The organism is Stenotrophomonas sp. Marseille-Q5258, assembly GCF_946900935.1.
GTDB classification, from domain to species: domain Bacteria; phylum Pseudomonadota; class Gammaproteobacteria; order Xanthomonadales; family Xanthomonadaceae; genus Stenotrophomonas; species Stenotrophomonas nematodicola.
The window spans coordinates 1-55,437 of record NZ_CAMPPN010000027.1; the positions used below are offsets into that span (position 1 = coordinate 1).

Here is a 55,437-nt window from a genome sequence, read left to right on the forward strand (position 1 = left end):
TCAAGGTGATTGCCGCCAACGGCCCGGTGAGCCTGCAGTCCAACACCGGCGAGCTGGAGCTGCTGGCCGACCAGGCCATCACCGTGACCGCCACCGACGACCGCATCGACATCCTGGCCCAGCAGAAAGTAGTGCTGCAGGCTGGCAAAAGCGCGATCACGCTGGAAGGCGGCAACATCACTTTCAGCTGCCCGGGCACGTTTACCGTCAAGGCCGGGCAGCATCCGTTCATGGGCGGGGAAAGCGGTGAGGCCGGTATCGAATCGCTTCCGCAGGGACTGGTCCAGTTGAAGGGCCGCGCCCCGTTCTCGGTCTAGGGAAAGACAGCATGCTCATCAGTTACCCGATCCTCCCCGCCAATGGCGGCAATCAGAACGAGCAGCAGAAACTCGACGCCATGCTGGCGCTGGCACAAGCGGACCGCGGCCTGTATCCGGTGACCACCGGCAACCGCTGGCATGGCGGCATCCATCTGACCCCAGGCGACCAGCCGATCCGTGCGGTGGCCGATGGTGTGATCGTCGCGTACCGGCTGGCGCCGGAGACCCGTGACTATCCGGGTCTGGGCAACTACGACACCAGTTTTGTGTTGATAAAACACGAGACCGACTCGGGCGAGAACACCCGCGTGGTGTTCCATTCGCTTTACATGCACCTGCAGCCCAAGGGCGTAATGACCCCGGCGCGACGCCAGTTGCTGCTTCCCTTCCTGCGCGACGCCGCCGTCGGCACCGATGCCGTACGCGCGCCGGACAATACGCGTGTTTCGCGCAAGGACGTGATCGGCTTCGGCGGCCAGTTGTATGGGCAGTCCACCGTACATTTCGAAATTTTCGCCAGCGAGGCCGACTTCCGCGCCGCCGATACCGGCTTCTGGCGCGACCGCACTGCTATCGCGGCAGGCACCCACGGCTCAACAGATGTCTATGGCGACAGCTACTTCATCATTCCCGCCTCGCGCACTTTCAGCGCGCGTCACCCGCGCGCGACGGCTCCGCACCGTCTGACGTTCCCTGCGTTCCGCAATACCCATTACGACCTGGACGTCGGTCAGGAGGGTCAGAACGCCACCCGTCTGCTGGTGAAAGTCGCCTTCGGTGGCGGCAACCGCGTCTCCACCACGTACGCGCTGGATGACCAGGGCGAGGTGGTCGCCCAGGTGGGCCAGCCTGTGCAGCAGGCCGGCTATGAGTACGAGATGTACCGCATCGCGAACCTTCTGTACGACGACTGTACCAGCGCAGGCTTCGACTACCTGCGTTTCGGTCGCCTGCTGGGCGCGGACACCACCACCCACGTAGAGAACTGGCAGCTGGTCCGCTATGCAGACGCCAGCGTGGGTTACATCAATCTGGCTGATCCCGCCCAACAGATCAGCGTTCTCTCCGATGCTGATTTTCCGCTGCACTGGCGTGCGGTGGTGGAGGGCGACGCGGCCAGCCCGGAAGATGGCATTGCCAATGTCGATCGCCTGACCGAGCTGCTCGGCCTGGCCACTCCGTCGCCGGTCCCATCGCTGTCGGCACCTGCGGAGTTTGCCGCCCGGGCCAATGCGGCCGGCGCGGCCGAGCAGCTTCGCCACCTGATCTGCAAACACCCCAGCGAATGGGACGCCAGCGATCTGGAGGCCCGCTACGCCGTGTATCGTCAGCCAGGCGCGGTGTTGCACACCGATGAGTCCTGGCAGAACTTCAAGACCCACGTGGAAGCGCTCGCCTTCTGGCCGCAGAGCGGGCTGCCGGAACGCCAGGTCTGGCACTTCCACCCGCTTCAGTTCATCCACCACTACCGCAAGTGCCTGTGGCTCAGCCGCGACGAGCTCAAGAAGGTCTACCCCGACAGCAAGTACCCGATCACCGCGCTGGCTACCGAAGGCCGTGGACGAACACCGGACAGCATCCGGGACGACTACCGCGTCCAGATCAACCAGGTCACACGCAAGTATCTGGTCACCACCCAGATCCGGATGGCGCACTTCTTCGGCCAGGGCGCCGTGGAATCGATGTATCTGGCGCTGATGCTGGAAGGCTCGGCGAACTACTCGCGCAACCCGCGGCACCAGAGTTTCCAGCCGGAAACCAATGGTTTCTACGCGCCAGCGCAGCCCAATTACCTGTTCTACCTGGAAAACCGGCTGGGCAACATCACCACCGGCGATGGCCCCAAGTACCGCGGTCGGGGCATGAAGCAGCTCACCGGCCGGGAAAACTACTCCAAGTACTGGGTGTATCGCGGCTGGCTGGATGCGAGCACATTCACCTCGCCGTGGTGGAACCCGGCGCGGCCCGCACGGGCGCCGACCATCAATGATCCGCAACGCCTGTCCACCGACGCCTACGCCGCCATCGATGCCGGCGGCTGGTACTGGGAGGCTGGCTCGGCGCAGAATCAGTTCCGCACCATCAACAATGCCATCACCGGCAACGTCATCGACCGCGCCAGCGTGCGTACCGTTGCCGTCGCCATCAACGGGGTCAACCGCAGCACGGGCGATCCCAATGGCCTGGCCGAACGACTTCGGGAAACCGAATCGGCGGGCCGTGTACTTACGGATCAGATATGACCCTTACCCGCTCCCTGCAGCTCACTGCGTTGTTCCTGCTGACCGCCTGCAGCACGGTGGGCAGCGCCCTGGAACCGGTCGCGTCCAAAGCGCCCGCGTACACGCTCTCGGCCAACACCGGCCTGGGTGCGGGGCAACCCGATACGGTGTGCCGGAACGTGCAGGTAAAGCGTCGGACCGTCGGCGTGTACTGCCGATCCAGCAGCACGGCCCTGCTGCAGGAGCTCGGAGTGTCGGTCACCCCGGCAGACCCCGGCGACGCCAGCCCCGCGCGCAACGTGGATTTCGCCACAGGCATGAGCCAGTACAGCGGTACGCCGCGCAGGCTGCATGGCCGCGATGGATTCACCGCGGAGGTCGACTGCGACACCGGCACAGGCGAGGTATACCGCGCCACGGGGACCTGCCTTGCCGCCGTCTCGTTCGATGACGCCCGCCGGTTCCACTACGCGCAATTGACCCTGCGCGATGAAGCCGCCGGCAAACAGATCCTGTCGCCGGACGATGCGCTTGCCATTGCCGACGCACTGGATTGACCTGCGCCTGACCATGCCGGCGCAGGTGTGCGGCAGGTGAACGGATCCCAGTCTTTCCTATCGGGTACTAGGCGATGAAATATGTTTCGTGGGCGCTGCTCGCACTGGTCGCCAGCACCGCCGCCGCGTGCGCGCAGACGCCCGCCGGCGCCATCCGGATCAAGGGCGACCATTTCGTCTACCCGTCGCAGCAGGCCGAGGCGAGCATCAGGCTGGGGCCGTCGCTGGACGCCTGGAACGTCAGCTGCGACAAGCGCCACGCATTGGTATGGGGCCGCGCATGGGACCAGATCCAGCCGGGCGACGCACCCTACTCCAACCTCTATCTGCTTGACCTCGACAAGGGTGAGATCGTTGCCCATGTCACTGTCAGCAGTGGCCCCTACGAGACAGAATTCAGCCAGGACCAGACCCTGGTCCGCATTGACGAGCGGATTCTGCGCCAGGCCGACGGCACGGAGGTCGATCCTCCGCCGGCGTTTTACCCGGAAACGTGCGCGCCATTCGCGGGCAAGAACAGCGCGTGAAATGTCACGTCGCAACGCGCCGCTGTACCGGGCCACGGCAGCCTGGTCTGGCCACCGATGCGGTGCTGGCCATCATCGACGTCTTGGAACAAGGCGAAACACCCGGATCAATGGACTGACCATGAGACTGCGTACCCCCCTGCTGCCGGCGCTCGCCTGCGTTGCGCTGCTGGCCGCCTGCAAGGGCCCGCCGACCGACCCTGCGACACCGGCACCGCTCCCGGCTGCAGGCGCGGCAACGCCGTCGGCGCCCGCCGCGACCCCACTGGTCCATCTCGCCGAGATCGACGCCGCCACGCTCCAGGCGCTGGGCGTGAGCGCCCCGCTGAAGACTGTGCACTTCCGCGACAGGGACGGCGAAGGCCTGCTGGTGCTGGACCGGATCGACAGCCAGGCGCCCGATGCCGACAGCGGCGAGGCGATGGACGTGGCGCTGCTGACCGCCACGCTCTACCGGCGTGCCGACACCGCCACGCCGTTCGTCGAGCGCTGGCGCAGCGAACACCGCACCGAGTGCCCGGGTCTTGACCTGGAAGCCGCCTATTTCCTCGACAACGCCGAGGCCACCGACCTCGACGGCGATGGTGTGGCCGAACTGACCCTGCCCAGCCACGCCTTCTGCGGCGGCGGTGTGGACCCGCATCAGATCGTGATCGAGCTGCGACGCGGCGATGATCGCTACCGGGTCGAGGGCGAGTCGCTGGTGGTCATCGATGGCGAAGCGCCGTTTGGCGGTGAACGTGCCGACAGCCCGTCCTACGCCGCCGCACCGGCAGCGTTCCGCCAGCACCTGGATACGGTCTGGCAGGCGGTGCACACCCTGCCCGGCCGCGAATCGGACGGCGGGCCGTAGCCCGTGCCGCGCCCTGCGCTGTCAGCCGATCACGATGTAGTCGCTGACCAGCGCCGTGCCCTTGTGCGGACCCGGTGCCAGGTGGACGTAGCGCCCGCCGACCTGGTCGATGGCGATGCAGTCGTCCACGTCCAGCACCGCGTCGGTGTGCGGCTTGAACCAGGCCGCATCGCGCAGCGCCTTGGCTTTCTGACGTGCCTGCGCGGTATCGGTGGCTACCAGCAACCGGTAATCGTGCGCCTCGCCCAGCGAGCGTGCGACGTAGCCACCGAGATTGATGAAGAACAGCCGCGGTGCATCCGCTGCCGGTGCCGCCTCGACAAAGGACACCTTGTAGCCGTCTACGCCATCCACCGCGAGCCAGCCATCGATGTGCAGACCCTTGGCTGCGCCGAACCAGTCCTGGCGCAGCTGCGGGTAGGCGTCTTCGATGCGCGCAACGTTGGCGAAGGCCACGTCGTGGACCTCGATGCGGGCGCGGTCATGGCGGCCGCCCAGCATGAATACATGCAACATGTCCGATCTGCTCCTGCGTCCCACCCTCGCGGCGGGCGGCCATTGTACCTGCGCTGTGGACCCGCCCCCGCGCGGCGCGTCATCGTGTCGCGCCCGCCCACGACACGAAACTCGCGGCGGCAGTGGTATCGTCGGCGCCCGAACCTGCAGGAGCCATCCCCATGCCATCCCTCGCCCGTCGCGCCGCCCTTCCGCTGCTTGCGCTGTGCAGCGCCGCGGCACTGAGCGCCTGCGTCAGCTCCCCCGGCCCGGCCATCACCGGTCCCGGCCTCTGCGATGCCAGTGGCCTGGGCTGGTCGGTCGGCCACGTCGCCGATGAAGCCACCCTGCGCCGCCTGCTGCGTGAGAGCGGCGCGGGCCTGATCAATCCGATCGGCCCAGCCACCATCACCTCCAAAGACCTGCGCAAGGACCGCCTGCGGGTGTTCATCGACAAGGACAACATCATCACTGCAGCACGCTGCGAGTGATGCGCCCGCTGCGGGCGCTCAGTGGCGCCCGCAGTCGTGCCCGCCCCAGTGCGCCCCGCGCGGGGTCTGGCCAATGCCGGGGTTGAAGGCGTTGCTGGGGTCCAGCGTGCGGTAGAACGCTGCCAGCGGCGGTTTGGCCGGGTAGAGATGGCCCACATTGTGCTCGGCCGGATACTCGGCCCCGCGCTGGTCCAGCAGCGCCCACATCGCATGTTCGATCGCCAGCGGATCTTCGCCCTTGCGCACGATGTAGTCCTGGTGGAATACATGGCACAGGAAGTGCCCGTAGTAGAGCTTGCCGGCCAGGCGTGCATCGAGGTCCGGCGGCAGCTGCTCCACCCAGTGGCGATCGTCGCGACGCAGCGCAACGTCCAGGGCCACGATGTCCTCGACGTCACGTCGGTGGACCTCGCGGTACCGCACGGCGGCGCCCGCCACGGCGAAGCGATGCAGGAAGGCCTTGCGCCCCTCCTCGGCCGTGCACTGGAAGTAATCGCCCTCCCCGTTCGCGAAGTGGTCGCGCAGGAAGGTGCCGGTCGCCGCGGCATCCACCGCCGACACCTTGAGCAGCAGATGGTGCTCGTAGCGCGCACGGAACTGCCCCATGCGCGCCGGCAGGTGGCCAGGCAGGCAGCGCATGACCAGCTGGATCGCGCGGTCGGTGACGCCGCGCAGGCCCAGGCTTTCGAACCAGCCATCGATGCGGCTCTTCAACGCGAATGCGGCGGGCACCCGCCCCGTGCCGAAGCGGTCGATCAGCAGGAAGGTGTCCTTGCCATAGCGCTCGCCGATGTCATACGCCTCGCGGTGCAGATATTCGCCGGAGATGGGCAGGCGCTCGAACGCGGTCAACAGGTGGCGCCGGATCGCCGTGAGATCCTCCATCGCATTGCTGCCGATATAGAACACTTCGCCCGCCTCGCGCGCGAAGGTGTCCAGGCGCACCGCGAAGACCGCCAGCTTGCCGGCCGAACCGGAGGCTTCGTAGTGACGCGAGGGATCGGCGTTGTAGCGTGCGGGGGTGGCGGCATCGACCTGACGGACCTGCTCGGCGTAGCGCGGGTCCGACGCGGCGCGATCGCCACCGTTGTCGACGTCGCCCGGCGAGTAGTCGCCGCGTTGCAGCCGTTCCAGAATCTGCTCGGGGGTGTCTCCCAGCGCGATGCCAAGATGGTTGACCAAGTGCAGTTGCCCATCCGCGTCGACCTGGGCGAACAGCGCCATTTCGGTGTAGGCCGGTCCGCGGCGGACCAGCGAGCCGCCGGAATTGTTGCAGACACCGCCCAGCACCGATGCCCCGATGCACGATGACCCGATCACCGAGTGCGGTTCGCGGTCCAGCGGCGCCAGCGCCTGCTCCAGCCGATCCAGCGTGGCACCGGGCAGGCAGACCACCTGGCGCCCGTCGTTGAGCAGCTGGATGCCGGTGAGCCGCAGCGTGTTGACGATCACCACCGGGCGGTCGTAGTCCGCGCCATCGGGCGTGGAGCCGCCGGTCAGGCCGGTGTTGGCCGCCTGCATGATGACGATGGCGTTGGCCGCCACGATTGCCTGCAGGGCGCGCCATTGTTCGAGCAGCGTGCCGGGACGCACCACCGCCAGTACCGGCCCGTCGCCGAAGCGATAGCCCTTGCGGAAGCGCCGGGTCGGCTTGTCGCCGCACAGCACGTGCGCATCGCCGACGATGCCGCGCAGCTGCGCCAGCAGCGCCGCCGTGTTCCCGGGCGCGCCGCTCACGGGGCGACCGCGAGGTGACGGGTGGTGTCCACCAGCGAATCGCGACTGATGTCGGCGATGGTTCTGGCGCCGGTCAGCGTCATCGCCACGCGCATTTCCCTGGCGACCAGGTCCAGCAGGTTGGCCACGCCGGCCTCGCCGTGCGCCGCCAGCGCGTACACGAACGCGCGGCCGAGCAGCACGCTGTCCGCGCCCAGCGCGATCATGCGGACCACATCCAGGCCGTTGCGGATGCCAGAATCGGCCAGGATCTTCAGCTCGCCCTTGACCGCGTCGGCGATGGCCGGCAACGCCCGTGCGGTGGACAGCACGCCATCCAGCTGGCGTCCGCCGTGGTTGGAGACCACGATGCCGTCGGCACCGAAGCGCACCGCATCCCGCGCGTCCTCTGCATCGAGAATGCCCTTGATCACCATCGGCCCGGTCCAGAACTCACGGATCCATTCCAGGTCCTTCCAGGAAATGGAGGGATCGAAATTGTTGGCCAGCCAGCCGATGTAGTCGGCCAGGCCGGTGGGATGGCCGCGGTAGGTGGAAATGTTGCCCAGATCATGGGGGCGGCCAAGCAGACCCACATCCCATGCCCATCGCGGATGGGTGGCGGCCTGCAGCATGCGTCGCACCGGCGCATTGGGGCCACTCATGCCCGAGTGCGCATCGCGGTAGCGGGCGCCGGGCGTCGGCATGTCCACCGTGAACACCAGCGTGGTCACGCCTGCGGCCTTGGCCCGCTCCAGCGCGTTGCGCATGAAACCGCGGTCCTTGAGTACATAGAGCTGGAACCACATGGGCCGGTCGATGGCCGGCGCCACCTCTTCGATCGGGCACACCGACACCGTGGACAGGGTGAACGGAATGCCGCGGCTGGCCGCCGCCTTCGCCGCCTGCACCTCGCCGCGGCGTGCGTACATGCCGGTCAGGCCAACCGGGGCCAGCGCCACCGGCATCGCCAGCCGCTCGCCGAACAACTCGGTCTCCAGGCTCAGTTCGGCCATGTTGCGCAGCACGCGCTGGCGCAGGGCCACGTCGGCCAGGTCGGCGACATTGCGTTTGAGGGTGTGCTCGGCATACGCGCCGCCATCGATGTAATGGAACAGGAACGGCGGCAGCCGCCGCTGGGCGGCCGCGCGGTAATCGGTGGAGGCGGAGATGATCATGGGTCAACCGTGGGAAGAAGGAAGCCGCGACGCGCGTGTGCGCCGGGCTTCGTTGTCGTCGAGCGTGCGCAGTGAGGTGTGCACGAATTCCAGGTGCGCGTGCGCGGCAGCGCGCGCACGTTCGGGATCGCCGGAGAGCACGCCGTCCATCATTTCGCGGTGCTGGACCGACAGCGGCTCGAACGTGCGTGGCGAGGTGTAGAGCTTTTCGCGGCTCTGGGAGATGTTGGTCTGCAGCAGTTCGAACAGGCCGCGCATGACCTGCAGCAGTACCAGGTTGTGCGAGGCCTCGGCGATGGCCAGGTGGAAGGCGGCATCGGCACGCGCCTCGCCGGCGGGATCATCCTTGCCGTGTGCGTCCATCATGGTGTCGAATGCCTGGCGGATCTTCGCGCGGTCCGCGTCGGTCGCGCGCAGGGCTGCGTGCCATGCCGTGGCGCCTTCCAGTGCGTGGCGGATCTCCAGCACGTCGAAGCGGTACTCCGGGTCGCCCTGGAACAGCGGCAGGTAGGGCATCAGCGGTTCGTCGATGGCCTGTCGCGCGCGTGCGGCCGGCTCGGCCACGAAGGTGCCGCCGCCCACGCGCGCGGTCAGCAGCCCCTGGCTGGACAGCTGCGCGATCGCTTCGCGCAGCGCGGTGCGCGACACCCCCAACTGCACCGACAGCGGGCGCTCGGCCGGCAACCGGTCGCCGGGCTGCAGGTTCTCGGTCTGGATCAGGTCGCGCAACTGCGCGGCCACCTTGTCGGAGAGGCGTTCGTTCTTCATGCCGCCATTGTCGCCCGCGTGGCGGGCGATGGGGTTGATGCCGGGAGCCGGTGCCGCGCGCATGGGGTCAGGGAATCATCCAGGTCAGCCAGTACGCCTGCAGCGTGGTGATGATGCCCACCATCACGGTGAAGATCAGGCTGTGCTTGACCGTGAAGCGGAACAGATCCGATTCCCTGCCGGCCAGACCAACCGCCGCGCAGGCGATGGCGATCGATTGCGGGGAGATCATCTTGCCGGTCACCCCGCCGGTGGTGTTGGCCGCCACCAGCAGCACCTCGGACACGCCGATCTGCTGCGCCGTGGTTGCCTGCAGCGCCGAGAACAGCGCGTTGGACGAAGTGTCCGAACCGGTCAGGAACACGCCCAGCCAGCCCAGGAACGGCGAGAAGAAGGTGAACGCCTTGCCGGTGTGCGCCAGGGCCAGGGCCAGCGTCGCCGACAGCCCCGAGTAGTTGGCGATGAAGGCGAACGCCAGCACCATGCCGATGGAGTAGATCGGCACTTTCAGTTCATTGGCGGTTTCGGCGAAGGTGCGCAGGGCTGCGGCCGGACGCATCTTCAGCAGCACGATGGCCAGCACCGCGCCGAGCATGATCGCCGTGCCGGTGGCCGACACCGCATCGAACGTGTAGACCGCGCCATAGGCGGTGGGGGCCGGCACGATGGGCGGCATCTTCTGCACCAGTTGATCCAGTGATGGCACGGGCAGTTTGAGCACCCAGTGGTCCAGCGCCCCGCCGGCGGCGAACAGCGCCTTGAACGGCTTGATGCTCCACACCGTCACCATCGCGGTCAGGATCAGGAACGGCGACCATGCCTTCAGGATCTGCCCGCGGCTGTACTGCGGTGCTTCCAGTGCCTGGGCGGCAGCCTGCGCGCTGGCCTCGGTGTCGAAGCGGAAGATGCGCACCGGCGTCCAGCGGCGCAGGAACAGGGTCAGACACACCAGCGAGGCCAGCGAGGCCGTGATGTCCGGCAGTTCGGGGCCGATGAAGTTGGAGGTCAGGTATTGGGCGATGGCGAAAGAGCCACCGGCCACCAGAACCGCCGGCCAGGTCTCCTTCACGCCGCGCCAGCCATCCATGATCGCCATGATCCAGAACAGCACGATGATGGTCAGGAACGGCAGCTGGCGACCGGCCATCTGACCGATTTCGAACGCATCCAGGCCGGTCACCTGCCCCGCCACGATGATCGGAATGCCCATCGCGCCGAACGCCACCGGCGCGGTGTTGACGATCAGGCACAGTCCGGCCGCGTACAGCGGCTTGAAGCCGAGCCCGACCAGCAGTGCGGCGGTGATCGCCACCGGCGCGCCGAAACCGGCGGCGCCTTCCAGAAACGCGCCGAAGGCGAAGCCGACCATGAGCATCTGCAGCCGCTGGTCCTCGGTCACCGACAGGATCGACGCACGGATGATGTCGAACTGCCCGGTCTTGACCGACACCTTGTACAGGAACACCGCCCCCAGGATGATCCAGGCGATGGGCCACAGCCCGTAGATGAACCCGTAGGCGCCGGCGGCGACGGCCTGCTGCAGCGGCATCCGGTAGAACAGCAGCGCCACCCCCAGGGCAATGGCCACGGTCAGCGTGCCGGCCAGCCAGCCTTTCATGCGCAGCACGGCCAGGGCAACGAAGAAGAAGGCGATCGGCAGCAGCGCGATCAGGCTGGACACCCAGAGGTTGCCAGCGGGGTCATACAGTTGTGGCCAGGCCTGCATCGACGGATCTCATCAAGAACGGACAGGGGTCCGCGCGGTCACCACCGCGCGAACCGGGGAAATCCACGAGTGTCATGCGCCCGATTAATGGTCTTACCACTTATCGGGCGATCTCTCGGAACTGTCCGCATTGAAGCGTCAAATGCGCGACCGGCCTATTAGACCATAGGTTTACGCTGGTATATTGGTCCTACCATTATCAACGTCCGCACTCACTGGCCGGACCCTTCAGCTCGACCCCGTTGCCATCGGGATCGCGCACGTAGAGCGAGCGCCCGTCGCCTTCGGCACCGAAGTTGCTTTCCACGGGCCCCTCGACCGCCACATCGTGCATCTCCAGGTGGGCGCGCAGGGTGGCCTCGTTGAACGGGTCCACGCGCAGGCACAGGTGATCGACATTGCGCCCCTTCGCCCCGGCGGCGGGTCCACCCGGTCTGCCAAGCGCGCCGTCAATGCTGACCAGATCGATCATCGACGCCCCGGCGCGCAGATGGACCATGCCCAGCGAGGGGCGCTCGCGCGCCACCGTGCAGCCCAGCACGTCGCAGTAGAAGCGCAGCGCCCGCGGCAGATCGGACACGCGCAGTACCACATGATCGATGCGTTGGATCTCGAACGGTCGCATGCGCTGACTCCTCATCAGATAGGCCTCAAGAATGACGTGGGCACCGTGAGGGTGGCCTCGACAATCGCAAAACGCGCCGATAGCGACACAACACGACGCCTGCAGCCTGCGTACACAGAACCTTGACGCACGTGCTGGCAACGGCCGCCGGCCGAACACATCGTGCAGGCAGGTGCCGGCGTGGACGATATGCAGACAATCAATTGGGCGGATCGCGGACAGAACCTGACGATCGACCTCCAGAGCGACATCACACGCGGATGCATCGGCGTATCACGCATGTCGTCGGTACAGGTCGGCAGCGGGGCATTCACCCTGTGGCTGCAGGTGCGTGGCTGCAGCCGGATGGAGTCCAGCGAGGGGCGCTTCCACCTGCACGCCGGACACTGGATCGTGCTGGACCGCAACTCGCAGCCGCGCCTTCAGGCCGACCGTCGCGGCCTCTGCATCGGCGTGGCATTGCAGGGCGCCGCGCTTGAGCTGCTGAACGCCGATGCGTGCCGGCTCTATCCCGGCTGTGGCGCGATGACCCGGTGCGACCTGCAGATTGCCATTCGTCTCTGGCGTCAGCTGGTCCGCAGACCTGCGCACGATCGCGTCAGTGGCGATGCGATGTTGCGGGCGCTGCTGCGCCACGTCGTCCATCTGCAGCGATCGATGGGGCTGCAGGAAGATCGCTGTCCGGGCCGCTCGCTGCATCGCAGGCGCCATGTGCTGGGCCGGCTGTGCCGCGCTCATCTGACGCTGCAGGGAAACGTCGACCGGGTAGTCAGCATCGGGGAGCTGGCGGAATTGTCCAGCCTGTCCTACTGGTACTTCTCCAAGGCTTACCAGGGCGTGTTCGGCGAGAGCCCGCAGGCCGCTGGCGTGCGGCTGCGCATGGAGCGCGCCGCCGAACTGCTGCTGGACAGCGACCTGATCGTCGGTGAGGTGGGAGCGGCCTGCGGATTCGAAAGCGGTTGCAGCTTCGCGCGGGCCTTCCGCGCGCACTTCGGCGTCACGGCATCGGCGTACCGCTGTCAGATGCGCGCGTTGCGCACTAAAGCTCAAGTCGCACATATCCACCGCGCATCGCGTACAGGCTGAGCGGAAACGAAACAGTAACGTTTGGATCGCGCTTTTCGCACATCCGGATCCCCTGGAGAGATTGATGCTCAACCTGACGTTGCCCGTCGTACGCCCCGCAAAGCTGCTGCCCGTCGCGATCTGCGCTGCCCTTGTTCCGGCCGTGGCGTCCGCCGATGAACCCACCACACTGGACCAGGTCAAGGTCACCGGTTCACGCCTTCGGGCCGCCGATGCCGAGACCCGCCAGCCGATCCTCGTGGTCAGCCGCGACGACATCGCACGACAGGGCTTCACCAGCGTCGCCGATGTCCTGCAGAACCTCAGCTCGGCCGGTGCACCGGCGATCTCCCGCGCCGACGCGTTGGCCTCCGGCGAAAACGTCGGTGGCTACTATGTGAACATCCGCAATCTGCGGGCGGCGCGCACGCTGGTCCTCCTCAATGGACGCCGCCTGGGCGCCACCACCGCCGGGCTGCAGGATCTGGGTCAGATTCCGATGAGCATGGTCCAGCGCATCGAGGTGCTGAAGGACGGTGCGTCGGCGGTCTACGGCTCCGACGCGATTGCCGCGGTGGTCAACGTCATCACCGATGCCGGCTTCGACGGCCTGGAGGTGAATGTGTCGAGTGGCCAGTTCAACCAGGGGGACGGCGGCAATCAGCAGCTCTCCCTGCGTATGGGCGCACAAGGCCCGCACAGCGGCATCACCGTCGCGTTGGAGCATGCCAAGGACGACCCCGTCTGGGCAAAGGACCGCTGGTTCAGCCGCGATGGCAATGCCGGCCCCGACTATCGCGGATCGGGCTGGAGCGCGATCGGCAGGAACGGATCGCACTGCAACCCCTGCAGCAGTACGCCTGGTGATGGCATCACGCCGGCCTGGTGGACCCTGAAAGACGGCGGCGACCCGGCCCGTCCGGGCGACTATCGCCGCACCGATGACAGCGACCGGGTCAATGCCAACGAGCAGATGATGGTGCAGACCGGCGTCGAACGCCGTTCGCTGTTCGCCACGGGCTGGTACGACCTCAGCGATACCGTCCGGCTGGAAGGCGAGGCAATGTACAACCAGCGCATCACCGACCAGCAGGTTGCCGGCTACCCGCTGCAGTACACCCTCCCCGCCGACAGCCCGTTCAACCCCTATGGCGTCGACACGACGTTCAACCGGCGCCTGTGGGAGGTCCCGCGCACCACGCGCAGCGACCTGCAGACCTTCCGCGTGAGCGGTGCATTGAAGGGCAGCGTGCAGCTGGCCGGACGTGTCGTCGACTGGGACGTGGGCGGGCTGCACAACCGGAACCAGCTGAACAAGACCGGCCACGGCGATGCCAGCTATCTGGCGATGGCGCGTGCGCTGAGCCCGGACTGCGGAACTGCCAAGGACATCCACTGCACGCCGTGGAATCCATTGTTGCCTGCGGGGGCCAGCGGCCCGGGCTCGCTCTCCGCCCCGGGCCTGCAGAACTTCCTGTTCCCGTTCTTCACCGATACCGGAACCACCTCCACCACCAGCTACACCGCCAACCTGGTCAGCACCCTGTTCGACCTGCCGGCCGGCGAAGTCGGCGTTGCGGTGGGCTATGAGCATCGGCGCGAGCAGGGCCGTTTCGTGCCCGATGCATTCAGGCAATCCGGTGAGAGCACCGGCCTCGCCGCCACCACGACCCAGGGCCGCTATTCGCTCGACGAGTTCTATGCCGAGCTGAATGTGCCGATCCTGAAGGACCTGCCCTTCGCCCGTGAACTGAGCTTGAGCCTGGCAGCTCGTCACTCGGATTACAGCAATTTCGGGCAGACCCTGAATACCAAGTTCGGCCTGACCTGGCGCCCGCTGGAAGAGCTGCTGGTGCGTGGCACGGTCGCCACCGGCTTCCGCGCGCCGACCATCGACGACCTGCACGGAGGTGCCGGCTCCAGCTTCGAGTCGTACACCGATCCCTGCGGTGTCGGCGCGACCAACAGCGTCAACGGCAACGCGGCGTGCAACGCCGCCGGCGTTCCCATCGGCTACACACAGCAGGGCCAAGGGGGCAAGGACTGCACCGGTTACCCCTGCCAGACACCGGACGTATTTACCAACCAGTCCAACCCCAACCTGAAACCGGAAACCTCGACCAGCCGTACCGTCGGTCTGGTCTGGAGTCCGCGCTGGGTGGAAGGTCTCGACATCTCGCTGGACTGGTACCAGTACAGGATCGACAACCTGATCATCCAGGACAGCGTGGACCGCATCCTGCGCGACTGCTACGTCCTCGGGAACGCCAGCCGGTGCGACGGCATCTCGCGCGCCCCCGATGGACACATCGACGGCATCGTCTACGGCCTCGCCAACCTCGGCAGGCTGGAGACCGAGGGTTACGACCTCGGGGTCAACTACCGCCTCCCGGAACTGGCGGTCGGCCAGATCCGGCTGGACTGGCAGAGCAGCTATGTCAGCCGGTACGACGAACAGGGCAACAACGCCGCCGGCGAGACCATCATGATCGGGATGGTCGGTACGCCGGGCATCTTCCGCGTGCGCTCCACGCTCGGCGTGGATTGGGAGAAGGGCGACTGGGGGCTGCGCTACGGAGTACGGTACTACTCCGGCATGAAAGAGAGCTGCGTCCCCAATCGCCCGTGTACGGCGCCCGACCACCATGCCAACGGGGAACCGGATGCCATCCGCAAAGTAGGCAGCAACACCTTCCATGACCTGCAGGTGCGCTGGAGTGCGCCGTGGAACGCGACCGTATCGCTGGGCGCCAACAACCTGTTCAATCACCGGGGGCCGATCATGTTCTCCAGTCCGGAAAGCGCGTTCCCCTACTACGGCGGGTTCGATATCGGGCGCATGGTGTACATGAAGTATCAGCAGCGGTTCTGATGGACCGTGTCGTACCCAACGGGGCCGCCTGCCGGCCCCGTTCCGACCCATCGCGGACGGGCGACTCGATCAACTGGACGTGAGGCGTGCCGTCACGGTGTCGGTTCGATCTTCCTGGCGATCCTGCGGAACACCGCCAACACGATCAGGCACAGCAGGGTCACCCCGATGGCGATCACGTACTCGCCGATGCCCACCGCGATCCCGATCGCGGCGGCCATGATCAGCGAACTGGCTGTCGTCAGCCCGCTGACCTGATCCTCGTGCGAACCACGCAGGATGGTACCGGCCGCGACGAAGCCCACGCAGGCCACCACTGCTTCGATCAGACGCACCGGATCGACCTGCAGCAGGTCGCGATAACGCTCCTGCTGGAAGTGCTCGGCGATGCTGTCACCCAAGCCAACGATCAGCGCCGCCGCACCGGCGATCAGCATGTGCGTGCGCAGCCCGGCCGCATGCCGGCCCATCTCGCGCTCGATGCCGATCAGCCCGCCGAACAGCATCGCCGCGGCGATGCGCAACAGAATCGACAGATCTTGTTCCAGTCCCATCATTGACGTCGCCCGGCAGTAGAGATGCCGAGCGTTGCAGAGGATGACGTCTGGGGACCGTGAAGCCGCCCGCATGCCCCGCCGCACCGGCCGTCAGGCCGCCTACTGGGCCAGGTAGCCACCATCGATGGCGTAGTAGGTCCCCGTAGCGAAGGAGGCATCGTCGCTCGCCAGCCAGGCCACCAGCGCTGCCACCTCGTCGGCCTTGCCCAGCCGGCCCAGCGCGTGTTTGGCCTCCAGCGCCTTGCGCACTGCCGGGTCCATCTTGTCCAGCAACGGTGTGGCGATGAAGCCGGGGCCGACCGCATTGACCCGGATACGGTCGGCGGCATGCTCCCACGCGGCGGTCTGGGTCAGCCCGACCACGCCGTGCTTGGCCGCTACGTAAGCGGCCGAGTTGTTGAAACCGACCTGCCCCAGGATCGAGGCCATGTTGATGATGCTGCCGCCCTTCCCCGCCGCACGCATCGCCTGGATCTGCGCCCGCTGGCACAGGAAGACACTGGTGAGATTGACGTCGATGACCCGCTTCCAGCCGTCCACGGGGTAGTCGCCACTGAGCGCCGACGGGCCGCCGATGCCCGCGTTGTTGATTGCGATGTCCAGCCCACCCAGGGCCTCCACAGTCCGGTGCACCGCCGCCTCCACGGCCGCTTCATCGGTCACGTCCAACGCGATCCCGATGGCGTTGACGTCCTTGCGACGCAGCGCTTCGGCGGTTTTCTCGACCGCATCCGCCTTCAGGTCCCAGACCGCCACCGCTGCACCGGAGGCAGCCAGCAGTTCGGCCGCGGCCAGGCCGATACCGGAGACGCCGCCGGTCACAATGGCCACCTTGCCCTTGAGCTTGTAATCGATCATCACGTTGTACCTCGGGTTGGAAAACAGCGGCAGGCCGTGCCTGCATGACATCCACCCTACGCCCCGGCTGCGTTACAGAACGTGCACGCAGGCACCCGCAACAATGCTTCCCATCGCTGCAACGCACTGCCCCCTATGCTGGCGGTCGTACGTCCACATCTCGTCTGTTCACGCTGCCCGATGGCAGCGCCCTCCCCCAAGGCATGCATATGACATCTTCCACCGACGGCCCCCTGTTCACCCCCACCCGACTGGGCGCGATCGAGGCGCGCAACCGCATCGCGATGGCCCCGCTGACGCGCAACCGCGCCATCGAAGGCCGCGTGCCCAACCCGCTGGCCATCGAGTACTACCAGCAGCGCGCCAGCGCCGGCCTGATCATTGCCGAGGCCACCCAGATCAGCCCGATGGGTCAGGGCTACCTGGACACCCCCGGCATCTACAGCCAGGCACAGATCGAGGCCTGGCGCGGCGTGACCGCCGCCGTGCATGCGCGCGGTGGCCGGATCGTGCTGCAGCTCTGGCACGTCGGCCGCATCTCACATACCAGCCTGCTGCCTGATGGGCAGGCGCCGGTAGCCCCCAGCGCGCTCACCGCCAACGCCAAGACGTTCACCGCCAACGGGTTTGAGGATGTGTCGGCACCGCGCGCTCTGGCGCTCGATGAGATTCCCGGCATCATCCAGGACTACCGCCAGGCGGCGCGCAATGCGATCACCGCCGGCTTCGACGGCGTGGAAGTGCATGCGGCCAACGGTTACCTGATCGACCAGTTCCTGCGCGATGGCAGCAACCAGCGTACCGACGCCTACGGCGGCAGCATCGAGAACCGCACCCGCCTGCTGGATGAGGTGGTGCGCGCGGTGGCGGCCGAGATCGGCGCCGAGCGTACCGGCGTACGCCTGTCGCCGGTCACCCCCGCCAACGACGCACACGACAGCCAGCCGCAGCCGCTGTTCGAGCGCGCGGTCGAACGCCTGGACGCGATTGGCGGGCTGGCCTTCATCCATGTCATCGAAGGCGCTACCGGCGGTCCGCGCGACAACATCGCCTTTGATTACGCAACGCTGCGTGCGAAGTTCCGTGGCCCGTGGATCGCCAACAACGGCTATACCAAGGACACCGCCTCGGCGGCGATCGCATCCGGGTACGCCGACATGATCGCCTTCGGCCGTGCGTTCATCGCCAACCCGGACCTGGTCGAGCGCCTGCGGCTGGGCGTGGCCCTGTCCGAGCTGGACCCGAACACGCTGTACGGGGGCGGCTCGCAGGGGTACACCGACTACCCGAGCGTGTCCGGCTGATTGTTGCGCGCGTGGCCCGCTACATTGCGGGCCACGCGTTCGCAGGATCACCACATGGATGTACCTGTCTGGCAAGGCGGCTGCCTCTGCGGCGCCATTCGTTTCGAGGCCCGCGGCATCTCGTCCGCGCACTCCACCCGCGCCTTCTGCGCCCAGTGCGGCAGCACACTGGGCGCGATCGACGACGGGCCGGTGATTGCCCTGCTCACGGGCGCATTCGATGCATCGCACGCGCCGGCACTGGCCCCGCGCGGGCAGTCGTTCGTCGACGGCCAGCCGGACTGGCTGGCCGCGACGCCCGTGGTCAATACACCGGCAGCGAAATGAAGCTGGCCTGCTGCGGCGCGTGCCAGATCTGCTGGGTCGCCTTCTGGTAGTCGCCCGGCTTGGCCAGGTAGATGTTCGGCACGAAGGTCTGCGGGTTGCGGTCGTACAGCGGAAAGAGGCTGGACTGCACCTGCACCATCACCCGGTGGCCCGGCTGGAACACGTGGTTGGCGGTGGGCAGCCCGAACCGGTAGTCGAGCACCTGGTTGGCGGCAATCGCCTGGGGCGTGCTGAAGCTCTCGCGGTAACGGCCGCGGAAGATCGCCATCGACACCGCCAGCTCGTAGCCCCCCATTTCCGGCGTGGACGGGGTCTGGTCGGGGTACACATCGATCAGCTTCACCACCCAGTCGCTGTCAGTGCCGCTGGTGGCCGCCTGCAGGTTCACCTGCGGTGCGCCGCCGATGCGCAGCGGTTCGGTCAGCGGTTCACTGATGAAGGTCAGCACGTCGGGACGACCATCGACAAACCGCTGGTCCTTGACCAGCCAGCTGGTCCACATGTCGCGATCGGCGAAGCGCACCGGGCGCGGCACGAACGGGACCGGCTTGGCCGGGTCGGACACGTAGGCTTCATACGTTGCCTCGCCGGGCTGCGGCGCCTCGAAGGACAGTCTGCCGCCGGCACGCAGGTAGAGCGGCCTGTTCTGCGCGGCGGTGCGTGGCCACTGCGGCAGGCGATCCCAGTGGTTCTCGCCGGTGTTGTAGATCAGCACCGGGGGTGTATCGGCCTTGGCCGCGCCATCCACCAGATACTGGTCGAAGAACGGCTTGAGCACGTCGCGGCGGAACTGCAGCGCGGTGTCGCCATCGAACTTCAACGCGCCCAGCGTCGAACCGTCATAGTTGACCTGGCTGTGCCGCCACGGGCCCATCACCAGGTAGTTGAGCGTATTGCCGGTGTCGCGTGGCTCCATCGCCGCATAGCTGTGCACCGCGCCCCACATGTCCTCCTGGTCCCACAGGCCCTGCAGCCACATCGTCGGTACCTTCAACGGCGTCTTGGCCATGCGCGCGTCCAGCGCCTGCTCCTGCCAGAACGCATCGTAGGCCGGGTGCTCGATCAGCTTGTGCCACCACGGCAGCTGATCCAGGCCGTTGGCCGTGGCGTAGTCGCCGGCCGAGCCGGCACGCAGGAACGTGGTGTAGTCGTCGTAGCCGACGCTGGGAATCGTCGGCCCCTTGCCACGCTTGGCCAGCTGACCGGTGAAGTAGCCGAAATTGACCTGGCGGAAGGCACCGTAGTTGAGCCAGTCGTCGCCCATCCAGCCGTCGATCATCGGGCTTTGCGGTGCGGCCACCTTCAACGCCGGATGCGGGTCGGTCAGGGCCATCACCACGGTGAACCCTTCGTAGGACGAGCCCAGCATGCCCACCTTGCCATTGCTTTCCGGCACATGCTTGACCAGCCAGTCGATGGTGTCCCACGCATCGGTGGCATGGTCCACCCGGGTTGGATTGAGTGGTCCACGCAGCGGCCGCGTCATCACGTAATCGCCTTCGGAACCGTACTTGCCGCGGATATCCTGGAACACGCGGATGTAGCCGCCATCGACGAACACCTCGTCGCCCTGCGGCAGGATGTCGCGCATGTGCGGGGAGTCGATCCGTCTGGCACGGTTGGCGGCGTCATACGGCGTGCGCGTCAGCAGGATGGGCGCGTTGTGGGCGCCCTTGGGCACCACGATCACGGTGTACAGCTTCGTACCGTCGCGCATCGGTACCATCACCACGCGCTTGTCGTAGTCGTCGCGGGCCGTCGGCGTCACGAACCCCTTGGCCGGGATATCCGGCGTCATCGGCGAGGTCTGCGCCGACACACTGGCCGCAACCAGGACACTCAACAGCACGACAGGCACGACACGGACACGCATGGGCTCTCTCCCGGCAGGTTGGCGACGAACATCCGCAGCCTAGCGTCGAGCCGGCCGGGAACGTAAGTGTCGGCGGTCGTCCGGCACCGCCCCCGGCTCGCATTCAGCCGCCAACCGACGTTTCGTGCAAAGCCTGCCAGCGCAGCGCGCCGTCGGCGTCTGCGCGCAACAGCGCCAGCGCCTCGCGCCGCGTGCGGCCCTGCGCGTCGGCCTGGTCTTCCCGGTAGCGCACACCGCAGACATTGCCCGCCACCGCCAGGAAGGCGACGTCGTCCACCGCGATGCGCAGACCGGGGCGACCACCGTGCATGGCGGCGAAGAACCGGGCAAGGGCCGGCTTGTCCAGGCGCACGCCACCAATGCCGACCATGCTGAAGTCGTCGGTGAAGCGGGCCAGCAGGGTGTCCAGCGCGTCGACCGGCAGACGGGCGTTGAACCAGTCCTCGATCAGCACGTGCAGCGCGCGCACCTCGTCGAAGGCGGCCAGGGCAGAGATAGGGGGACTATTCATGGTGAGCTCGCTGATGGGGAAAGGGACGCCGCCGGCAGCCGCCAGAGGGGCAGCAGCGGCAGCAGGGTCATGCTGCTGGCCAGCAGCAGCGTCAGGGCGAAGGCGCGCTCGGGCAGCACGGCAGACAGCGCGCCGAGCACGCAGGCCAGCAGTGCGGCGGCCAGACAGAAACTCAGTTGGCGGTTGAGGTTCCACAACGCGCTGCCCGGCAGCAGGTCCGTATCCGCCAAGCCCTGGAACGCGAGCGTCTGCGCGCTGCTGCTGCACAGGCTGCCGCCGAGGCCCATCAGCGCGAAGGCCACCACGGGCAGCACCGGATGACCGCTCTGCGCGCCGGTCAGCAGCGCGATGCCGACCGCCTGGCAGCCCATGCCCGCGCTCAACAGCGGCCGCGCCCCGATGCGTGTCAGCCCGTGCCGGGCAGTGGCGATCGCGCAGGCCGAGGCGATGGCCCAGGGCAGCATGAAACCGCCGATGGCCGCAGGACCGTAGCCCTGTCGGTGCAGCAGCAGCGTGGCCACCAGCTGGACGCCGATGAAAGTACCCGGCACCAGCAGATAGACCAGCATCGCCACGCGCAGCCCGGCATGGCGCAGCAGCGACCAGTGGAGCACCGGATGCGTGGTGCGGCGCGCACTGCGGGCGTAGCCGGACAGCACCAGCGCAGCGCCGACCAGCAGCGCGGCGCCGGACATCCGCTGCGCCGGTTCGGCCAGCAGGCTCAGTGCGACCAGCAACAGGCTCAGACCCACGCCGCCCAGCAGCAGCCCGCGCCGGTCCAATGCGGGTGCGGACGCCGGCACCGAAGGGTGGAGCCAGCACGCTGCCAGCACCAGCGCCACCACGGCCAGCGGTACGCTGATCAGCAGCACGCCCCGCCACGAGCCCCACTCCACCAGCAGCCCGCCCAAGGTGGGCGACAGCGCGGGCACCAGCAGCGCCACCGCCATGATGCGGGTGGTCAGGCGCGCGCGATCGGCCGGAGGACATTCGCGGTAGGCCGCCGCCTGCCCCACCGGAATCAACAACCCGCCGCCCAACCCCTGCAGCAGCCGCCAGGCGATCAGCCACGCAATGCTGGGGGCGGTCCCGGCCAGCAGCGCACCCACGGTGAACAGCGCCAGCGACAGGCACAGCACCCGGCGCTCGCCGACGCGCGCGGCCAGCCAGTGGCCAAGCGGAATGACCAGCGTCAGGCCAAGCATGTAGGCGTTGCCGATCCATGCCAGTTGCGACACCGAGGCATGCAGCTCTGCGGCGATGGCCGGATAGGCGACGGTGCCGATGAACATGTTGACCAGGTCCAGCGAGAATCCCAGCAGGTACAGCAGCTCCACCCTGGCTCGATACACCATCACGCACTCCCGGAAACGAGGCGGCAGCATGCGCGTTCAAGCGTGCTGGATAAACAGAACCTTCGATGCAAAACTGTCAAACCGTTTTTGACAGCCAGAGAGCGCGATGGTCAGCCTGGACCGCTTCGATACCTTCAAGGCCGTGGTCGATGCCGGCAGCCTGACCGCAGCGGCCCAACGGCTGGGCCAGAGCAAGGCAGTGGTGAGCTTCAACCTGAAACGGCTGGAGCAGGAGCTGGGCGTGACCCTGCTGGTGCGCAACACGCGCAGCCTGGCACTGACCGAAGCGGGCGAGCGCTTCCACCAGCATTGCACTGCGATGCTCGCCAGCGCCGAGCTGGCCATCGAGGAAGCCCGCAGCGAACAGCAGCACCTGCGTGGCACGCTGCGCCTGACCACCACGCCCGAATATGCGATCGCCAGGGTGGTGCCGCTGCTGGAGCGCTTCCGTGCACTGCACCCGCAGCTGCGCCTGCACCTGTCGACCTCGCCGACGCATGCCGACCTGATTCCGGAACGGTTCGACCTGGCGATCCGGTTGGGGCGCATGGCCGATTCCCGGCTGCGCGCCACCCTGCTCGACGAGCATGCGTTGTGCGCGGTGGCCGCGCCGTCGGTGCTGTCCCCGCTGCCGGACGAGGCCGCGCGCGATGATCCGGACTGGGTGCGGACGCTGCCGCGGTTGGGCTATCCGCGCCTGGCGGACCTGCCGTTGATCGCCCCCGATGGCAGCGATCAGATCTTTGCCTGCAACCCAGCCGATGCGGTGGTCACGGTGGACAACGCGTCCACACTGCGCGCCTTCGCGCTGGCCGGGGCCGGGGCGACGGTGCTGCCGAGGTGGTTGATCGACGAGGATCTTGCCTGCGGTCGGCTGCTGCCGATCCTGCGCAGGCACCGCTTCCCGCGCCAGGGCGTCTATGCGGTGTTTCCGGACACGGCCCAGCCCTCGCGGCGGGTGCAGCTGCTGCTGGCGCACCTGCGCCAGCACCTGCCGGAGTGAGCGGCAGGCACGACGCAGCGTCGTGCCTGCCGGTGGTCCTCAACGTACGACGGTTGCGTCCAGCACGACATCCACGTGCTGCACCGGATCGGTGGCCGAACGCGCCACCTGCACCTGGTAACGGCCGGCGGCGATCTTCCACTGCTTGTCGGCGGTATCGAAGCTGGCCAGGGTCTTCGGCTCGGCCTCGATGCGGATGCGGCGGCGCTCGCCCGGCTGCAGCATCACCTTCTGGAAGCCGATCAGGCGGATCGGGGTGACGCTGCCTTCGGGCAGGGTGAGATACAGCTGCGCCACGTCCGCGCCGGCCACCTTGCCGGTGTTGCGCACGTCCACGGTGGCCACCAGCCGCTGGCCTTCCACGGTCACCGCCAGGTTGTCGTAGCCGAACTGCGTGTAGGACAGGCCGTGGCCGAACGCGAACTGCGGCACCAGACCCTTGGCGGCGAACCACTTGTAGCCCACGTTGGCGCCTTCGATGTCGTAGTCGATGGTGTCGTCGGGCTTCTGCTTGGGCGTGAAGCCCAGTCCGTTCACGTGCGGACGCGGCAACTGGCTGGCATCCACCGGCCAGGTCACCGGCAGGCGGCCGGACGGATTGACCTTGCCGGTCAGCAGCGCGGCGATGCCTTCACCGCCACGGATGCCCGGGTACCAGGCCTGCAGAACGGACGGCACCTGCTGCAGCCACGGCAGCTCGACCGGACCATTGGTTTCCAGCACCACCACGGTCTTCGGGTTGGCCTTGGCCACGCCGGCAATCAGCGCGTCCTGGTTGTCAGGCAGCTGCATGTGCGGCAGATCGACCGACTCGGCCGACCACTGCGTGGCAAAGACGATGGCGACGTCGGCAGCGGCGGCAGCGCGCGCGGCAGCGGCCACGTCACGCCCATCGACATAGCTGATCTGCGCATCCGGACGCTCTGCACGCAGGGCCTCCAGCGGTGAGGACGGGTGGAAGATCACCGGACCCGGCCAGGTGGTCGGCAGCACGCCTGGCACGGCGTTGGTGCCGCGTGCGGTCCAGCCCACCATCGACGAACCGCCGCCACCGATCACGCCCTTGTCGGCATGGCCACCAATGATCACGATGCGCTGCACGTCCTTGCCCAGCGGCAGCAGGTCGCCGGCGTTGCGCAGCAGCACGCTGCCCTCTTCCACGGTGCGCTGCGCGGCCAGGAAGCCGGCCTCGTCGTCGATCGGCTGGTGCTGCGGCGGCAGGTCGAAGTTGCCGTGCGCGAACATGGTGCGCAGGATGCGGGCGACCATGTCGTCCAGGCGTGCCTGCGGCACAACGCCACCGGCCACGGCCAGGCGCAGCGGTTCATCGAAATACACCGCCTTGTCGAACACCTCGCCGGCCGACTGCTGGTCCAGACCGGCCAGGGCCGCCTTGGAACCGCTGTGCACGCCGCCCCAGTCGGACATCACGAAACCGGGGAACTTCCACTCCTGCTTGAGCACCTGGTTCATCAGGTAGTCGTGCTCGCAGCCGTAGATGCCGTTGATGCGGTTGTAGGAGCACATCACCGAACCGGGCTTGCCCGTTTCCAGTGCGATCTCGAAGGCCAGCAGGTCCGACTCGCGCATCGCCTGCTCGCCGATCTCGGCGCTGTGGAAATTGCGCGAGGTTTCCATGTCGTTGAGCGCGAAGTGCTTCATCGTGGAGATGACATGCTGGCTCTGCACGCCACGGATCGACTCGCCGACCAGGCGGCCGGCCAGCAGCGGATCTTCACCGGCGTACTCGAAGTTGCGGCCGTTGCGCGGATCGCGCTGCAGGTTGACGCTGCCGGCCAGCAGGATGTTGAAGCGCTGCTGCCAGGCTTCGCGGCCCATCGTGGCGCCGCCGGCAAAGGCGATCTGCGGGTTCCAGCTCGAGGCGGTGGACGGACCGGACGGCATGGCCGTGGCATGGTCGCCCTTGCGCAGGCCGCCCGGGTTGGTCACGCCGACGCCGGCATCGGCCGACTGCTGCGCCGGAATGCCCAGACGCGGAACGCCGGGCACGAAGCCGGCCGAGCCGACCGCGCCTTCCGGCAGCGGGCCACCATCCTTGCCCAGCCCGAAGTAGCTGTGCAGCATCTGGAATTTCTCATCGACGGTCATCTGCGCGACGAGCAGCGCCGCGCGAGCGTCGGCGCTCAGGCCGGTGTCCATCCACGGCTGTTCCCCGCCCACCGGGGCGGCGTAGCCGAGGGTCAGCAGCGTGCCGGCAACGCCCTGCTTGCCGGTATCGGTACGCAGCTTCACCGACGTGCTGGTGGCCGATTCGAAGCCCTGGCTGAAGTACGAACCGGTGGCGGCCGAGTCGAAGCCGGCGGCAGTAGCGCCTTCGGCATCGACCGCGCCCAGCAGCACAGCGGGCGCGCCCAGGCGCGTGGCGTCCACCAGATTTTTGACCGGGGCTGCACCGCTCGCCGCACCCACGCTGCGGGTGTAGAGCGCGACCACATGGGCACCATCGTTCAGGCGCAGGTAGTTCAGGTCGCCGGACGCGCTGTCCAGTTCGGCTTCCACGGGCAGGCGCGAGATCACGATGCTGCCGCGGCGTTCTGCCGCGTCGGCCGCACCGGTCACGAAGCGGTACGAGTAACCCAGCCGGTCAGCCAGGACCTGAAGCGGGTCGGCGGCGGGGCCGGCATCGGCCGCGCGCACCACATTGCCGATGGTCAGGGCGTCCACCTGCAGGGCCTGCAGCTGGTCGGCCAGTACCGTGGCGTCGATGCGCTCGGGCGCCTGTTCCAGGCTCAACACGGTGAAGGCATCGCCAGTGGCGACAGCCTTGGGCAGCGCGGCCAAGGCCGGGGCGGACAGCGAGAGTGCGATGGCGGCCGTCAGGGCCAGGGGCTTTGAAATCGTTTTCATGAGCGGGCGAAACACCTTTGCTTGCGCAATAAATCCAGGGAGTCTTGCCGCAGAAGGGTGCAGCGCCGTACGGGCGGGCCGCGGGCCGCAAGGGCCCGGACCGGGGTGATGCAGGTCAGTGTCGGCTACGCCCGGGCCCCTCCGCCCGACGTGACAGCCGCACTGCCGGGAGCCGCAGCGAAACCGATGCTCCCAGGCGAAGAGTGGGCGAGCCTGTTCATCGCTGTCAACACCGCGTTCACATCCGGGGCGGATCGCGTCAGGCCACAGGCTTGATCACCACGGTCTGCGCACTGCCGACCACCCGCCCCTGCAGGTCGCGCGGAAGCAGCGGTGCCAACGGTTCCCCGCCCTCACGGGTGTGCAGGACCGAGCGCGCTTCGCCTTCAGCGAAGCAGAACCCTTCGCCCCACTGGCGCAGCGCCACCACCAGCGGAAACAGGGCCTGGCCCTGGTCGGTCAGCGCGTAGTGGAGGTAGCGACCGCCATCGGGAGACGGCTGCTGGACCAGGATGCCGGCATCGGCCAGCGCCTGCAGGCGCTGGCTCAGCATGCTGCGCGACATCCCCAGGCTGCGCTGGAAATCGCTGAAGCGCTGCACGCCATCGAAGGCGTCGCGCACGATCAGCAGCGACCAGCGGTCGCCCACCACGTCCAGCGCACGGGCCACCGGGCAGGTCGGATTGGGAGTGTGCATGGCGGTGCTCCGATTTGATGGTTTCATTTTAGAACCATAAGACCCAGAATCAACTGGTTCTATTTTGAGACCAAAAGATGTCCGCTTCTGCAACCTGTCCCCGTACCGCCTCGCCGCTGATCCTGCTGTTCGCGTGCGCTGCCGGCCTGAGCGTCGCCAATGTCTATTACGCGCAGCCGCTGCTGGACGCGCTCGCCGCCGACCTGGGCATCGGCACCGCCCGGATCGGCGCGGTGATCGCCGCCACCCAGCTGGGGTCCGTGGCCGCATTGCTGTGGCTGGTGCCGCTGGGCGACCGCCTCCGCCGTCATCGGCTGCTGGCCGTCCAGAACGTTGCGCTGGTGATGGCCCTGCTCGGTGTGGCGGTGGCCGGCAGCGCGACGACGCTGCTGCTGGGCATGCTTGCGGTGGGCCTGCTCGGTACGGCCATGACCCAGGGTCTGATCGCCTACGCCGCGGCTGCCGCTTCGCCACACGAACGGGGCCGCGTGGTGGGTGCGGCGCAGGCCGGCGTGGTGATCGGGCTGCTGCTGGCGCGCGTGGTAGCCGGTGCGGTGGCCGACATCGGCGGCTGGCGCGCCGTGTATGGGCTGTCGGCCGGGTTGATGGTGATCACCGGCGTGCTGGTGTGGCTGCGCCTGCCGCGGCTGGCCGTGCCCGCAGCGGTGCCGCGTGTGTCGCTGCCCGCGCTGCTGCGCACGCAGCCGGTCCTGCGCAGGCGCGGCATGCTGGGACTGCTGATGTTCATCGCATTCGGACTGTTCTGGAGCACCGTGGCGCTGCCCTTGAGCGCACCGCCACATGCGCTGGGCCATACCGCCATCGGCGCCTTCGCACTGGTCGGCCTGGTCGGCGCGCTGGCCGCGGCACGCAGCGGCCACTGGAGCGACCAGGGCCACGCCGGGCGCGTGTCGGGCGCGGCGTTGCTGCTGTTGCTGGTCAGCTGGATACCGCTGGCCGCGCTGCCCGTGCACCTGGGCTGGCTGGTGCTTGGCGTGCTGCTGCTGGATCTGGCGGTGCAGGCGCTGCATGTGACCAACCAGAGCCTGATCCTGGCGGCCGCCCCGCAGGCCCAGGCACAGGCGATCGCAGCCTACATGCTGTTCTATGCGGCCGGCAGCGGCATCGGCGCCGTGGCCGGCAGCGCGTTGTATGCCGCGCACGGCTGGAGCGCGGTCTGCGGTGCCGGCGCCGTGGTATCGGGGGGGGCGCTGATGCTGTGGGCGCGCGCCCGGCGCAGTCCATAAGCGCTTCGCGCTACGCTGTACAACGATGAGAACGAGAGCTGTCGTGGATTCCTTCACCCTGATGCGCGCCTTCCGGCGGATCGTCGAACGCGGTGGCCTGGCGCGCGCCGCCGAGGATCTGGGCATGTCGGCGGCCGGTCTGAGCAAGCAGCTGCGCACGCTGGAAAGCCACCTGGGCGTGGTGCTGCTGCAGCGCACGACCCGCCGCATGAGCCTGACCGACACCGGCCATGCCTACTACGCCGAATGCTGTCGCCTGCTCGATGCGCTGGACGCACTGGAGCGCGGCATCGCCGAACAGCATGGCCAGGTCGGCGGCCGCCTGCGGGTCAATGCCCCGCTCTCGTTCGCGGTGAGCACGCTGTCGCCGCTGCTGCCGCGTTTCCTTGCCCTGCATCCGCAACTGGCGCTGGACCTGGTGATGGAAGACCGGGTGGTCGATGCCGTCGGTGAAGGCTTCGATGTGTCGCTGCGGCTGCGCGCGGACCTGGACGACTCCCGCCTGGTCGCGCGCCGGCTGGCCTCGCTGCAGCAGGTGCTGTGCGCGGCACCGGCCTACCTGCGGCACCACCCGGCGCCCACCACCGTCGAACAGTTGCGCGAGCATGCGCTGCTGGCCTACAGCCTGTCCGACTCGCCCGGCAGCTGGCCGTTGCAGGGGCCCGATGGGCGCATCAGCGTCCCTCTGCCAACCCGCGTCAGCGCCAACAACAGCCTGCTGCTGCGCGAGCTGCTGGTGGCCGGGATGGGCATCGGCGCACTGCCCTCGTTCCTGGCGGCGCCCTTGCTCGCCAACGGCCAGCTCCAGCAGGTGCTGCCCGACCACCGGTATCCGCCGCGCGTGGTCCACGCGATCTATCCCACCCAGCGCCACCTGCAACCCAAGGTGCGCGCCTTCATCGATTTCCTGCTTGAGGCACTCCCTCAGGCCGAGGGACTGGATTACTGACACCCGGCGAAAACTGAGCTGCCTGGCCACGGCTGTTTCGCCTGCCGTGCGCTGCCTAACCTGCGTTCTCCCCCGCTGAACCAGGTTCTGCCATGTCTTCTTCCCTTCCCCCCGCCACCGCATCGCGGCCGGTGGTCGAGTTCTTCCACGACGTGGTCTGCGGCTGGTGCTTCGTGCTCGCGCCACGGTTGGCCCGGGTCGCGGCCGAACTGGACATCCAGATACGGCACCGCAGCTTCGTCCTGCAGGACTCGCGCACGGAGATGATCCGGGTGTTCGGTTCGATGGCCGATGCCAAACGGATCATCCTGACCCATTGGGAGGAGTGCGCCGCGCAGGAGGACATCCCGCGCATCGACGTGGACGGCATGCGCGCGACCTCGTTCGACTACCCCTCCGGCTGGCAGGGTGCGCTGGCCTGCCAGGCCGCCGCGCTGCTGGGCGGCAACACCGCACACGGCACGATGTTCGATGCCATCCAGTGGGCGCACCTGCACCAGCACCGCAACATCGGCGATGTCGAGGTGCTGCTGGACATCGCCGAAGCGCTGGGCCATGCACGCGGCCGTTTCGCCGGGTACATGCGCGGCCCCGTCGCCCATGAACGCGTGCAGTCCGACCGTGCCCGGGCACGCGATCTCGGCATCCGCTCCATTCCCACCGTGATCGGCGCCGACGCGCTGCGCCTGCAGACCCTGCCATTGCCGCAGCTGCGCCAGGCGTTGGCCGCGCTGGTCCACGCCTGAGTTTTTCCGCCCCACTGCAAGGAGTTTTCCCATGTCGCTTCACCCTCTCGCCGCCGCACTGGGCCTGCTGCTCGGCGCGCTCGCGCTGCCCGCTGGCGCCCACCCGTCGGTGCCGACCGAACGCGTGCCATCCGGTCAACAGGTCGGCATCAGCCCCTGGGGGCCCACCGATGAGATCGGCCGGCTCAACCTGATCACCGACGCCTCGCGTGCGGCGATCCTGTCGCGCGTCACGGGCGGCAAGGTCTATGACCTGGCGACCGACTACTACGTCGGTATGCCCAGCTGGCAGGACGCCGGCGACCCGCACTACCAGTTCTGGATGACCCACACCCCGCAGGGCACGGTCATCGACGATCCGATGGGGGTGGGCGAAACGATGAACAGCACGCGCAGCTACACCGGCACGGCGTTCTCGATGTACAGCCACACCGGTACGCATATCGATGCGCTCAACCACTTCGGCATCCACGGCCGTATCTGGAACGGCTTCGAGGCCAGCCGGCATCTCGGGGACCGCGGCTGGAAAGTGACCGGCGTAGAGAAATTCCCTCCGCTGGTGGCGCGGGGCGTGCTGATCGACGTCGCCGGTGCCAAGGGCGTGGCGATGCTGCCGGACAACTACCGGGTCACCCGCCAGGATCTCCAGCAGGCCCTGCGCCGGCAGAAGATCGACCTGCGCCAGGGCGACATCGTGCTGATCCGCACCGGGCGCATGCAGCTGTTCGACCAGCCCCGGGCCTATATGGCCAACCCGCCGGGCATGAGCCTGGATGCAGCCCGCTTCCTGGTGGAGGACGGCGGGGCGATGGTGGTGGGCGCCGACAACCTCAGCTTCGAGACCTTCCCCTCCGAAGTGGCCGATGACTACGTGCCGTTGCACACCTATCTGCTGGCCCAGCAGGGCGCCCCGATCATCGAGCTGGTCGCGCTGGATGCGCTGGCCCGCGACCGGGTCTACGAGTTCGCCTTCATCGGCGGACCGCTGAAGATCCGGGGCGGTGACGCCGCGCCGCTGCGCCCCGTCGCGCTGCCGGTGCGCCCGGACGAAATTCATTAGCAATTTGACTCATTGGCGGTAGGATTGTCGGTATCAGCCCTTGACACCGTCCTTCCCGATACTCGCCGCCATGCCCCTGTTCCGTGCCCGCCCGCGCCTGTTCCAGCCCTCCCGGGAGGCCCGCTGATGGGCGCGGCCCGGGCCCTGGAAGACCTGCTGGCCAGCCGCCAGGTCTGGCGCGGGCAGCCGCGCACGGCGCCGGTCGAGGCCCCCCACCCCACCGGCCATCCGGCGCTGGACGCCCGCCTGCCGGGCGGCGGCTGGCCCCCCTCGGCCCTGTCCGAGATCCTGCTGTCCAGCCCGGGCCAGGGCGAGCTGGGGCTGGTCTGGCCGACCCTCGCGCGGCTGAGCCAGCAGCAGGCGGTGGTGCTGGTCGCCCCGCCGTGGCAACCGCATGCCCCGGCCTGGGCCGGCGCCGGGCTGGCGCTGGACCAGGTCCATATCGTCCGGGCCACCCCGCGCGAGGCGCTGTGGGCAGCCGAACAATGCCTGCGCTCGGCCGCCTGTGCGGCCGTGCTGTGCTGGCCACAGGGCGATGACCGTGCCCTGCGCCGGCTGCAGGTGGCCGCCGAAACCGGCCAGTGCCTGGGCTTCGCCTTCCGTGATGCCCGCCAGGCCCGCAATCCGTCCCCGGCCGCCCTGCGCCTGCAGGTCGACGATGGCCAGGTGCAGGTCCTCAAGTGCCGTGGCGGACGGGCACCGGCCCACCCGCTGCCGCTGTCGCTGGCGCATTGAGCCGCCGCCATGCAGTGGGCCTGCCTGTTGCTGCCGCAGTTGGCGCTGGATACCGCGTTGCGCCAGCAGCCCGATCCGTCGCTCGCGCTGGTGCTGGTCAGCGGGCCGGCACAGCGGCGCATGCTGCATGCGGTCAGCCCACGCGCGCGGCAGCTCGGGCTGCGCCGCGGCATGCTGCTGTCGGCCGCGCAGGTACTGACCGGCGAGCTGGTCTGCGTCGAGTACGATCCGCGCGCCGAACAGGCCACCCGTCAACTGCTGGCCAGTTGGCTGTACGGCATCAGCTCGCAGGTGAGTCTGGATTTTCCGCATGCGCTGGCCCTGGAGGTCGGTGCCAGCCGCGCGCTGTTCGGCGATTGGCCGGCGATTGAGCAGCGCCTGCACGAAGGCCTGCAGGAGCTCGGTTTCCGCCATCGTCTGGTGGCCGCGCCCAATCCCTACGCCGCCTGCGTGCTCACCCACCTGCACCCGCGCCTGGGCGTGGACGACAGCCACCTGCTGGCCGCCCTGGACCCGGTGCCGATCGAACGCAGCGGCCTGCCCGCCGATGCCGTCACGGTATTGACCCGCTCGGGCCTGCGTACGCTCGGGGCCGCCTTCGCGGTGCCGCGTGACAGCCTGGCGCGGCGTTTCGCGCCGCAGGTGCTGGCCCATCTGGATGCCCTGCGCGGCCTGCAGTCTCCGCTGCTGCGCTACTTCCAGCCCCCCGACCGGTTCGATGCGCGGATCGAGTTCGAGTACGAGATCGACTCCACCCAGGCCCTGCTGTTCCCGCTGCGTCGCCTGACCGCCGACCTGGCCGCCTTCCTGTGCTCGCGCGATGGCGGCGTGCAGCAGTTCGACCTGTGGTTCGAGCACGACGGCCAGCCCGACACCCGCCTGTCGATCGGTCTGCTGGCACCGGAGCGCGACCCGGCGATGCTGTTCGAGCTGGCGCGCAACCGGGTGGATCACCTGGCACTGCCCGCCGGCAGCCGCGGCCTGCGCCTGCAGGCCGAGCGCCTGCCACCGTTCGTGCCGGCCGCCCGTGACCTGTTCGACCCGCGCCCGCAGCAGGCCATGCCGTGGGAGCAGGTGCGCGAACGCCTGCGTGCACGGCTGGGCGACGACGCCGTGCAGGGCTTGGGGCTACGCGCCGACCACCGCCCGGAACGCGCCAGCGGCGATGCCGACGCCACCGGCAAGGCATCGCCGCCGGTGGCGTTGCCCCTGCGCCCCGGCTGGCTGCTGCCGCAACCGCAGCCGCTGCATGATCCCCATCTGCGCGTGCTCTCCGGGCCGGAGCGGATCGAGTCGGGCTGGTGGGACGCGGGCGATGTGCGCCGCGACTATTACGTGGTGGAAACCGCGCAGGGCCAACGCGGCTGGGCCTACACCGCGCCCGACGCCAGCGCCGGCCCATTCATGCTGCACGGCTGGTTCGCATGAACCTGCCTCTGCCCGACTATGCCGAGCTGCATTGCCTGTCGGCCTTCAGTTTCCAGCGCGGTGCCTCCACCGCCGAGGAACTGTTCGCGCGCGCCCGGGACCAGGGCTACCGGGCCCTGGCAATCACCGACGAATGCTCGCTGGCCGGCATCGTGCGCGCCTGGCAGGCCGCGCGCCGCCACGGTGTGGCGTTGATCACCGGCGCCGAGTTTCAATTGGAGGATGGCCCGCGCCTGGTGCTGCTGTGCACCGACCTGGCCAGCTATGCCGCGCTGTGCCAACTGATCACCACCTGCCGCCGGCGCGCGACCAAGGGCACCTATCGCTGCCTGCGCGACGACATCCAGGGGCTGTCCGCCAACCTGCTGTGCCTGTGGGTCGACCGCAGCCCCGATCCGGCCGATGCCGGCTGGCTGCAGGCCTGCTTCCCGCAGCGGCTGTGGCTGGCAGTGGAGCTGCACCGAGAGGCCGACGATGAAGCGCGCCTGCGCGTGCTGCAGCAGTTCGGCCAGACCCACCGGATTCCGCTGGTGGCCAGCGGCGATGCGCACATGCATGTGCGCCGCCGCCGCGCCCTGCAGGACACCCTCACTGCCATCCGCCACCATTGCACACTGGCCGACGCCGGCTGGCGCCTGTTCCCCAATGGCGAACGCCACCTGCGCAGCCGCCAGGCGCTGGCCCTGCTGTACCCCACCGCGCTGCTGGAGGAAACCCTGCGCATCGCCGCCCGCTGCCACTTCGACCTGTCGCAGCTGCGCTATACCTATCCGCGCGAACTGGTGCCGGCCGGGCACGATCCGGGGAGCTGGCTGCGCGCGCTGGTCGAGGACGGCATGCAATGGCGCTGGGGCGAGCGCACCACACCGGCCCAGCGGGCACAGATCGAACACGAACTGGACCTGATCGCAACCAAGCAGTACGCGTCCTACTTCCTCACCGTGCACGACATCGTGCGCTTCGCGCGCAGCCAGGAGATCCTGTGCCAGGGCCGGGGGTCGGCCGCCAATTCCTCGGTGTGCTACGTGCTGGGCATCACCGAGATCGATCCCAGCCACATGGAGCTGCTGTTCGAACGCTTCATTTCCGCCGAACGCGACGAACCGCCGGACATCGACATCGATTTCGAACACGAGCGCCGCGAGGAAGTGCTGCAGTACGTGTTCAACCGCTACGGCCGCGAGCGCGCCGCGCTGACCGCCGTGGCAATCAGCTACCGCGGGCGCAGCGCCGTGCGCGATGTAGCCCGCGCGCTCGGCCTGCCACCGGACCAGGTCAACGAGCTGGCCGCCTGCCTGGACCGCTGGAGCAGCCACGAACCGCTGCCCGACGCGCTGCGCGAACGCGGTTTCGACCCGGACACGCCGCTGATGCGGCGGGTGGTGGCGCTGACCGCCGAACTGGTCGATTTCCCCCGCCATCTGTCCCAGCATCCCGGCGGCTTTGTGATCTCCGAACATCCGCTGTCCACGCTCGTGCCGGTGGAGAACGCGGCCATGCCCGGGCGCACCGTGATCCAGTGGGACAAGGACGATCTGGATGCCACCGGGCTGATGAAAGTGGACTGTCTGGCACTGGGCATGCTCACCGCCGTGCGCAAATGCCTGGCACTGCTGCAGGCGCATGGCGAACCGCCGATGAGCATGGCCACCATCCCGCCCGACGACGTCGCCACCTACGACATGATCTGCCGCGCCGACACTCTGGGCGTGTTCCAGATCGAATCGCGCGCGCAGATGGCGATGCTGCCACGGATGCAACCGCGCTGTTTCTACGACCTGGTGATCGAAGTGGCAATCGTCCGCCCCGGTCCGATCCAGGGCGACATGGTGCATCCGTATCTGAACCGGCGGAAGCAGCTCAAGGAAAGCGGCGTCGAAGAAATCGACTACCCGCCGGCGCTGCACAAGGTATTCAAACGCACCCTGGGCGTGCCGCTGTTCCAGGAGCAGGTGATGCAGCTGGCCGTCGCCGCAGGCGGTTTCAGTCCCGGCGAGGCCGATGCGCTGCGCCGCTCGATGGCGGCCTGGAAACGCCACGGCGGGTTGGAACCGCATCGGGACAAGCTGCTCGCCGGCATGATCGGCAACGGCTACAGCCGCGACTATGGCGAGCGCCTGTTCGAACAGATCAAGGGCTTCGGCAGCTACGGCTTCCCGGAAAGCCATGCCGCCAGCTTTGCGCTGATCACCTATGTCAGCTGCTGGCTCAAATGCCACCACCCGGCCGCGTTCGCCGCCAGCCTGGTCAACAGCCAGCCGCTGGGGTTCTATACGCCCGACCAGATCCTGCAGGACGCGCGCCGCCACGGCGTACCGGTACTGCCCGTGGATGCCTGCCACAGCGCATGGGACTGCACGCTGGTGCCGCCGGCCGTGGCCGGTGCCGGGTTCGGCATCCGCCTGGGCCTGCGCATGATCGACGGCTTCAGCGAAGCGGTCGCCACCGCACTGGTGCAGGCACGCCAACGCGGGCCGTTCGAGAGCGTCGCCGACCTCAGCCAGCGCGCCCGCCTCGATCGGCGCCACCAGGGCCTGCTGGCCGATGCCGGCGCGCTCAAGGCACTCAGCGGCCATCGCCATCGCGCGCGCTGGGAGGTCTCCGGCGTTGAGAAACCGCTGCCGCTGTTCGCGCAGGCGCGCGCCACCGCCGAAGCCGAGGTGGCGCTGCCCGCTCCCACCGCGTTCGACGACATGCAGGCCGACTACAACAGCACCGGCACCACACTGGGCCGCCACATGGTGTCCTTCGTCCGCCCGCAGCTGCAGCAGCAGCGCTGCCTGCGCTCGGATGAACTGGCCGCGCTGCCACACGGCCGCAACGTGCGCTTTGCCGGGCTGGTGCGCATGCGGCAGCGTCCGCAGACAGCCAGCGGGGTCACCTTCCTGACGCTCGAAGACGAATGCGGCATGGTCAATGCCGTGGTCTGGCGGCGCATCGCCGACCGCCAGCACCGCGTGCTGGTGGAAGCGCGCCTGATGCAGATCGATGGCCGGCTCGAACGCGTGGACGGCGTGCAGCACCTGATCGTGCGGCAGATGCAGGACATCGGCGGCCTCATCGACGGTGTGCGCACGCACAGTCGCGACTTCCACTGACGCCTCCATGCGGCATGCTGTGATGTATCGCGATGCATTCGTTCATAACGTGACGTGCATCGCTTCGATGCGGCATTTTCCGACTGGTCGCCGCGCGAAGCTTTCGGTATCGTCGGCGCTTTCCAAGGACTCGGAGAAACCATGTCGCGCGCGCTCACCCTCACCACCCTGGTGGTTGCCAGCCTCGCGCTGGTCGTGTCCAGCTGGACCGCGTTGGCGCTGCACCAGAGCCAGGCGCGCGATCGCGTGATCACCGCGCGCGGGTTGATCATCGAAGATGGCTCCGGCCAGGCCCGCGTGATCCTTGGCGCACCGGTGCCCGATCCGCTCAGCAAAGGTGTCTCGCAGGGACCGCGCGCCTCGCCGCTGTCCGGCCTGATCCTGATCGGCGCGGACGGTTCCGAGCGCGGCGGCTACGGCACGGCCGATGTCGGCGACGAAGCCATCCTGACTCTGGACGACGCCACCGGCACCACCGAAGTGTTCAAGGTCACCGCCAATCCCGACCGTGGTGCCACGCTGGTGATCAAACACCAGAACAGCACCGGCGCGATGCTGACCTCATGGCAGGGCAAACCCGAACTGATCTTCGTGGGCGACAACGGCCAATCGCACTACGTGCGGCCGAGCACTCCCAGCGCGCCCTGAGCCTGCAACGCCTGCTGCAGGTCCACCGCCAGACGCCGCGCATCGGCCGCGCTCAGGCTGGCCGTGGTGATGCGCACGCCATGCACACCCGGCTGCACCGCGAATACCTCGCCGGCGCGCAACTGCCAGCCGCGCTGGGCCATCGCCAGTACCAGCGGCTGGCTGTCCTGTGCCAACGGCAACCACAGATTCAGGCCATCCATCACCGCCGGTGTCGCGATGCCGCGCTCGCGCAGCGCGGCCTGTACCCTCTGGCACCGCTGGGCGTAATCGCGCCCGGCCTTGGCCACGCGGGCCAGCACCCGGGCCGAGCCCAGCGCCGCCGCCGCCGCGTCCTGCAGCAGATGGCTCACCCAACCGGTCCCCGGTGCCAACCGCAGGCGCAGCCGGGCCGCGGTATCGGCATCGCACCCCAGCAGCGCCAGCCGCAGGTCCGGCCCCAGTGACTTGGACAGCGAGCGCACCAGCGCCCAGCGCTGTGTGCCCGGCGGCAGCACCGAGTGATATGGCTGCTGCGACAGGCCGGCGAAATGATCGTCGATCAGTACCAGCACCTGCGGATACCGCTCCAGCACCTGGCGCAGCGCGCGGGCGCGACGCGCGCTGATGCAGGCGCCGGTAGGATTGTGCGCACGCGGGGTCAGCAGTACCGCGCGGGCGCCCGCCTCCAGCGCGGCGGCCAGCGACACCGGCTGCATGCCTTCCTCATCGATCGACACCGCAACCGTGGCGTGCCCGGCCGCCCGCAGCGTATTGAGGCTGCCGAGGAAGCACGGATTCTCCACCGCCACGCGGTCGCCGGGCAGCAGCCAGCCGGCCAGCACGCGCTCGATGGCGTCCACCGCGCCGTGGCTGAGCTCCAGCGCATAGCCGGCCGGGCAATCCGGGTCCAGCTGCGCCCGTGCCAGCAGCGCCAGGGTGGGGTCGAGCGTCGGTGTGCCGTACAACCGCGGCGCACGCGCAGGCAGCAGCGCGCGCAGATCCGGCAGCCACTGCGGGTCGGGATTGCCGCTGGACAGGTCGAACAGTGTCGTCCCCGCCGCACTGCCTTCCTGTGCCGACGCTACAGGACGTGCGGCCACCACGGTGCCACGGCGACCCTGGGTCACAGCCAGTCCCGCGGCATCCAGCCGCTTGTAGGCGGCCGCCACCGTGTTGCGGTTGATCGCCAGCTGCGCGGCCAGTTCACGCACCGGCGGCAGGCTGCTGCCTGGCGGCAATGCCCCGCTGAGGATCTGCTGGCGGATGCTCTCGAAGACCGCAGCGGCGGTCTGGCCCGTGATTTTCATTTTGTCCTATGCCAATATACGGTTCGTCCCGTGACAGTGTTGCACACCGGAGTCCCCCATGCCCCTTGCCCCACCCGACTGGCCGCAGGCCACCACCGTCGACGAGATCGCGCACAACCTCGACGTGGTCCGTCAACGCATCGCCCGCGCCTGCGCCCGCGCCGGGCGCGACCCGGCGGGCGTCCGGCTCCTGCCGGTGAGCAAAACCGTCGATGAAGCCCGCCTGCGCCTGGCGTGGCAGGCCGGCTGCCATGAGCTGGGCGAGAACAAGGTGCAGGAGGCGCAGCGCAAAGCCGCTGCGATGGCCGACCTCGCCGGTCTGCGCTGGTCGGTGATCGGCCATCTGCAGACCAACAAGGCGCGCGACGTGGCACGCTTCGCCAGCGAGTTCCAGGCGCTGGACAGCCTGCGCGTTGCCCAGGCGCTGGACCAGCGTCTGGCGCTGGAACAGCGCACGCTGGGCGTGTTCGTGCAGGTCAATACGTCCGGTGAGGCCAGCAAGTACGGGCTGGACCCGATCGCGGTCGCCGATTTCGTGCAGCAGTTGCCCGCCTTCCCGCACCTGCGCGTGCGCGGGTTGATGACTCTGGCCGTGTTCTCCCCCGACCCCGCACAGGTGCGCCCCTGCTTCGTGCGCCTGCGCGAACTGCGCGATCGCCTGTCGCCGCAGCTCCCGGCCGGGGTGAGCCTGGATGCCCTGTCGATGGGCATGTCCGGGGATGTCGAGATCGCCATCGAGGAAGGTGCCACGGTGGTCCGCGTCGGCCAGGCCATCTTCGGCGCGCGCAGCACTCCGGACAGCCTTTACTGGCCCGCCCCCGCAGCAGCAGGGCCTGCGCCATGATGGCGGCGCCACAGCGCCGCGCCGTCGCCATCCGGCACGTCGCGTTCGAAGACTGCGGCACGCTGGGCACCGTACTGGCCGGACGGGGCTGGGAGCTGCAGACCCTGCAGGCCGGCATCGATCCGCTGGACGCCGCTGACACCGCCGATCTGCTGATCGTGCTGGGCGGACCCATCAGTGCCAACGACACCGATACCTACCCGTTCCTGCGCCTGCAGCTGGCACTGCTGGAGCGCCGCCTGCGGCAGCAGCGGCCGATCCTCGGCATCTGCCTGGGTGCGCAGCTGATCGCGCGCGCGCTCGGTGGGCGGGTCGCGCCGATGGGCGCCCGGGAAATCGGCTTCGCCCCGCTTTCACTCACCGATGCCGGCATGGCCTCGCCCCTGCGTGCGTTGGCCGGCATTCCGGTGCTGCACTGGCATGGCGAGACGTTCACGTTGCCACCCGGCGCACAGCGTCTGGCAGCCACAGCGGCATGTGCGCAGCAGGCGTTCGCCCTCGGCACGCACGTGCTTGGCCTGCAATGCCATCCGGAACTGGATGCGCGCCGCACCGAGGCCTGGTTGATCGGCCATGCCCACGAGCTGCACGCTGCCGGCATCGATCCGCGCGTGCTCCGCGATCAGGCGGCACGCTACGGCGCACCGCTCGCTGCCGCCGCACGCGACCTGTTCACCACGTGGCTGGAGGCATGCGCATGAGTGGCTACCGGCTGATCATCCATTGCCACGGTGTGCGCTGGGGCCAGTTCGACAGCGACGGCCCGGGCGCGCGCGACCACCTGGTGGCGCTGGCCGGTCGCCTGCCCGCGCAGGATGGCTTTCACCTGCAGTGGCAGCAGGCCGTGGGCGAACAACGGGTGCTGCACAGTGGTCCGGACGGACTGAAGGTCCTGAGCAGCGCGCCGGTGTACCGGGACATGACGGCCCCCTGAGCTCCATCGCCGGTCGCGGGGCACGCAGCCGCGCACCGTCGCGCGCACCCAGCGCGTCCGCAGCCGGCGCGCTAGGGCGCCGGTGCGGTCGCCGGCAACACGCGCGGCTGCTGCTCGTACCATTCACGGGCGCCGGCCAGGTGCCACTTGCGCTGCTGGCCATCCAACTCGATTCCTGCCCCGAGCACGCCCCACCGCAGGTACAGGTTGCCGCGCCGCTGCGCGCGGGCCAGGTCCAGCCGCGCGCGCAGCGACAGCCGTTCGTTCTCGGCCTGCAGGTCATCCACCCACAACTCGCCGCTGCGCCAGCGCAGTTGGCCACTGGCCTGGACCTCGCCGGAATCGAGCAGGCCCAGTACCCAGCGCGGATACGCACTGCGTTCGGCGAACACCCCCAGCAGCGGCCCAGCATCACGCAGCCGCAGATCGGCCTGTGCAGTGACCTCGAACGGTGCGGCCGCATCGATGTGGCCCTGGCGCAATGCCACGGTGCCCCACCAGTTGGCCGGTGCGCTGGCATCACCGACGCGGATGTTGCGCAGATCCACCGTGGTGCCGGCCAGGTCGAACTGCCGGGCGTCGAAGTCGGCCCGACGTACCCGTGCCTTCAACTGCGCGTCGCCACGCATCGCCAGGCCGGCCACCTGCAACTGCGCACCTCGACCGCGCAGGTCGGCGCGACCGGTACCCACCCGGCCGGCCGAATCCAGTTCGACATCGCCGCTGAGCAGGCCGGTGCCACCGAGCAGACGCACATTGTCGCCCTCCAGATAGCGGTTGTAGGCGGTCAAGTCCGGCACCCGCGCATCGTTGAAGCGCAGGTGCGCACGCATGCCGTCACGCAACTGCTGCAGCCGCGCATCGCCACGCAGCGTCAACGCCATGTCGCGACCGTCGAACAGCAGCGCCTTCGGCGTGGCCGCCGGTGCCGCGCGGAACCGGGGAATCTCAACGTCCAACTGCGCCTGCGCGGGTGCGCCTGCGACGATGCGGCCGTGCGCGTTGGCGTCGCCCTGCAGACGGACCCCGGCCACTTCGGCCACCGCGGCCACCTGCGGAATATCCAGCGTACTGCCCGGCGCGAGCTGACCTTCGGCAATCTTCAGGTCGCCTTCCAGCAGCCCTCCCCCGTCCAGATGGAACCACGGCTTGCGCACGAACAGGTCGGCGATCCAGTTCAGGGACTGGAACTGCCAGGCGCCACTGACCTGCCCGGACAGCCGCGGCAGCAGGTCCGCCGGCGCCTGGAACGGAATGCGCCGCCCGGTCACGCGCAGATCGGCGTGCAGTTCACTGCCGGTCTCCGGGTCACGTGGCAGCCGCGCCTGCACGCGCATGTCCTGCGCCACATCCAGCTGCAGCGACAGCAGACCGCGATCGGTGGCATGCACGCCGGCATGCACCGGCACCCGCCAGACCACCCGGCTGCCCGGCTGCAGCACGCCACGATCCATCGTCACGTCGGCGTTGAGCCGGGCATTGGAGGGCATGCTGCCGACCTTGATGTGCGCACCGGCCGTATCCAGACGCAGCCCCTGGCTGCGCGCATCGATCCTGAGCTGCGCCCAGGTAATGTCGAACTTGCGCAGCCCCGGTGCCTCGTCGCGGTAATGACGCGGGTAACGGAACCGCGCCTCCAGGTGCGCGTCGTCCAGCACCTTGACGCCATCGAAGGTCACTGCGGCCCGGTCGAACGCCGCGGTGGAATCGAACAGTTCCGACGGACCGCCGCGCAGCTGCTTGAGGAAACCGACCGTGCCACTGCCCTGGCCGGTGACCAGCAGCTTGCCGAAGCGCCCGCTGCGGATGCTGTCGCTGTGGATCGCGTCGAAGCGCAGGGTCCAGCCGCGATCACTGCGTGGCGGCGGCGGAATCGCCGCGTCAACACGTTCCACCTCCGATTCCACGCCGCTGGCGTCGATCCGCGGGATGCGCACTTCGCGGCGGAACAGCGCCGGCAGCGCGATCCAGGCGCTGGCCCGGTCGGCGCGGAAGATGTACACGGTGCGGTTGGCCTGGCCGCGCATGCGCACGTTCCAGACGATGGCGTGTCCCGGCACCAGGGTCAGCGCCGCGCCGGTCTGCATGGCGAACTTCTCCGGCTTGCGGTTGGTGACCGCGTCGAACAAGGGCGTGTTGAGGAAGACATTGCCGGCCACCAGATACAGGGCATACGCCACCAGCAGCGACAACAGCGCCACGCGCCACGGACGGGGCCAGCGGCGTACGCGCTCGGGAATCAATGGCATGGGCAACGGCAACCGGCAGCAGGAACAGCCCCTACTATCGGCACCGGGCCTGCGGCGGCACGTGAAGGTGCGCTGTGGCTGCCCAACGTCATGGCTGCCCGGCATGGGGCCACGGGCGACCTGGTGCGCCTGTTTCCCGAGTGACGGATCGACCCGATGCCGATGCATGCCGCCTCCCCCGAGCGGGCACGTGAGCGCCAGACTGCGCGCCTTCATTGAATGCGTCGCCGGACGGATGGGACACTGGGCGCCGGTCGATCGCCCGGGTGCATCCTGACCGTGCCCGCCACGACCCACCTCGACAGGAACCCTCCATGCATCCCCGCCTCCGCATCGCACTGCTCGCCCTGTTGGGCACCGTACCGGCCCTTGCACAGGCACAGCACGCCGAACCTGCGCAGGACCTGCCGCTGACAGCGCTGCTCGGCTGCCATTTCGGCTACGCGCAGCAGCACCATCGAAGCACCGCCAGCGCCACCGAGATCGCGCTGGCGGCGGCCTCGCACTGCGACGCCGCACTGCAGGCGGCCGGTCTGGATACCTACCGGCGCGCGCTGGAAGCAGGCCTCCCGGTTGACGATGCGGAGGCCTCCCGCCAGGCGATGATCGAGGAAATGCGCGCGATGCTGCCCGGCTTCACCATCGACAAGGTCATCCAGGCCCGCGCCGCGGCCGGCGATCCCTGAGCGTGCTCAGCGTGGCAGTGGGCGATGACCGGCGTATCGCCCCAGCGTGTCCCGCTCGTCGCTACGCAACGTCAGCACCTCTACCCCGTCGGCGGTCACCAGCACAGTGTGTTCGGCCTGGGCCGACAACCGGCCGTCGCGCGTGGTCACCGTCCAGCCGTCCTCGCTGATGTCGATGCCCGCCCGGCCCTGGTTGATCATCGGTTCGATGGTAAAGGCCATGCCTTCCTCCAGCGCCAGGCCGTCGCCACGGCGGCCGTAGTGCAGCACCTGCGGCTCTTCATGCATCTCGCGCCCGATGCCGTGGCCGCAGAACTCGCGCACCACGCTGTAGCCGTGCGCCTTGGCGTGCTGTTGGATGGCAAAACCGATATCGCCCAACGTCGCGCCCGGCCGTACCACGCCGATGCCTTTCCACATCGCCTCGCGGGTCACCCGCACAAGCCGACGAGCCGCGTAGTCCACCTCGCCGATCAGATAGGTCTTGCTGGAATCGGCGATGTACCCGCCTTTCTCCAGGGTGATGTCCAGGTTGACGATACTGCCGGCACGCAGCACGTCCGCAGCCGATGGCACGCCGTGGCAGACCACGTTGTCGATCGAGCTGTTGAGCACATACGCGAAGCCGTACTGGCCCTTGCTGGCCGGGCGCGCGTGCAGCCGGTCAACAATGAAGTGTTCCACCCAGTCGTTGACCTGCAGCGTGCTCATGCCTTCCAGCGGCAACCGGTCCAGCGCCTCGAACACCGATGCCAGCAGCCGACCCGCTTCGCGCATCCGCTGCTGTTCGTCGGGCGTCTTGATCATGCCGGCACCGCCGGCAGCAGGCCGGGATCGACCCCGGCGGCGCGCAGCTCGCGGCTGACGATCTCCTGATAGCTCAGGCCGGGGTTCATCTCGCACAGCATGCCGATACGGATCCAGAACCCGGCCTGGGCGTTGATCGAGCGGCCGGACACGCCGCTGGCGCGGCGCAGGTTGTCGTGCAGCGCGTCGTCGATGTTGACGATGCCCATACAGGCGCTCCAATACGAATAGGATATACACCATATATGTTCCATATATGCCGTGCAATACCGCAGCCGATGCGGTCGCCACCGCCACCGGTCCGTGCGAGGATGTCGCCGACGGCAACGCCCCGAACGGAGAAACGCAATGCGCAGGATGCTCCTGGTGTCATCGGCCGCCGTGGCGGCGCTGGCGGCGGGCGTGGCGCTGGTCGGCTATTCGCCATCGGCCTGCGGCTGCGTGAGCCCGATCGACACGCTCACCCACAGCGCCGGGCTCGACCTGCCCGGCATTCCCGTGCCTGCGGCAACGATAGAGGCCGGCCTCAACCGCACCATGCGCGGCCGCCCGGCCGATCCGGCATCCACCGACTTCCTCTATTACCGCTGCCGGTCACCGTCGGCGGATCGCCTCGTGTGCAGGGTGCCTGTCGATGAATCCCCCCTGCTCACGCGCGGATTGGACGTGACCTATCACACCGTCCAGGGCCGCATCAGCCACGTCAGCGTGCGCCGTTCGATCTGGCTGTAGCAGTCGCTGTACCCGCTCCCCTTCAGGTCCACGCCGGGTCGGCGGTGAAATCGATGGTCAGCCAGAATTCGCTGCCGCGAGCGTCCAGGCGCGCGGCGATCTCGTCGCGCAGCGCGTCCACGCTGCCGATGGTGCCGATGACCGTGTCCGGATGGGTCAGGATGTGGATCTCGACAAACCGCATGCGCCCCATCTTGGCGACGTGGCTGGTGAAATCCAGATAGCCGTGTTCGGCCACGAAGTCCTTCATCACCGCCTGCACGCGCGCGTCCAGGGTGTCCGGCGCCACCTGCAGCACCTCGCGCATGGCCTTCCAGGCACTGCGCAGCGGCACCGGCAGCACCGCCAGGCTGATTGCCGCCAGCACCAGCGGGTCCAGATAGGGAATCCAATGCGCATGGTCGCCGCCGCGCAGCAGCAGCGCCAGCGCGAACGCCAGCACCACGGCCAGGCTCATCAGGCCGCTCAGCAGCCAGGCGCGCACGTCCAGCCACAACAGCGCCGACTGCAGCCGTATCGCCCGGGTGCGCACGAACGCAGCCATGCCCAGGTTGCTCACGCACAGCACGGCCGCCCACACCAGGGCAGGCCCGGCTTTCACCTCGTGGCCGCCGGTGGTCACGCCGATCACCGCATTGGCCAGTGCGTAAATGCATGCCAGCGACAGGATCGCCCCGCCGAGGGCCTCCACCATCGGCTCCAGGTGCCAGTAGCCGTACTGGAAGCGCGGGCTTTCCTCCCGCGCCACCAGCCGCAGCACCGACAGCGCCACCAGCGTCAGCGCCACATCCACCAGGCTGTAGACCCCGTCGAACAGGATGGCCTGCGATCCCACCAGCAGGCCACCGCCGAAGCCGACGGCGCTGACGGCCATCGTCATCCCGATGGAGAGTTTGAGGACCCGCTGCTCGCGTGCTGTATCCATCGCTTGCCGAGGGTCCGTCGCGCAGGCGTCAGACCTTCAGCACCTCCACCTTGTAGCTCGGCGTATCACCGTCACGATCGATGATAAGCCCGTGCACGTCCGACTCGAAGCCCGGGAACCGCGCATTCTGTTCGCGGGCGATGCGCAGCGACTGGATGATCGGCTCGTCGGTGGCACCGAAACGCTCACCCGGCATGATCGTCGGGATGCCCGGCGGGTACGGCACCAGCATGGTGCCGGCGATGCGGCCGCTGATCGCCTCGATATCGACCCGCTCGATCTGCCCGCGCACCAGGTGGTCGTAGGCCTCGGCCGGCGTCAGCACCGGCTCGGGCAGGTCCACGTACATCTCGCGCATCACCTGTGGCACGGCGAACTCGCCATTGAAGGCATGCAACGCCTGGCACAGGTCGCGCAGTCCCCAGCCCGCGTACGCCTGCGGGTAGTCGGCGACCAACTGCGGCAGGGCGCGGCTGAGCGGCGCATTGCTGTCGTAGAGCTCCTTGAACGCCATCAGTTCGGTCACCAGCGTGCTCCACTTGCCCTTGGTGATGCCCATCGAGAACAGGAACAGCACCGAGTACAGGTTGGTCTTCTCCACCGTAATGCCGCGCGTCCACAGGAACTTGCTCAGCACCGCGGCCGGAATGCCGCGCTGCCCCATCTCGCCGTCCATCGACAACCCGGGGGTCAGCAACGTCACCTTGATCGGGTCGATCAGCACATAGTCCTCGACCAGGCCATCGAAGCCGTGCCAGTGCGCGCCAGGCTGCAGATACCACTCCTCGCGCTTGGCCACCATCGGCGCCGGGGCGTCGCCCTTGGCCAACGAACGCTCCAGCTTGTCCGGCTGCCACACACTGAACCACCAGTCGTCGCGACCGAGGTCTTCTCGCACGTGCAGCATGGCGCGCCGGAAGGCGATGGCCTCATCGTGCATTTCCTGCACCAGGGACTCGCCGGCCGCCCCTTCCATCATCTTCGAGGCCACGTCGCATGCGGCAATCACCCCGTAATGCGGGCTGGTGGTGGTGTGCATCATGAACGCTTCGTTGAAGCGCTCGGCGTCGAGTTCGCGGCTGGCCGCATTGCGGACATGGATCATTGACGCCTGTGAGAAGGCAGCCAGCAGCTTGTGCGTGGAATGCGTGGTGAAAATGATCGCATCCTGCTCGCGCGGCTTGCCCTTGGCCATGCCGTAATGGTTCTCGTAGAACGGATGGAACGCCGCATAGGCGTACCAGGCCTCATCGAAATGCAGGAAGTCCACCGCGCTGCCGATCTCCTCGGCAATCTTCTCGGCGTTGTAGCACAGCCCGTCGTAGGTGGAATTGGTAACCACCGCGATGCGCGGCTTGGAGCCGGCCTTGTAGGCCTTGCTCGCCAGCGGGTTGGCGGCAATCGACTGCTGCAGCGCTTCAGGCGTGAACTGGTCCAGGCTGATCGGCCCGATGATGCCGTGCGCATTGCGGCTGGGGGTGAAATAGACCGGGATGCCACCGGTCATGATCAGCGAGTGCAGCAACGACTTGTGGCAGTTGCGGTCCACGAACACCACGTCGCCCCGGCCAACGGTACCGTGCCAGACGATCTTGTTCGCGGTAGAGGTGCCATTGGTGACGAAGAACGTGTGGTCGGCGCCGAAGTTGCGCGCGGCCTCGTTCTCTGCGGCCTTGATCGGGCCGCTGTGATCGAGCAGCGAACCCAGTTCGGGAACCGAGATCGACAGATCGCTGCGCAGGGTGTTCTCACCATAGAACTGGTGGAAGGCCCGACCCACCGGCGACTTGGTGAAGGCCACGCCACCGGCATGGCCTGGCGTGTGCCAGGAGTAGTTCGACTCGGCGGCGTGGTGGATCAGCGCCTTGAAGAACGGCGGCAGCAGATTCTGCATGTAATCTTCGGCCGCGCGCATCACCTGCCGCGAGATGAAGCTCTTGGTGTCCTCGAACAGGAACACGTAGCCGTGCACATACTTGAGCAGCTTGCTGGGTACCTTCTCGATGGTGCGCCGCTCGCCATACAGGAACACCGGCAGGTTGCCGCGCCGCGCGCTCTGCTCGCGCAGGAAGCCGAGCAGCCGCTGGAACTGCTCGGGCTTGTCCTCGGTACCGTCAATGGAAATCAGCACCGCCGAAGCGGCCACATACGTGCGCGCACCGGCCTGTGCATCGGCCAGGGTCAGGCCGCACAGCACGCGCTGGTCGTTCTTGCGCAGCTCGTCAACCAGCGCGCGGATCAGGATGCCACCGATGCGCGGAGACTCGTAATCGTCGTCGATGACGATGATGGGGTAATCAAGCGACTTGAAGTACACAGGCATTCTCCTGGGGCAATGTCACGAAATCCTGGGGTTGCTCACCGCGTCCAGCGCCGGCAGCTGGCCGCGCTGGCGGCGGCGCTCCTCGCTGAAGAACGGATAGAACACGGTGATGAACAGCACGAACAGGAAGGCGTACTGCACGATGCTGCCCGACGAGCCGAAGATCGCCCACAGGCAGTACACGACGGTAATGCTGGTCAGCGCCCAGAACGCGCCGGTATGGACCAGCGTGTGCGAGCGCTCGACCACGAAATAGCAGGCCACGCAGGAATAGATGTAAGGCAGCAGGGTCAGCACGACGGCGGCGGAGGTGATCACATCGAACTGTGCCGATGCGGTGGCCGAAGTGGAGGTCACCAGCACCGCCAGGGTCATCAGCACTGCCACGATCAGCACGCCCTTGACCGGTACGTCATCCTTGTTGGTCCGGCTGAAAATACGGGGGAACAGGCCATCGTCCGATGCCGCCTTTGCGCTCTGCGCGGTCAGCAGGATCCAACCGCCGAGCGAACCGGCCGCGCCGATGAAGGCGCACAGGCTCACCGCCGCACCGCCCCACCCGCCCACCGCGTTGGCTGCGGCCAGCGCGAACGGCGCGTCGGACACCTGCAGTTCGCCGTTGGGCACCATGCCCATGATCACCGACGAGCTGGCGATATAGGCCACCGCCGCCAGGAACACGCCGGCCAGCGTGGCGCGGGCAACGTTCTTTTCCGGGTTCTCCACCACGCCGGCGGTGACCGACGCCGACTCCACGCCGATGAACGCCCACAGCGTCAACGCCGCCGCGCTGGACACCGCGCCGAAGTTGGACTCACCCGACACATTGTAGGCGCCCTTGAAAATGGCCGGATCGAAGAAGAACCAGCCGAAGATCGCGATGCCCAGAATCGGCACCAGCGCGAAACTGGTGGTCACGGTCTGCAACCGGCTGACAAAGGACGGCCCGATCACGTTGGCAAAGCTCAGCGCCCACACCAGTGCGAGTACCGCGATGCAACGCGGCAGGGGCTCGGACAGGATCGGGAAGAAATAGCTGAAGTAGCCCACCGCCGCAATCGGAATGGCCACATTGCCGATCCAGTTGGCGAACCAGTAGATGGTGTTGGTCTGGAAGCCCATGTACGGGCCGAACCAGTCGCGCGCGTAGGCGTACGGACCGCCGGCCTTGGGCGCCAGCTTGCCGAGTTTGGCGAACACGAACGCCAGCAGCAGCGCGCCGGCGGTGGTGATCAGCCAGCCCCAGATCGACGCCGTGCCGATCTTGGCCAGGCTGGAGGGCAGCAGGAACACCCCCGAACCCATCATGTTGCCGGCCACCAGGAAGGTGGCGCCGACCACCCCGATTTTCTTCGCTTCTGCCATGACGGTTTCTCCTTTGCCAGGCATGGGCCCGGTCGCGCCGGGCATGAGGGTTTACTTGATGAAGTTGTATTGCAGGCTGCCCTGCAGCCGCACCGTGTCCGCGCGTTGTCCGTTCTGCTGTTCCAGTTGGCCGTACAGCAGCTCCATGCCCATCGTCCATGACGGAGCCGGGCTCCACAGCAGGTTGAAGACCCCGTAGCGGCTCTGCCGGAAGGCGTCGGCCGCCAGCGCGTCATTGCGACCGCTGGTGAGCTGGCCATAGATCAGGTTCGACCGCCACAGCGGGGTCCAGTAGTGCGTATAGCCGACGAAGCCGCCATAGAGCGACAGCGCCTCCAGGCGGCCATCGGCGGTGACCACGGCGTCCATGCCCGACCCGGTGAGGTCGGCGGTATAGCGTCCCAGGCCTTTGCCGCCCAATGCACCGAACAGCAGCAGATCCTGCTCGCCCACCGACGCCGATCCGCTCAACTGCACGCCACCGCCGAAACGACGCCCATCGCCGTCATCGCCGTCGTAGCCCAGGCTGCGCGCCACCGCGCCGAGCTGCAGATGGCCCCAGTCGCGCTCCATGCGGGCGGTGACGGTGACATCGGGCAGCCGGTCCACCGCCATCATCCCCTCTGCCGGCGCGCTGAGCTGTGTGTCCGGGTCTTCGGCGGCCACGGTCAGGGTATTGCCCTTGCCCATCGCGATGCTGTGGTGGATACCGGCTACCAGCAGATAGCCCGCGCCACCCGGCCCGGCGAAATCGAGGGTATCGGGCAGGCTGTCGGCGTCCATGAAGGTGGAATAGCCATACCCGGCGTAGGTGTTGCCCAGCTGGCCGTAGGCGTGGCGCAGCCGGAACTGGTAGCTGTCGCTGCTGCCGAAGAAGTCGTTCTCCAGGTAGAAGCGCAGATTGCCGTGCGTGGTGGGTCGCCGTGCTTCGAAGCTGAAACGGGTCTGCTTGGCATGCAGCGTGAAGTTGGACACATCGCGGTGCGCGCTGCCCACCGGGATGGACGAGGTGACAAACTGTTCCTGGTCACCGGCCGCACGCGCATCGGCGATCGCATCCAGTTTGGCGTAGCCGCCAATGCGGATCAGCGTATCGGTGCCTGGTACCGCGAAGAAGCCTTTCAGATCGGGGTCCGTCGGTCCGGCCGCACTGTCCGGGCGCGAGGCGGCACTGGACGGATCGGCCACCGAATCGCGCTGCGGCAGAATCGCCTGCCCGCTGCCGGGGACATGCGTTGCGCCGCCGGTCGGCGCGGGCAAGGAAGCCACCGTGCCTGCGTCAGGCACCACACGTGAGGATGTCACTGCGGCGGGGGCCGCCGGGGTCGGCGCCGACTCGATCGCATTCAGGCGCTTTTCCATCGCGTCCAGCGTCTGCCGCAGCGACCGGATCTCCTGGCGCAGCGTCTCGGCCGAATCCTGTGCGTGGGCCGGGACAGCCACCAGCGCGAGCGTACCTGCCAACGTCAACACACCCAGGCGCATTGCGTCCTCCATGAATCACAGACAGTGCTGCCCGTCGACGTCGCCAGGCGACGAAGCAGGGTCCGGCGCGGGATTCCCTCCTCATCCCGGATCGCATGTCGCGTTCGGCACGAATGCCAGCGGCTTGAGTACCAGCCGCTGGGTGAGGAGCTCGTGAATGGTTGCCGACGCGTCGATGACAGTCGCGCCGTGCGACGCACAGCACGCAAAACGTCTGAGGAATACCGCATGCGCTACAGACTAGTGCGCGCCGGATTTTTTACCTTGATCCAGATCAACCGGCGCCGGCGATACCACGGCGCGGCGGTCCGGCGCGCCGGCATTGCACCGGCGCGCGATACGCAGTGGGCCTGGCGCGACTCAGCGCGGGCCCATCACCACGTCCATGTCCTGGCCCTGCGGCATGCCGGCACGACGCTGCAGCATGCCCTTGTCGTCCTTGAACAGAATGCCCGGCGTGCCCTGGAAACCCATCTCGATCATCAACACCTGGTTGGCATCGAGCTTGTTGGCCACCTCCGCGGTGAGATTCGCCGCTGGCTTGATGCCGCCCTGGTCAAATCGATGCTCGTTCTCCAGCAGCGCCGCACTTGGGTTCGGCGCGGTGAGGATCGCCGCCGCCTTGGCCGGGCTGTCCTCGCGGATCACGCCGACCATCACATGGCGCAGCTGCACCTTGCCACTGTCGACCCACGGCCGCGCCGCTTCCCAGAAGCGATGGCAGTACGGGCAGTTGGCGTCGCTGAAGGTGTACACCACCCGCGGCGCGTCGGCGCGGCCATCGCGCACCCAGGCGCTGGCATCGAGCTTGGCCCACTGCCGCGCGGACATCGGCGCGGCCACCAGACGCTCGACCGGCTCGGTACCGATATCCTTGCCCTGCGCGTCGAACAGGCTGCCGACCAGTACGTGCTTGCCATCGGCAGTGACGTACGCCGCGGCCGGCTGCTGCCCGCCGACCACCCCTGCGAACCCGCGCAGGCCACCGGGCGCGTCGAACTCGCCCATCACCTCGAAACCCTGCTGTTCGATGCTCTTGAGCACGGCCGGCCGCTCGCCCGTCTTGCCGGCGGTGGCGGTGGGCGCCTTCGGTGCCTGGGCCTGGCTGCAGCCGGACAGGCTCAACAGCAGCGCGGCGCTCAATACAGTACCCAGCGCAGGGAAGGATGTGGACAGCATGGCAACTCCCGGAATTGAAAGACAGAAGAACCCGCGCAGCTATCGCAGCCGCGCGAGCTTGGATTCCAGACTGGCGGCACTGAGTTCCCCCAGGTGCACCTCCTGCAGCCGCCCGTCACGATCGAAGAACAGGGTAGTCGGATACGCCTGTACATGCAGCGCCGCGGCAGCGTGCATGGGCTCGTCCAGCAACACATTGTGCAGCGACAGCCTTTCGGCCGTGAGGAAGGCCTGAACCTCTTCAGCGGTCTCGCCCTGGTTGGCGAACACAAAGCGCAGGTCGGAATGGCGTTGCTGGGCACGGGCCAGCACCGGCATCTCGCGCCGGCACGGTCCGCACCAGGTGGCCCAGAGATTGACGATCGTCGGCTGCGCGTGTGCGCCGCCCAGCGTGTCGGGCACCCCGTCCAGACGGGTGAGTGCAAGTGTGGGCAGCGCGATGCGATCGCGCTGCAGCCAGCCACTGCCCAGCGACAGCGCGGCCCAGCACAGCACGCCGGCCAACGCGCCGGCCGCCACGGAGCGGCGCAGATGCGGCCAGCGCCGCAGGCGCCATGCGCCCCAGCCCAGGCCGACCAGGATGGCCACCCAAGGCAGGAACCCCCCATCACCCAGGCGCAACACAGCCCAGCCATCGTGGCGGTAGTCGGTCCAGTAGCGCAGGATGAACCCGAGTCGGCCGGCCAGCAGGCCGATCAGCAGCATGTCGAACAATACACTGCGCGGCGTGGGCGCCTTTGCTTTCGGCTCGGCACGCACCATGCGCGCCACCAGCATCGCCACCCCCATCGCAACAAGCACCCACACCACCACCAACGGCACCGGGCCGACACTGCTTATCATCGTTTCGCTTTCGGTATCGGGCCTTCCCGCATGGTCCCAGCATGCACCGCTGCGATCAAGCCGCAGCGCCGCACGTCATGCCGCACGCATGCTCTCCACCGCGCGCACCGTAGTTGCCGCGGCACGCTCGCGACGCTGGCTGACGATCTGACGCCGATAGCGCGCCGGTGTCGTCCCGACGATGCGCAGGAACAGCCGTCGGAAGGCGCTCTGGTCTGAGTAGCCCACGTGGCAGGAGACTTCGTCGATCGCCCCGCCCGCCTGGAACAGCATCTGCGCTTTGGCGATGCGCAGCCGCTGGCAGTACTCGATGGGCCGCATCCCGGTCGCACGCAGGAAACGGCGCTGGAGGGTGCGCGGCTCCAATCCCGCCGAATCGCAGATGTCCTGCAGGCTCACTCCACGCGCAGCGATGCCGTGCAACCAGCGCTGCGCTTTAAGGATGCAGCGGTCGCCGTGCGCGAAGTTCGGGCTGAAGCGTTCCAGATCATCCTGCACGGTCCGCGGAATCACCAGTTGCAGCTGCTGGGACACAGACGACATCACGCTGTGCCCGTACACCCGGGCGAGCAGACGCAGGCTCAGGTACTTCCAGGCATCGGTGCCGGCGGCGGTGAGCAGGTCGCCATCGTCCACCAGCGTGCGCTCGCTCGGCAGCCAGCTGGGCACAACCGCCTTCAGCGCGGCACAGCGGTCCAGGCTGGGCAGCCGCACCGGCCGCCCGGCCAGGACGCCGGCACGGGCCAGCAGCAGCGCGCCCTCCTCGCACCCGGCCAGCAGGCTGCCGGCGTCATGGCAGTCACGCAGCCATGCCAGCAGCGCCTCGCCGGCGACCGACATCGCCCAGCCCGGCTCGTTGCCGGGCAGCACCACGACGGCCGGCAATGCTTCGCCGAACAGTGTGGCACCGGCCATGCGCTGCATTCCGCCGCCGCGTGGGCACAGGGTCCAGCGGGTGACGAGCATGCGCGCGCCGGGCCGCCGACTGGCCGCCGCAACCCGGTTGGAGAGCTGCGCGAGCTCGGAAAGCACCGTCGCAGCGCCGCGGATGCTGCCGGCGTACTCGACCACGGCCACTTCCATCAGCGTTGGCGCAGCCGGCTTGCGCCGCGGCGGAAGGGAGTTCAACGAGGTGTTCATGCGACCTAGCTCCAGCAGCGTTACCCGTCATGGGGGGGGCCGGGAGGCGCCTGCGCGCACGCCCGATCAACAGTTCGCTGGAGGTTACGGACGGCCTCGAGGGCCATCCATGAAACTAATTGCATCTTTGCAGCCAACCTTGCACAGGGCCGCCCAACGGCCAGACCCTTGACCCTCGACCCGGCTCCAGGGTTCACAATGAGGGCGATCTTCTTCCGAGGTGGTCATGAACATTGGACAGCTCGCGCGCCAGGCCGGCGTGCCCATCGACACCGTGCGCTACTACGAGCGGCAGCACCTGCTGCCGACCGCGCGCCGCAGCGCCGGGGGCTACCGGGTCTTCAGCGAAGACGACCTGACGCGGCTGCAGTTCATCCGTCGCGCCAAGGCGCTGGGTTTCAGCCTGGAGGAAATCGGCGAACTGCTGTCGCTCAGCGACCAGCATGGACAGGACATGGCGCAGGTCCGCAGTACCGCCGTGCAGAAACTGCAGGACATCCAACAGCGCATCGGCGAACTGCAGCGCATGCACGGTGCACTGAAGCAGCTGGTGGATGCGTGCCCCGGCCACGGCGAACGCGGCGAGTGCCCGATCCTGGCCGCGTTGACAGCACCGCACCGATAGCCACGCTGCCGTTGTGCACGACACAGGTCACGTATCGCGTTATCGACGCGGCCGCGTGAATGCAGCTAAGGCAATGGATGAGAAATTTCGTGCAGTTTTCTCTTGCCAATCGAAAACGCCGTCGCTATGATTTCGCTCCTCACGACGTGGGGCCATAGCTCAGCTGGGAGAGCGCCTGCATGGCATGCAGGAGGTCGGCGGTTCGATCCCGCCTGGCTCCACCACTTCAATCATTAGGCCGATTGAAGCAACGTGGGAAAAATTCGGTTTTCGTGCGTCCCCATCGTCTAGAGGCCTAGGACATCACCCTTTCACGGTGGCGACCGGGGTTCGAATCCCCGTGGGGACGCCAATTGAAACGCAGAACGCCCCGGTCTTGGCCGGGGCGTTTTGTTTGACACGGTCACTGTCCCGATCCGGTTTTTTTTCAGGGTTGTGTCAGAGAAAAGACTTGGCGAATGCAACGCACACGCGTAGAATTCCGCCTCCAGCATCGTGGGGCCATAGCTCAGCTGGGAGAGCGCCTGCATGGCATGCAGGAGGTCGGCGGTTCGATCCCGCCTGGCTCCACCACTCCGGACATTAGGCCGTCAGGAGCGCTGAAAACATTGATGAGTTCATGCGTCCCCATCGTCTAGAGGCCTAGGACATCACCCTTTCACGGTGGCGACCGGGGTTCGAATCCCCGTGGGGACGCCACTCATCAACGAATACCGAGGCCCGGCACGCCGGGTCTTTTTATTCACCGCCCCCTGCGGGCTTCGAATGTGGTCTTCCACAAACGTGAACACGCAGGTATACTAGGCGGCTCGCGGTACAACGTGGGGCCATAGCTCAGCTGGGAGAGCGCCTGCATGGCATGCAGGAGGTCGGCGGTTCGATCCCGCCTGGCTCCACCACTTCTCCGGACACAGGCCGTCCGACAGAAGCAAAATCCGGTTCAACGCGTCCCCATCGTCTAGAGGCCTAGGACATCACCCTTTCACGGTGGCGACCGGGGTTCGAATCCCCGTGGGGACGCCAACTTCAACAGACAGCCCCGACTTCGGTCGGGGCTTTTTGTTGGTGCCCCAGAAAAAGCTTCCCATCCAGCAAAAGCGCCGCTATGATAGGCGGCTCGCAGCATCAACGTGGGGCCATAGCTCAGCTGGGAGAGCGCCTGCATGGCATGCAGGAGGTCGGCGGTTCGATCCCGCCTGGCTCCACCACTTCTCCGGACACAGGCCGTCCGACAGAAGCAAAATCCGGTTCAACGCGTCCCCATCGTCTAGAGGCCTAGGACATCACCCTTTCACGGTGGCGACCGGGGTTCGAATCCCCGTGGGGACGCCA

49 protein-coding genes and 8 tRNA genes are annotated in these 55,437 nt (G+C 67.9%); 33 read left to right on the plus strand and 24 right to left on the minus strand.

All coding sequences use genetic code 11. The annotated features are described in order from the left end of the window. The 5 genes from OC534_RS16340 to OC534_RS16360 all read left to right on the plus strand — a co-directional run. The coding region (locus OC534_RS16340; RefSeq protein WP_262072191.1) for a DUF2345 domain-containing protein at positions 1-317 on the plus strand (317 nt) is incomplete at its 5' end. Between the two features lie 11 nt (positions 318-328). Then, positions 329-2,563 carry a M23 family metallopeptidase gene (locus OC534_RS16345; protein ID WP_017354891.1) on the plus strand — a complete coding sequence of 745 codons (2,235 nt, stop codon included), beginning with the start codon at positions 329-331 and terminating at the stop codon, positions 2,561-2,563. Continuing rightward, positions 2,560-3,099 (plus strand): hypothetical protein, encoded by a 540-nt coding sequence (locus OC534_RS16350; RefSeq protein ID WP_262072192.1) that lies wholly within the window; start codon positions 2,560-2,562, stop codon positions 3,097-3,099. Before OC534_RS16345 ends, OC534_RS16350 begins: the two co-directional genes overlap by 4 nt. A gap of 74 nt (positions 3,100-3,173) precedes the next feature. Next, positions 3,174-3,626, plus strand: coding sequence for a hypothetical protein (locus OC534_RS16355; protein ID WP_166473084.1), 453 nt, complete (start codon positions 3,174-3,176; stop codon positions 3,624-3,626). Positions 3,627-3,747: 121 nt separating this feature from the next. Next, positions 3,748-4,479, plus strand: a complete 732-nt coding sequence (locus OC534_RS16360) for a hypothetical protein (RefSeq protein ID WP_262072193.1) — start codon at positions 3,748-3,750, stop codon at positions 4,477-4,479. A 21-nt stretch (positions 4,480-4,500) separates the two neighbouring features. Here OC534_RS16360 and OC534_RS16365 read toward each other — a convergent pair whose 3' ends face one another. Then, complete coding sequence (locus tag OC534_RS16365) at positions 4,501-4,995, minus strand: DUF1543 domain-containing protein (RefSeq protein WP_136006900.1); 495 nt, start codon at positions 4,993-4,995, stop codon at positions 4,501-4,503. A gap of 161 nt (positions 4,996-5,156) precedes the next feature. Here OC534_RS16365 and OC534_RS16370 point away from each other — a divergent pair, with 161 nt between their 5' ends. Further along, complete coding sequence (locus tag OC534_RS16370) at positions 5,157-5,465, plus strand: hypothetical protein (RefSeq protein WP_017354896.1); 309 nt, start codon at positions 5,157-5,159, stop codon at positions 5,463-5,465. Between the two features lie 18 nt (positions 5,466-5,483). On the opposite strand, the gene dld is transcribed toward OC534_RS16370, so the two are convergent. The 5 genes from dld to OC534_RS16395 form a co-directional block, all read right to left on the minus strand. Next, on the minus strand, positions 5,484-7,202 hold the full coding sequence (gene dld / locus OC534_RS16375) for a D-lactate dehydrogenase (RefSeq protein WP_262072194.1): 1,719 nt from the start codon (positions 7,200-7,202) through the stop codon (positions 5,484-5,486). Then, positions 7,199-8,359: an FMN-dependent L-lactate dehydrogenase LldD gene (lldD, locus tag OC534_RS16380; protein ID WP_262072195.1), complete on the minus strand. Its 1,161-nt coding sequence runs from the start codon at positions 8,357-8,359 to the stop codon at positions 7,199-7,201. Before lldD ends, dld begins: the two co-directional genes overlap by 4 nt. Positions 8,360-8,362: 3 nt before the next feature. Continuing rightward, a complete protein-coding gene (gene lldR / locus OC534_RS16385; protein ID WP_262072205.1) occupies positions 8,363-9,127 on the minus strand; it encodes a transcriptional regulator LldR in 765 nt (254 codons plus the stop codon). A 67-nt stretch (positions 9,128-9,194) separates the two neighbouring features. Further along, positions 9,195-10,853, minus strand: a complete 1,659-nt coding sequence (gene lldP, locus OC534_RS16390; RefSeq protein ID WP_136006911.1) for an L-lactate permease — start codon at positions 10,851-10,853, stop codon at positions 9,195-9,197. 199 nt (positions 10,854-11,052) lie between these two features. Then, positions 11,053-11,478 carry a VOC family protein gene (locus OC534_RS16395; RefSeq protein WP_017354901.1) on the minus strand — a complete coding sequence of 142 codons (426 nt, stop codon included), beginning with the start codon at positions 11,476-11,478 and terminating at the stop codon, positions 11,053-11,055. Between the two features lie 189 nt (positions 11,479-11,667). Between OC534_RS16395 and OC534_RS16400 the strand changes: the two genes are divergently transcribed. Together OC534_RS16400 and OC534_RS16405 are read left to right on the plus strand one after the other, a co-directional pair. After that, complete coding sequence (locus tag OC534_RS16400; protein WP_262072206.1) at positions 11,668-12,564, plus strand: AraC family transcriptional regulator; 897 nt, start codon at positions 11,668-11,670, stop codon at positions 12,562-12,564. A gap of 64 nt (positions 12,565-12,628) precedes the next feature. Beyond that, positions 12,629-15,415 carry a TonB-dependent receptor gene (locus OC534_RS16405; RefSeq protein ID WP_262072196.1) on the plus strand — a complete coding sequence of 929 codons (2,787 nt, stop codon included), beginning with the start codon at positions 12,629-12,631 and terminating at the stop codon, positions 15,413-15,415. Between the two features lie 92 nt (positions 15,416-15,507). Here OC534_RS16405 and OC534_RS16410 read toward each other — a convergent pair whose 3' ends face one another. Beyond that, complete coding sequence (locus tag OC534_RS16410; RefSeq protein WP_026070590.1) at positions 15,508-15,969, minus strand: MgtC/SapB family protein; 462 nt, start codon at positions 15,967-15,969, stop codon at positions 15,508-15,510. 102 nt (positions 15,970-16,071) lie between these two features. Continuing rightward, complete coding sequence (locus tag OC534_RS16415) at positions 16,072-16,830, minus strand: SDR family NAD(P)-dependent oxidoreductase (RefSeq protein ID WP_262072198.1); 759 nt, start codon at positions 16,828-16,830, stop codon at positions 16,072-16,074. A gap of 209 nt (positions 16,831-17,039) precedes the next feature. Here OC534_RS16415 and OC534_RS16420 point away from each other — a divergent pair, with 209 nt between their 5' ends. Then, complete coding sequence (locus OC534_RS16420) at positions 17,040-18,134, plus strand: alkene reductase (protein WP_136006919.1); 1,095 nt, start codon at positions 17,040-17,042, stop codon at positions 18,132-18,134. Positions 18,135-18,188: 54 nt separating this feature from the next. After that, entirely contained in the window at positions 18,189-18,461 is a 273-nt protein-coding gene (locus tag OC534_RS16425; RefSeq protein WP_136006921.1) for a hypothetical protein, read from the plus strand. Here OC534_RS16425 and OC534_RS16430 read toward each other — a convergent pair. The 3 genes from OC534_RS16430 to OC534_RS16440 form a co-directional block, all read right to left on the minus strand. After that, entirely contained in the window at positions 18,439-20,334 is a 1,896-nt protein-coding gene (locus OC534_RS16430; protein WP_136006923.1) for a CocE/NonD family hydrolase, read from the minus strand. The two genes, OC534_RS16425 and OC534_RS16430, sit on opposite strands and share 23 nt — an antisense overlap. Before the next feature lie 103 nt (positions 20,335-20,437). Then, a complete protein-coding gene (locus OC534_RS16435; RefSeq protein ID WP_166473089.1) occupies positions 20,438-20,845 on the minus strand; it encodes a DUF4440 domain-containing protein in 408 nt (135 codons plus the stop codon). Continuing rightward, complete coding sequence (locus tag OC534_RS16440) at positions 20,842-22,203, minus strand: MFS transporter (RefSeq protein WP_262072207.1); 1,362 nt, start codon at positions 22,201-22,203, stop codon at positions 20,842-20,844. Before OC534_RS16440 ends, OC534_RS16435 begins: the two co-directional genes overlap by 4 nt. Before the next feature lie 103 nt (positions 22,204-22,306). On the opposite strand from OC534_RS16440, the gene OC534_RS16445 reads away from it, so the two are divergent. Further along, positions 22,307-23,203, plus strand: coding sequence for a LysR family transcriptional regulator (locus tag OC534_RS16445; protein WP_262072199.1), 897 nt, complete (start codon positions 22,307-22,309; stop codon positions 23,201-23,203). 39 nt (positions 23,204-23,242) lie between these two features. On the opposite strand, the gene OC534_RS16450 is transcribed toward OC534_RS16445, so the two are convergent. Both OC534_RS16450 and OC534_RS16455 read right to left on the minus strand, forming a co-directional pair. Next, positions 23,243-26,071 carry a glycoside hydrolase family 3 C-terminal domain-containing protein gene (locus tag OC534_RS16450; RefSeq protein ID WP_136006925.1) on the minus strand — a complete coding sequence of 943 codons (2,829 nt, stop codon included), beginning with the start codon at positions 26,069-26,071 and terminating at the stop codon, positions 23,243-23,245. 259 nt (positions 26,072-26,330) lie between these two features. After that, positions 26,331-26,768, minus strand: a complete 438-nt coding sequence (locus OC534_RS16455) for a helix-turn-helix domain-containing protein (RefSeq protein WP_262072200.1) — start codon at positions 26,766-26,768, stop codon at positions 26,331-26,333. A gap of 77 nt (positions 26,769-26,845) precedes the next feature. Between OC534_RS16455 and OC534_RS16460 the strand changes: the two genes are divergently transcribed. The 8 genes from OC534_RS16460 (at position 26,846) to OC534_RS16495 (ending at position 36,679) form a co-directional block, all read left to right on the plus strand. Then, positions 26,846-28,015: an MFS transporter gene (locus OC534_RS16460; RefSeq protein ID WP_153165256.1), complete on the plus strand. Its 1,170-nt coding sequence runs from the start codon at positions 26,846-26,848 to the stop codon at positions 28,013-28,015. A gap of 43 nt (positions 28,016-28,058) precedes the next feature. After that, on the plus strand, positions 28,059-28,964 hold the full coding sequence (locus OC534_RS16465; protein ID WP_136006931.1) for a LysR family transcriptional regulator: 906 nt from the start codon (positions 28,059-28,061) through the stop codon (positions 28,962-28,964). 92 nt (positions 28,965-29,056) lie between these two features. Beyond that, a complete protein-coding gene (locus OC534_RS16470; RefSeq protein ID WP_262072201.1) occupies positions 29,057-29,710 on the plus strand; it encodes a DsbA family protein in 654 nt (217 codons plus the stop codon). Positions 29,711-29,741: 31 nt separating this feature from the next. Next, the gene (locus OC534_RS16475) at positions 29,742-30,770 is read left to right on the plus strand and encodes a cyclase family protein (protein WP_017356861.1); all 1,029 of its coding nucleotides are present in this window, start codon (positions 29,742-29,744) and stop codon (positions 30,768-30,770) included. Positions 30,771-30,896: 126 nt separating this feature from the next. Continuing rightward, positions 30,897-31,505, plus strand: coding sequence for a translesion DNA synthesis-associated protein ImuA (gene imuA, locus OC534_RS16480; RefSeq protein ID WP_153165258.1), 609 nt, complete (start codon positions 30,897-30,899; stop codon positions 31,503-31,505). Positions 31,506-31,514: 9 nt separating this feature from the next. Then, a complete protein-coding gene (locus OC534_RS16485) occupies positions 31,515-32,933 on the plus strand; it encodes a DNA polymerase Y family protein (protein WP_136006939.1) in 1,419 nt (472 codons plus the stop codon). Then, a complete protein-coding gene (locus OC534_RS16490) occupies positions 32,930-36,031 on the plus strand; it encodes an error-prone DNA polymerase (RefSeq protein WP_136006941.1) in 3,102 nt (1,033 codons plus the stop codon). Before OC534_RS16485 ends, OC534_RS16490 begins: the two co-directional genes overlap by 4 nt. A gap of 141 nt (positions 36,032-36,172) precedes the next feature. Next, positions 36,173-36,679: a hypothetical protein gene (locus OC534_RS16495; RefSeq protein WP_136006943.1), complete on the plus strand. Its 507-nt coding sequence runs from the start codon at positions 36,173-36,175 to the stop codon at positions 36,677-36,679. Here the strand turns inward: OC534_RS16495 and ptsJ are convergent. Continuing rightward, a complete protein-coding gene (gene ptsJ / locus OC534_RS16500) occupies positions 36,646-37,968 on the minus strand; it encodes a transcriptional regulator PtsJ (protein WP_153165261.1) in 1,323 nt (440 codons plus the stop codon). The genes OC534_RS16495 and ptsJ overlap by 34 nt on opposite strands. 58 nt (positions 37,969-38,026) lie before the next feature. Between ptsJ and OC534_RS16505 the strand changes: the two genes are divergently transcribed. Genes OC534_RS16505 through OC534_RS16515 form a run of 3 tightly spaced genes read left to right on the plus strand, consistent with a single transcriptional unit; the run spans position 38,027 to position 39,746 of the window. Next, complete coding sequence (locus tag OC534_RS16505) at positions 38,027-38,812, plus strand: YggS family pyridoxal phosphate-dependent enzyme (RefSeq protein ID WP_262072202.1); 786 nt, start codon at positions 38,027-38,029, stop codon at positions 38,810-38,812. Further along, positions 38,809-39,513 carry a glutamine amidotransferase gene (locus tag OC534_RS16510; RefSeq protein ID WP_262072203.1) on the plus strand — a complete coding sequence of 235 codons (705 nt, stop codon included), beginning with the start codon at positions 38,809-38,811 and terminating at the stop codon, positions 39,511-39,513. The genes OC534_RS16505 and OC534_RS16510 overlap by 4 nt, the downstream gene beginning before the upstream one ends. Beyond that, positions 39,510-39,746, plus strand: a complete 237-nt coding sequence (locus OC534_RS16515) for a hypothetical protein (protein ID WP_026070944.1) — start codon at positions 39,510-39,512, stop codon at positions 39,744-39,746. The genes OC534_RS16510 and OC534_RS16515 overlap by 4 nt, the downstream gene beginning before the upstream one ends. A gap of 71 nt (positions 39,747-39,817) precedes the next feature. Here the strand turns inward: OC534_RS16515 and OC534_RS16520 are convergent, their stop codons facing one another. After that, positions 39,818-41,995 carry a hypothetical protein gene (locus OC534_RS16520; RefSeq protein ID WP_153165263.1) on the minus strand — a complete coding sequence of 726 codons (2,178 nt, stop codon included), beginning with the start codon at positions 41,993-41,995 and terminating at the stop codon, positions 39,818-39,820. Between the two features lie 314 nt (positions 41,996-42,309). Between OC534_RS16520 and OC534_RS16525 the strand changes: the two genes are divergently transcribed. Beyond that, positions 42,310-42,681, plus strand: a complete 372-nt coding sequence (locus OC534_RS16525) for a hypothetical protein (RefSeq protein ID WP_017357151.1) — start codon at positions 42,310-42,312, stop codon at positions 42,679-42,681. 6 nt (positions 42,682-42,687) lie between these two features. On the opposite strand, the gene map is transcribed toward OC534_RS16525, so the two are convergent. After that, on the minus strand, positions 42,688-43,488 hold the full coding sequence (gene map / locus OC534_RS16530; RefSeq protein ID WP_017357150.1) for a type I methionyl aminopeptidase: 801 nt from the start codon (positions 43,486-43,488) through the stop codon (positions 42,688-42,690). Beyond that, positions 43,485-43,697 (minus strand): ParD-like family protein, encoded by a 213-nt coding sequence (locus tag OC534_RS16535; protein ID WP_017357149.1) that lies wholly within the window; start codon positions 43,695-43,697, stop codon positions 43,485-43,487. Before OC534_RS16535 ends, map begins: the two co-directional genes overlap by 4 nt. A 139-nt stretch (positions 43,698-43,836) precedes the next feature. Here OC534_RS16535 and OC534_RS16540 point away from each other — a divergent pair, with 139 nt between their 5' ends. Beyond that, positions 43,837-44,220: a hypothetical protein gene (locus OC534_RS16540; RefSeq protein WP_017357148.1), complete on the plus strand. Its 384-nt coding sequence runs from the start codon at positions 43,837-43,839 to the stop codon at positions 44,218-44,220. Between the two features lie 22 nt (positions 44,221-44,242). Here the strand turns inward: OC534_RS16540 and OC534_RS16545 are convergent, their stop codons facing one another. The 7 genes from OC534_RS16545 to OC534_RS16575 all read right to left on the minus strand — a co-directional run bounded on the left by OC534_RS16545 (position 44,243) and on the right by OC534_RS16575 (position 53,480). After that, positions 44,243-45,145 (minus strand): cation diffusion facilitator family transporter, encoded by a 903-nt coding sequence (locus tag OC534_RS16545; RefSeq protein ID WP_262072204.1) that lies wholly within the window; start codon positions 45,143-45,145, stop codon positions 44,243-44,245. A 28-nt stretch (positions 45,146-45,173) separates the two neighbouring features. Continuing rightward, positions 45,174-47,462: an Orn/Lys/Arg decarboxylase N-terminal domain-containing protein gene (locus tag OC534_RS16550; protein WP_017357146.1), complete on the minus strand. Its 2,289-nt coding sequence runs from the start codon at positions 47,460-47,462 to the stop codon at positions 45,174-45,176. Between the two features lie 21 nt (positions 47,463-47,483). Further along, positions 47,484-48,833: an arginine/agmatine antiporter gene (gene adiC / locus OC534_RS16555; RefSeq protein WP_017357145.1), complete on the minus strand. Its 1,350-nt coding sequence runs from the start codon at positions 48,831-48,833 to the stop codon at positions 47,484-47,486. Positions 48,834-48,884: 51 nt separating this feature from the next. After that, positions 48,885-50,318 (minus strand): DcaP family trimeric outer membrane transporter, encoded by a 1,434-nt coding sequence (locus OC534_RS16560; protein ID WP_017357144.1) that lies wholly within the window; start codon positions 50,316-50,318, stop codon positions 48,885-48,887. Positions 50,319-50,678: 360 nt separating this feature from the next. Beyond that, on the minus strand, positions 50,679-51,497 hold the full coding sequence (gene dsbG, locus OC534_RS16565) for a thiol:disulfide interchange protein DsbG (RefSeq protein ID WP_026070942.1): 819 nt from the start codon (positions 51,495-51,497) through the stop codon (positions 50,679-50,681). A gap of 39 nt (positions 51,498-51,536) precedes the next feature. Beyond that, the gene (locus OC534_RS16570; protein ID WP_136006954.1) at positions 51,537-52,340 is read right to left on the minus strand and encodes a TlpA disulfide reductase family protein; all 804 of its coding nucleotides are present in this window, start codon (positions 52,338-52,340) and stop codon (positions 51,537-51,539) included. A 75-nt stretch (positions 52,341-52,415) separates the two neighbouring features. Beyond that, positions 52,416-53,480 (minus strand): helix-turn-helix domain-containing protein, encoded by a 1,065-nt coding sequence (locus tag OC534_RS16575; protein WP_136006956.1) that lies wholly within the window; start codon positions 53,478-53,480, stop codon positions 52,416-52,418. 226 nt (positions 53,481-53,706) lie between these two features. Between OC534_RS16575 and OC534_RS16580 the strand changes: the two genes are divergently transcribed. The 9 genes from OC534_RS16580 to OC534_RS16620 all read left to right on the plus strand — a co-directional run bounded on the left by OC534_RS16580 (position 53,707) and on the right by OC534_RS16620 (position 55,437). Beyond that, positions 53,707-54,105 (plus strand): heavy metal-responsive transcriptional regulator, encoded by a 399-nt coding sequence (locus tag OC534_RS16580; RefSeq protein WP_136006959.1) that lies wholly within the window; start codon positions 53,707-53,709, stop codon positions 54,103-54,105. A 148-nt stretch (positions 54,106-54,253) separates the two neighbouring features. Beyond that, a tRNA-Ala gene (locus OC534_RS16585) sits at positions 54,254-54,329 on the plus strand. 52 nt (positions 54,330-54,381) lie between these two features. Beyond that, a tRNA-Glu gene (locus OC534_RS16590) sits at positions 54,382-54,457 on the plus strand. Positions 54,458-54,602: 145 nt separating this feature from the next. Next, positions 54,603-54,678 (plus strand) — tRNA-Ala (locus OC534_RS16595). A gap of 50 nt (positions 54,679-54,728) precedes the next feature. Next, positions 54,729-54,804 (plus strand) — tRNA-Glu (locus tag OC534_RS16600). 124 nt (positions 54,805-54,928) lie between these two features. Continuing rightward, a tRNA-Ala gene (locus OC534_RS16605) sits at positions 54,929-55,004 on the plus strand. Between the two features lie 48 nt (positions 55,005-55,052). Beyond that, positions 55,053-55,128: transfer RNA gene (locus OC534_RS16610), tRNA-Glu, on the plus strand. A 109-nt stretch (positions 55,129-55,237) separates the two neighbouring features. Continuing rightward, positions 55,238-55,313: transfer RNA gene (locus OC534_RS16615), tRNA-Ala, on the plus strand. Between the two features lie 48 nt (positions 55,314-55,361). Further along, positions 55,362-55,437, plus strand: a tRNA-Glu gene (locus OC534_RS16620).

What these genes read in the sequence shown, in the direction of transcription:
- OC534_RS16525 (WP_017357151.1), top strand. Translation starts at nt 42,310, where the DNA reads ATGCATCCCCGCCTCCGCATCGCACTGCTCGCCCTGTTGGGCACCGTA.
- imuA (WP_153165258.1), top strand. Translation starts at nt 30,897, where the DNA reads ATGGGCGCGGCCCGGGCCCTGGAAGACCTGCTGGCCAGCCGCCAGGTC.
- OC534_RS16410 (WP_026070590.1), bottom strand. Translation starts at nt 15,969, where the DNA reads ATGGGACTGGAACAAGATCTGTCGATTCTGTTGCGCATCGCCGCGGCG.
- adiC (WP_017357145.1), bottom strand. Translation starts at nt 48,833, where the DNA reads ATGGCAGAAGCGAAGAAAATCGGGGTGGTCGGCGCCACCTTCCTGGTG.
- OC534_RS16415 (WP_262072198.1), bottom strand. Translation starts at nt 16,830, where the DNA reads ATGATCGATTACAAGCTCAAGGGCAAGGTGGCCATTGTGACCGGCGGC.
- OC534_RS16495 (WP_136006943.1), top strand. Translation starts at nt 36,173, where the DNA reads ATGTCGCGCGCGCTCACCCTCACCACCCTGGTGGTTGCCAGCCTCGCG.
- OC534_RS16405 (WP_262072196.1), top strand. Translation starts at nt 12,629, where the DNA reads ATGCTCAACCTGACGTTGCCCGTCGTACGCCCCGCAAAGCTGCTGCCC.
- OC534_RS16360 (WP_262072193.1), top strand. Translation starts at nt 3,748, where the DNA reads ATGAGACTGCGTACCCCCCTGCTGCCGGCGCTCGCCTGCGTTGCGCTG.
- OC534_RS16435 (WP_166473089.1), bottom strand. Translation starts at nt 20,845, where the DNA reads ATGAATAGTCCCCCTATCTCTGCCCTGGCCGCCTTCGACGAGGTGCGC.
- lldP (WP_136006911.1), bottom strand. Translation starts at nt 10,853, where the DNA reads ATGCAGGCCTGGCCACAACTGTATGACCCCGCTGGCAACCTCTGGGTG.
- dsbG (WP_026070942.1), bottom strand. Translation starts at nt 51,497, where the DNA reads ATGCTGTCCACATCCTTCCCTGCGCTGGGTACTGTATTGAGCGCCGCG.
- OC534_RS16450 (WP_136006925.1), bottom strand. Translation starts at nt 26,071, where the DNA reads ATGAAAACGATTTCAAAGCCCCTGGCCCTGACGGCCGCCATCGCACTC.
- OC534_RS16400 (WP_262072206.1), top strand. Translation starts at nt 11,668, where the DNA reads ATGCAGACAATCAATTGGGCGGATCGCGGACAGAACCTGACGATCGAC.
- lldD (WP_262072195.1), bottom strand. Translation starts at nt 8,359, where the DNA reads ATGATCATCTCCGCCTCCACCGATTACCGCGCGGCCGCCCAGCGGCGG.
- ptsJ (WP_153165261.1), bottom strand. Translation starts at nt 37,968, where the DNA reads ATGAAAATCACGGGCCAGACCGCCGCTGCGGTCTTCGAGAGCATCCGC.
- OC534_RS16425 (WP_136006921.1), top strand. Translation starts at nt 18,189, where the DNA reads ATGGATGTACCTGTCTGGCAAGGCGGCTGCCTCTGCGGCGCCATTCGT.
- OC534_RS16535 (WP_017357149.1), bottom strand. Translation starts at nt 43,697, where the DNA reads ATGGGCATCGTCAACATCGACGACGCGCTGCACGACAACCTGCGCCGC.
- OC534_RS16470 (WP_262072201.1), top strand. Translation starts at nt 29,057, where the DNA reads ATGTCTTCTTCCCTTCCCCCCGCCACCGCATCGCGGCCGGTGGTCGAG.
- OC534_RS16370 (WP_017354896.1), top strand. Translation starts at nt 5,157, where the DNA reads ATGCCATCCCTCGCCCGTCGCGCCGCCCTTCCGCTGCTTGCGCTGTGC.
- map (WP_017357150.1), bottom strand. Translation starts at nt 43,488, where the DNA reads ATGATCAAGACGCCCGACGAACAGCAGCGGATGCGCGAAGCGGGTCGG.
- OC534_RS16490 (WP_136006941.1), top strand. Translation starts at nt 32,930, where the DNA reads ATGAACCTGCCTCTGCCCGACTATGCCGAGCTGCATTGCCTGTCGGCC.
- OC534_RS16580 (WP_136006959.1), top strand. Translation starts at nt 53,707, where the DNA reads ATGAACATTGGACAGCTCGCGCGCCAGGCCGGCGTGCCCATCGACACC.
- OC534_RS16575 (WP_136006956.1), bottom strand. Translation starts at nt 53,480, where the DNA reads ATGAACACCTCGTTGAACTCCCTTCCGCCGCGGCGCAAGCCGGCTGCG.
- OC534_RS16570 (WP_136006954.1), bottom strand. Translation starts at nt 52,340, where the DNA reads ATGATAAGCAGTGTCGGCCCGGTGCCGTTGGTGGTGGTGTGGGTGCTT.
- OC534_RS16350 (WP_262072192.1), top strand. Translation starts at nt 2,560, where the DNA reads ATGACCCTTACCCGCTCCCTGCAGCTCACTGCGTTGTTCCTGCTGACC.
- OC534_RS16455 (WP_262072200.1), bottom strand. Translation starts at nt 26,768, where the DNA reads ATGCACACTCCCAATCCGACCTGCCCGGTGGCCCGTGCGCTGGACGTG.
- OC534_RS16430 (WP_136006923.1), bottom strand. Translation starts at nt 20,334, where the DNA reads ATGCGTGTCCGTGTCGTGCCTGTCGTGCTGTTGAGTGTCCTGGTTGCG.
- OC534_RS16545 (WP_262072204.1), bottom strand. Translation starts at nt 45,145, where the DNA reads ATGGATACAGCACGCGAGCAGCGGGTCCTCAAACTCTCCATCGGGATG.
- OC534_RS16475 (WP_017356861.1), top strand. Translation starts at nt 29,742, where the DNA reads ATGTCGCTTCACCCTCTCGCCGCCGCACTGGGCCTGCTGCTCGGCGCG.
- OC534_RS16355 (WP_166473084.1), top strand. Translation starts at nt 3,174, where the DNA reads ATGAAATATGTTTCGTGGGCGCTGCTCGCACTGGTCGCCAGCACCGCC.
- OC534_RS16365 (WP_136006900.1), bottom strand. Translation starts at nt 4,995, where the DNA reads ATGTTGCATGTATTCATGCTGGGCGGCCGCCATGACCGCGCCCGCATC.
- OC534_RS16395 (WP_017354901.1), bottom strand. Translation starts at nt 11,478, where the DNA reads ATGCGACCGTTCGAGATCCAACGCATCGATCATGTGGTACTGCGCGTG.
- OC534_RS16515 (WP_026070944.1), top strand. Translation starts at nt 39,510, where the DNA reads ATGAGTGGCTACCGGCTGATCATCCATTGCCACGGTGTGCGCTGGGGC.
- OC534_RS16510 (WP_262072203.1), top strand. Translation starts at nt 38,809, where the DNA reads ATGATGGCGGCGCCACAGCGCCGCGCCGTCGCCATCCGGCACGTCGCG.
- OC534_RS16420 (WP_136006919.1), top strand. Translation starts at nt 17,040, where the DNA reads ATGACATCTTCCACCGACGGCCCCCTGTTCACCCCCACCCGACTGGGC.
- OC534_RS16520 (WP_153165263.1), bottom strand. Translation starts at nt 41,995, where the DNA reads ATGCCATTGATTCCCGAGCGCGTACGCCGCTGGCCCCGTCCGTGGCGC.
- OC534_RS16505 (WP_262072202.1), top strand. Translation starts at nt 38,027, where the DNA reads ATGCCCCTTGCCCCACCCGACTGGCCGCAGGCCACCACCGTCGACGAG.
- lldR (WP_262072205.1), bottom strand. Translation starts at nt 9,127, where the DNA reads ATGAAGAACGAACGCCTCTCCGACAAGGTGGCCGCGCAGTTGCGCGAC.
- OC534_RS16445 (WP_262072199.1), top strand. Translation starts at nt 22,307, where the DNA reads ATGGTCAGCCTGGACCGCTTCGATACCTTCAAGGCCGTGGTCGATGCC.
- OC534_RS16540 (WP_017357148.1), top strand. Translation starts at nt 43,837, where the DNA reads ATGCGCAGGATGCTCCTGGTGTCATCGGCCGCCGTGGCGGCGCTGGCG.
- OC534_RS16345 (WP_017354891.1), top strand. Translation starts at nt 329, where the DNA reads ATGCTCATCAGTTACCCGATCCTCCCCGCCAATGGCGGCAATCAGAAC.
- OC534_RS16560 (WP_017357144.1), bottom strand. Translation starts at nt 50,318, where the DNA reads ATGCGCCTGGGTGTGTTGACGTTGGCAGGTACGCTCGCGCTGGTGGCT.
- OC534_RS16460 (WP_153165256.1), top strand. Translation starts at nt 26,846, where the DNA reads ATGTCCGCTTCTGCAACCTGTCCCCGTACCGCCTCGCCGCTGATCCTG.
- OC534_RS16485 (WP_136006939.1), top strand. Translation starts at nt 31,515, where the DNA reads ATGCAGTGGGCCTGCCTGTTGCTGCCGCAGTTGGCGCTGGATACCGCG.